Here is a 57,208-nt window from a genome sequence, read left to right on the forward strand (position 1 = left end):
GCGGGCACCCCGAAACTGATCGACCACGACGTCGCGGTGACCAGCCACGCCCAACTCGGCAGCCCACTTGCCGGATGGTTCCAGGCCCAACCGCTGTTCACCCAGATCATGCGCAGCGATCCCGACCTGTTGGACTGAGCGCCGACCAGGCCGGTCCGCGCGACGATCAGGGTTTGCGGCCGATACCTGCCCAGTACCAGGCGCTGTCGGCCTCGGCGACGGCGGCGGGGCGGTCGATGAGTTCGGGTCGCCAGGCGGCGACGGGGACCAGGCCCGGATCTATGAGGGTGGTTCCGGCGAACAACTCACTGGTGGCGGCGTTGCTGCGGGGGTGAAAGGAGATACCCGAGGCTTGTGCGGCCGCCTGCACTCCGGCCATCGCCTCGGGTGCGAAATCAGCGGTGGGATGGGTGATCACGAGGTAGCTGCCGGAGGGGACGGCGTCGAGGAGGGCGGCGATGACCTCCTGGGGACGGTCGTTGTCGGCGAAATACATCATGATCGCGACGAGCATGATGGCAACCGGTTCATCGCGGTCGAGGGTGTCGGCGAGGTCGGGGTGGTCGAGGATGGACCGCGGGTCGTGCAGGTCCGCGTGAATGAATCGAGTGCGCCCCTGCGGGGTGCTGCTCATCAACGCGCGGGCGTGGGCGAGCACGATCGGATCCTTGTCGACGTAGACGACCCGCGCGTTGGGATCGAGCTGCTGAGCGACCTCGTGGGTGTTTCCGGCCGTGGGGATTCCGGTCCCGATGTCGAGGAATTGGGTGATGCCCGCTTCGCCCACCAGGTGCCGAACCGCTCGGCTGAGGAAGGCGCGGTTGGCGCGCGCCATCGTCTTGATAGCAGGAACATGCTCAGCGATCGCATCGCCGAGCGCCCGGTCGGCGGGGTAGTTGTCCTTGCCCCCGAGCCAGTAGTCGTAGACGCGTGCTTCGTGGGCGATCGTGGTGTCGACGTCGGTGGACAGGGCACCGGAGGCGTTGTCGGGCATGGGATCTCTGTTCTGATCGGTGTTCGCTACAGGGAGAGGTCGACGGTGGAACAGGTGGTTCGCAGCGTGTCCAGCAGCTGCGTGGTCCGCTCGGGCGGATAGGCACAGACGCACAGCCGATCCCAGGCCGAGTTGAAGCGGTCCAGCTCGGCGGGCTTGTCGAGGAACTGGGGTCCGGCGAGATGGAGATAGTGCGCGATATCGCTCAACTCGGGCGCCGCGAAACGCAGCATGGTGAAAGGGGTTCCACTGATGGCCGGTCCACCGATGTGATCGGGTAGCACCTGCACGGTGATATTGGGACGCTGCGCCAACTCGGCGAGATGGTCCATCTGTCCCTGCCAGATCTGCGCCCCACCGAGCGGTCGGCGCAGCGCGGCTTCCTCGATGACGAACCAGGCCCGGGGCGGATCCGCGCGGGTGAGCAGTCGCTGCCGCCGTGCCAGCAATTCGATGCGTCGCTGGATATCAGCGGCCGGTTGGCGGTCGGCGATCGCGAAGATGGTGTGCGCGTAGGAGGGCGTCCACACCAGATCCGGCATCAAGCTCGGCGCGTAGGAGCGGATCAGGGAGGCGGCTTCCTCGAGTGCCAGGTAGGTGTCCGGTCGCGAGGCCGTCAGATCCGTGCCCGCTTGCCACCGCCCGGTCCGGTTGGCGCGCTCCACCAAGTGCCGGTATTCGTCACGCAGATCGGCATCGCGCACCCCGTACGCGGTCAGCAGATCGTCGACATCGACGGCGCGGAAGCTGACTCGACCGGCCTCGAGTCGACTGATCTTCGAATGGGAAGCACGGATCACCCGCCCGGCGGCATCCCCGCTGATACCGGCCGACTCACGCAAACGCCGCAGGCGCACCCCGAGCACCCGGCGGAGCAAGGCGGGGTCCTCATCCGAATCCTGCCCTGCGCACACGCCGGCGACGGCGGTCAAATCCTCGCTCACGGCCACTCCTGTCGGCATGCAACGTCCCGAACCTGAGTGTGCCACAACCTATTACACCTCGATACCGGACGCCGTGCACGTGCAGATGCACGTGCAAGCCGTTAGGCTGTGCGGTGGGATCAGTAGGGATTCCCGTTGGGGGGCTTGCAATGGAGATCGGTAGCACGGCTGCGGGATTCGCCGCGAATCCGGGCGGCAGGGTCGGGATCGCCGAGGTTGTCCGGTCGTACGGGATCGACCGGGTCCGCGCCAGGATCGAGCAATTGCGCGGCGCCGGGATGCACTACGCAGCAGCGGCAATCGAGCGCGAGCTCATGGACGCTCGGCTGATCGAACCGCCACCGGCCGGCCGCACCCGATGCGAACGGCAACAGGCCGCGCTCGTCCACCGGTGATCCCTCGCCGACAGCCTCGGTAGCTGGGCCAGGGGCATGCTCAGAGTTGGGCGATCACCAAGGCGACACAACCGATCAGCGGCGGAACCAACTGGATCAGGGCCGGACGGGCCTTGGCGGGTGACGACGCCAGCAGCACCACCCCGGCGGCCACCATCGAACCCGCACCGGCCAGCACCAGCGCGAGCCCTGTTCCCTTGTCGCCGAACGCGGTGAACCCCATTCCGATCGCCGCGACAACGGCCAGGAAGAGGTTGTAGAACCCCTGATTGAAGGCCATCTCCTTGGTGGCTTCCGCGTCTGCCGCCGACATCGCGAACGTCGCTCGCGTCCGCGGCGCTGTCCACTGCAGCGACTCCATCACGAAGATGTAGCCGTGCACCAGCACAGCCACTCCGGTGAAGACCAACCCGATCGCGGTCATCGATCCGCCCTTCGCCGCGGCCCGGCACCCGCCGAGCTTCCGCGGCGATTATCACCCACCGGACCCGGCGCGCGGCTCCGACTCGCGGTCGGCCAGGGCAACGAATTCAGCAACCTGCTCGAGCGGTTCGGTGCACGCGGCGCGCAGTTGTCCACCGCATCCGGTCGGTACCGCAAGCCGGAGTGATCAGCTGCGGGCCGACCGGTTCTCCAGCTTCGACGTCGCTACCCACTTTCGGGGGTACCGGCAAGTGTCACACTGGATCGAAACTGTGACCCAACTTACAGAGCACAGACTGAAGAAGGTCAACGATGACACCCACCACCCCCTCCGGCGTCGATCCCGCCGCGGTGGCGCACTCCATCGAGGAGTGGCTGCACACCTTCGCCGCACCCGATGCCGATGTCGCCGCACTGCTCGTCGACCGCCGCGACCCCGACGCGGTCGCGTTCACCGTCGTCGAGTCCGAGGGCGAACGCCTGATACCGGTCGAGCTCACCTACGGTGACCTGGCCGAACGCTCCCGACGTTTCGCGACCGCACTCGCCGCTCGGGGGATCGGCCGCGGCGATCGGGTCGGGGTGCTGATGGGCAAACGCGCAGAACTGGTGATCGCGCTGGTCGCCATCGCCCGCCTCGGCGCGGTCTACATCCCGCTGTTCACTGCCTTCGCCGCTCCCGCCATCGAGATGCGCCTCACGGCCGCGCGGGCACGGGTCGTGGTCACCGAACCCAGCCAGGTCGGCAAGCTCGACGGGCTCGAGGTCACGACCATCGTCGCCGGTGAACAGTTCGACCGGCTCGTCGACGAATCCATGCCGACCACCGAGACGGTGGCCGTGGGTGGTGACGCACCGCTGATCCTGCTGTTCACCAGCGGAACCACCGGCGCACCGAAGGGTGTGCCGATTCCGGTGCGCGCCCTGGCCGCCTTCGCCTGTTACATGACATACGGCCTCGACGTCACCGACGACGATGTCTTCTGGAACGCCGCGGACCCGGGGTGGGCCTACGGCCTCTACTACGGCGTGCTCGGCCCGATGGCCGTCGGGCGGCCGAATCTGCTGCTGCACGCCGGGTTCTCCGCCGCGGTGACCGCGCGCGTCCTCACCGAGTTCGGTGTCACCAACTTCGCCGGTGCCCCGACCGTCTACCGCACCTTGAGCAAGGACCCCAGCATCGACGGCTTCGCGCTGCGACGCGCGTCCTCCGCCGGTGAGCCGTTGACCCCGGACGTCATCGGATGGGCGCGCACAGCGCTGGGCACCGAGGTGCGCGACCACTACGGCCAGACCGAACACGGCATGTTCATCAACAACCACTGGCACGACGCACTGCGCGCGCCCGTGGTTCCGGGCTCGATGGGATTCGCGATGCCCGGCTTCGCGACCGGCATCGTCGACGGCCAGATCGCCATCGACGTCGCGTCCAGCCCACTGATGTTCTTCACCGGCTATCTCGACGCCCCGGACAAGACCGCGCACCGATTCACCGAGGATCGCGCCTGGTATCTCACCGGAGATACCGGCCACGTCGACGAGAACGGCCGCTTCTGGTTCACCGCGCGCGATGACGACGTGATCATCATGGCCGGATACCGCATCGGTCCGTTCGAGGTGGAAAGCGTGCTCATCACTCACCCCCAGGTGGTCGACGTGGCCGTGGTCGGCCGACCGGACGAGCTGCGCGGGGAGGTTCTCGAAGCCTTCGTGGTGCTCGGACCTGGCATCGACGGTTCCGACGAGTTGACGGCCCAGTTGCAGCAGCTGGTCAAAACCGGTTTCGCCGCGCACGCCTATCCCCGCGTCGTCCACTATGTCGACGAATTGCCCAAGACCCCCAGCGGCAAAGTCCAGCGGTTTCTGCTGCGGCAGCGGTAGGGCCACCGAGCGCCGGTGTCGGTACTTTGGACCCTAGGCGTCATCACTATCGTCCTGAGGAGACCGCCCGCCGCATGACCGATTCCGCGCCCAGCTCGGCGCATCCGGGCACCAGCCCCGACGCCCGGAGGCTGCCGACCGTCGAAGACCTCGACGCCGGCATGGCACGCGCACTTCATCGCATCCGGGTGGCGACCGGCGTTTCGCTGGCGTTCGGCGGGCGCGTTCTCGACTCCGGCCAGATTCGCCTCCAGCACTTCGCAGGTCCCACGGCCGGTGCGCTCAACGGGCTCACCCTGACAGCCAACGAAGGCCTGGGCGGTCGGTCATTGGCCCTCATGCGTTCCTTGGCGGTCTCCGACTACTTCGAATCCGATCGCATCACCCACCGCTACGACCCCGTCATCCGTGTCGAAGGCTTGAAGTCGGTGGTCGCGATGCCGCTCATCATCGCCCGGCGCCCGGTGGCGATCATCTACGGAGCGTTCCGAGGCACCCAGGTGATCGGCGACAGAATCCACGACGCCATCACCCAGGAGGCGCGCGCGCTCGAGCACGAACTCGTCGTGCGCACAGCCATCACGTCCCGCGAACCCCAACCCGACCACAGCCGACTCCGCGAACAGGTGCGGATCGCCCACAACCAACTGCGCCTGCTGAGCCACACGGTCGCCGAACCCGAACTGCGACAGGCGATCGAGCAGATCTCACGTCAACTGGCCCGCGCCGACAACCCGTCCACCGACACGCACTCGACCCTGACCTCCCGTGAGATCGACATCGTGAGCCTGGCGGCCGTGGGTCTGCCCAACCGGCAGATCGCCGTCACCCTCGGGCTGTCCGTTCACACGGTCAAGAGCTACATGAAGACGGTGATGTCGAAAATGCACGCCACCACCCGCCTCGAAGCAGTCGTCAACGCCCGCCGCGCCGGCCTCATCCCCTGACCTCACTGCGTCGACGCCGTTACCGCCTGGCTCCAGCGGCAACGTGTGCCCACCGATGAGTCCGACAGCGACGCTCCGTCTACTCGCAGGAAGCGGTCATTCAAGGGCTCCTCGCGACAAACCTCGTCGACGACCTCTTCTTGACCGTCGTCCCCACAACGCTGGGCAGCGGCCTGCGCCTGCTCCCGGACGGCTACACGTCGACCTGGCAACTCGCCACCGCCACCACCTTCCCCACCTCCGGCACCGTTTCCCTGCACTACCAGCGCGCATCGGTCCACGGATGACCCCGCCGTCGTTCTCCAAGCACCACTGATGGGCTTCGAGGACGAGGAATTCGATTGTGACAGCCCACCACTGGCGCTCTCCCCCACCGACGCCCACCAGTTCTGGTTCTTGCACCGAGGCCATGCTTGCGGGCTCGGTGCCGCCGCGTGGGAGGTCTTGACCGGATCTCGTGGCCGTCTAGGTGTACTGATCGGTACCGTGCTGCGCGAAGCGGGCGATGGCGTGAGCGAGCGCTTCGCCCATGGCGGGGCTGCCGGTGTGGCCGGAGTCGTCGATGACGTGCAGGCGGGCATCCGGCCAGACTTTCGCGAGTTCCCACGCAGTTTCGAGTGGGGCGCTGAGATCGAGGCGGCCGTGGATCAGTTCGCCGGGGATCCCGGCCAGCCGCCCGGCCTCGCGCAGCAGCACGCCTTCATCGAGCCACGCCGCGTGCGCGAAGTAGTGCGTGCAGATCCGGACGAAGGCGAGCATGGCGGTGTCCGGTTCGGCGCTGTACTGCCCGGGGCTTCCCATGGATTCGTGCGCTATCACCGCGTCCTCCCAGCGACACCACTCGTTCGCGGCATCGCGGCGCATTTCCGGGCTCGGGTGCTCCAGCAGCTGCCGGTAGCCCTCGACCGGGTCACCGTCGCCAGGCAGCGCGGCCTGGAACCGCTCCCACTCGGCAGGCAGCAGCCGCGCGAGACCCCGGTACAGCCAGTCGATCTCGCGGCGGCGGGTGCTGGTGATCCCGACCAGCACGATCCCGGTGACTCGTTGCGGGTACCGCTCGGCGTAGGCGAGGATCAGCGTCGAACCCCAGGATCCGCCGTACAACAGCCAGCGCTGGACGCCGAGGTGAGTGCGCAACCGCTCCATGTCGGCGATCAGGTGCTCGGTGGTGTTCACCGCCATACTCGTCCGGGGGTCGGCGGCACTCGGGATGCTCTGCCCGCAACCACGCTGATCGAACTGCACGATTCGAAAGATGTTCGGATCGAACACCTTCCGCGCTCGCGGACTGCTCCCGCTGCCCGGCCCGCCGTGCACCACCAGCACCGGACGCCCCGCGGGGTTGCCGCTGGTACACCAGTACACCTGGTTTCTGTCACCGACATCGAGCATGCCATCGGCGTACGGGTCGATCGGGGGAAATGACAGCGGCACGGTTGCCGAGATTATCGGACCCGCACGGGATCGAAGATTGCGCGGCTGAGCTGATAGGAGCGACTGGGCGAGTCCGCGCGGAGATTCCTGCGTGGTCATGTGCCAGACGGCACGAGCGGTGGACCCTTCACCGAACCATGCGGGGCGCAATGGCTTCGATGGCAGCGTTCCCGAGGTAGTCACGGAACCCGCGTCAGCGCGCGGGGCCGAGGATCGAGTCGACCGCCGCGTACAGGGTTGCGGTTTCTCGTTGTAGCAGCGAGTCGTCGGCGGGTAGGGCTCGCTCGATCGAGAGGCCGTTGAGGACAGTGTTCAGAAATGCTGCGCGCTGGGCGTTGTCGCCTTCGGGCACGGCACCTTCCCGAGTGAGCAGCGCGAGCCAGTGTTCGACCCTGCGTTGCCCCTCGGCGGCCAGGGCGAGGTACGCCGTGCGGATGTCGGCGGTGGGTTCGGGGGCGACGAAAGCGTCGAAGAATGTGATCCAGGCTTGTCGCGCTTGTTCGCCGACTTCCACGGCCAGCACCTGTCGCAAGCATTGAACCAACCGGTCGCGCGCGGGCACCGAGCGATCCTCGATGATCCGATCGTCGGTGGTGACAATGTCGTAGATCGTGTGGAGAACAGCGTCACGTAGTGCGCGCTGGGTCGGAAAATGGTGGCGTAGCGATCCCATGCTCACCCCCGCTCGCGCCGCGACGGTCCGCACGCTCAGCGTGGATGCCGGATCCTCGTCGATCATCTCGCAAGCCGCGATGATGATCTTGGCCCTCGAGTCGAGTTCACCCTCGTTGCGCTCGGCCATCTCACCTCTCACCTCTTCCAACACACCGTGCTAGCACAGTGTGCTAGTTTCGGGTCACGGCTCCAACAGTACAGCGTGCTGGTCGCTGACGATTCCATGGAGCGGCGAATTCTGAGAGGCCTCGTATGAAATTCCCCCCGTTTCCCTCGACGGTCGCGGCAGTCGCGGTGGCAGGTCTACTCGTCGGCGGGTGTTCGCCCGCGCCCGCCGGAACGGGCTCCCACCCAGCGGGTTCGCCCGCCGTGCAGTGGCGGGCCTGCCCCGACGGCGTCGAAGACCTCACGCACGGAGGCCCACCTCGATTGCGCTGTGTCACTGTCTCTGTGCCGCTGGACTACGACGATCCCGGTGGCACGCAGATCGACCTCACCATCTCCCGGCTACCGTCGGGGAACCCGGACAAGCGACGCGGAGTGCTGCTGCTCAACCCCGGCGGCCCCGGCGGATCCGGGCTGGACCAGCCCACATTCCTTGCCTCGCATGGAATACCGCACAGCGTGCTGGACAGTTACGACCTGATCGGCATGGACACCCGCGGAGTCGGCCACTCCTCGGCCATCAGCTGCGGATTCACCGACGAGGTGAAGTACTACGGCGCGGTACCACCGTACGCAGCCGACGACACAGCGTTCGCCGAACAAGTGGCAACCGCGAAGGAGGTCGCCGCGCGGTGCGCGGCACACGATCAGGACGGGCGGCTGCGCCAGGTGAGCACCGCGAACACAGCCCGCGACCTGGACCGGATCCGGGCCGCACTCGGTGAGGAGAAAGCCAGCTTCCTCGGGTACTCCTACGGCACGGCGCTCGGTGCCGCCTACGCCTCGATGTTCCCGGACCGCTCCGATCGCATCGTGCTCGACAGCAACATCGGCGATACCCATCTCGACGTCGACGGCCTGCGCAGGTACTCGCGTGGAATGGAGGAGACATTTCCGGACTTCGCCCGATGGGCCGCCCTGCGACACGATCGATTCGGGCTGGGCCGCACAGCGCAGCAGGTGCGTGACACGTACTTCCGCCTTGCCGAACGACTCGATCGCCACCCTGTCGACGGAGTCAACGGCATCCTCTTTCGACTGAGCACCTTCGTCACGCTGTACAACCAGAAAAGCTACGAGCAAGCCGCGCACACCTGGAACACCTTGCTGAACCCCGGGGAGGCAGCGCCCGCCGACAGCCCGTCGGTCGACCACGACGCGCTCTCACCGCACGACAACACCTGGTCGGTGTTTCTCGCGGTGACCTGCAACGACGTCGAGTGGCCCGCCGACGTGGCCACCTACCGACAAGCGGTGCGCGAAGACCGCGAGGCGTACCCGCTCTTCGGCGCAGCGGCCGCGAACATCATGCCGTGCGCGTATTGGCGGCACGAGCCGACCGAGCCTCCCGTGACCGTCGACGATCAGGGACCGACCAACATCCTGATCGCGCAGAACCAGCGCGACCCCGTGACACCGCTGCGCGGCGGTGAGCTGCTCGATGAGAAATTCGGCGAACGCTCCCGCTTGGTGACCGTCGACGGAAGCGGGCACGGTGTCTACGTGCTCGGAAAGAACCCGTGCGCCCAGCACATCGTGACCAGCTACCTGGTCGATGGCACCTTGCCCGAGCACGACACGACCTGTCCGCCCGCAACGCCGTAGGCACCTGCCCTCAGCGCGGGTCCTGCGCCCGACCGGGCCGTGCCTGTGCTCGGGCACAAGCAGACCCGGCCGCGCGGGGCGTCAGCAGTCCCGGTTCGCGGCCAGCGCCGCGAGCACATCCAGATCGGCCAGGGCTTCGGCGTCGGTCCCGACCTCGGAAATCGTCGACATGGCCTGCTCGTAGAGTTGCCCGGCCTGCAACCGGCTCCATTCCCGCCCACCCGCGGCTTCGACCAACTCGGCGGCACGCACCAATTCACCGTCGTCCAGCGGCTTTTCGCGGAGATAGAGGTCGGCGAGCGCGCCCGCTTCGGGGGTGTTCGACCGCAATGCGAATACCACCGGCAACGACTTCTTCCGGCTGCGTAGGTCGGAGAACACCGATTTGCCGGTGACGCGCGGGTCACCCCAGATGCCGAGCAGGTCGTCGGTGTGCTGGAAGGCACGGCCGATGCGCCTGCCGAACTCTCGAAGGCGCAGGAGCTCACCGGAGTCCGCGTGGGCGAAGAGACCGCCGAGCGCGGCCGAACAACCGAACAGTGCCCCGGTCTTCTGGTCGACCATGGTGAGGCATTCGTCGACCTCGACATCGCCGCGCTGCTCGAATCCCAGGTCCGCGCACTGGCCCTCGACGAGTTGCAGCACCGAGCGACTCATCAGGTTCGATGCTTCGACGATCGGTGTGTGCGGCGCGGCGGACAGCAAGGTGTAGGCCTGGGCGACCAGCGCGTCGCCGGCGAGGATGGCGGGACCGATTCCGAAAGCGGTCCACGCCGTCGGCCGGTGCCGCCGGGTGGTGTCGCGATCCATCACATCGTCGTGGAGCAACGAGAAGTTGTGCACCAGTTCCACCGCGACGGCCGCGCGTACGGCATCTGCCACGTCCCCGCCGGTCAACCGGGCGGCCGACAGCACGAGCGCCGGGCGAATCGCCTTGCCACCGTCGTGCTTCTCCGGCCGTCCGTCCTTGTCCCACCAGCCGAAGTGGTAACCCACGATAGTGCGCACCGTGGCAGGCATCATCTGCACGGACGCGTGCAGGGTGGCAGCGCAGTGCTCACGGCATTGTTCGAGTACGTCGGCGGCCGTGCGTGAACTCGGCGGCGTCGCGGGTGCTGTCGTCGGTGTCTGCATCGAGATCGGCGTGGTCGCCGCGTGCGGAAGGCTCATCGATTCACCTGCACTTCGGTCAGGGCCCCGAGGGCGTCCGGAACAAGCACTGCCGCAGCGTGATTGGCACTGACTAGGTAAGAGGCGATCGCGCGGTCATCGATGCCGGTGAAGCGAACGTTGATGCCCGGCTCGACCTCGTCGGGTAGACCGGTCTGGCGCAGCCCGATCACGCCGTCGTCGGATTCACCGATCCGCATCGCCAATATCGTGCTGGTCCCGCTCGGCGAGATCGGGATCTTGTCCGAGGGCAGCAGCGGCACATTGCGCCACGCGTGCACTCGTTGTCCCTCGATCTCGGTGTGATCCGGGTAGACGCCACGCGCCGTGCATTCGTGGCCGAACTGGGCGATGACGCGGGGGTGGGCGAGAAAGAACGCGGTCTTGCGGCGGCGTGCCAGCAATCGATCGAGATCATCGGGTGTCGGCCGGCCGGTAGCCGAGCAGAGCCGCTGACTCGGGTCGACGTTGTGCAGCAACCCGTAGTCGTGGTGGGTCAGCAGGTCGCGTTCCTGACGTTCGCGCAATGCCGCTATCGACAGGCGCAGCTGCTGATCGAGCTGGTTCATCGGCTTGTTGTAGAGGTCGGTGACCCGGGTGTGCACGCGCAGCAGCAGTTGCGCGACGCTCAGCTCGAGTTCGCGTGGTCGCTGGTCGTAGTCGACGTAGGTGCCGGGCAGGATCGGTTCGCCCTGCTGGCCCGACAGCACTCCGATCGCCGCCTGACCGTATTTGTCGGCACCGGTTTGTTCGGCGGCGACCGCGGCCCCGACGTCGCCGATGTGGGCGGCGAGGCGGGGCGTGCGGGCGCACAAGGCGTCGAACAGGGCGCGCGGCAGCGCGAGCACCGTGCAGGCGGTGTTCGCGGTGGCGGTGTACTCCCAGATGGCCTGCCCGCCCTGGAGGGTGGCGGCCCCGAGGTGGCTGCCGTCGTCGAGCACGTCGAGTTGTACTTGCTGACCGTATTCGCCGGGGCCGGTGAGGACGACCCGACCGTGGGCGAGCACATAGGCGGCATCGATTTCGTTGCCGAATTCGCAGATCGTCTCCCCCGCCGCGAACTCCTGCTGGCTGAACAGGTGGGCGAGCTCGCGCAAGGTGTCGTCGTCGTCGAAATCGCGCAGCGCGCGCAATTCGCGCAGTTCGGCCGGGACCACCTGATACCGGCCGTTGGCCAGCGTGCAGGTGACGTAGCCGTCTCCGACGGTGTAGGTCAGGCGCCGGTTGACCCGGTACGTTCCGCCGTCGACCTCGACCCAGGGCAGCATGCGCAGCAGCCAGCGGGGGGTGATTCCTTGCATCTGCGGAACGGATTTGGTGGTGGTCGCCAATGTGCGGGCGGCGGCGACACCGAACGCGGTCGGCGGATTCTGGGCAGTGCTGGTCACGAGGAAGTCCTTCCCGGCGAGGTGGCATGGGTGGCGACGGATCCGACACGGGGACGAAGACGGGCGGCGGCGGTGCCGATACCCGAGGGACCCCACGCGTGGACCGGGCGGGCGGCAGTGCGCGGTGGGCTGCCGACCGGGTAGCGCAGGTACTCGGGGCGGTAGCGGCGGGTGCCGCGATGCCAGTGCAGAATGCCCGCGATCCAATCACGCAGTTCATCGATATAGCTGGTCAGCGCCGCGCGAGCGGCGTCGTCGAGCCGGTGGTGTTCGAAAAGGACGGGCAGTTCGTCGTCGACGAGTCGCTGGAACTGTCGCATTCTGGCCCGCATCAAGTCGTCGACGACCGCGGCGGCGGCGTCGCGGTCGCAATCGAAGAACGACTCGACCACCAGGATCGCGTTGTGCAACTCGGCTTCGTATTCGATTTCCTTCTGATACGAGAAGAAGTCGTTGATCAAACAGCCGTAGTCCTGGGCGGCATGTTCGATGCCGCGCATGGTGGTGGACTCGAACACCGCGTCGGGGATCACGCCGCCGCGGGCGATCTTCGACAGCGCGATCGTCAGGTCCGAGCCGAAAGTGCGACGACGCATCTCCAGGTAGTCGACCGGGTCGGGGACGCGATGCTGGATGTGGTTGGCCAGCTCCCACAACCAGCTTTCGGTCATGGATTCCACCGCCTGCCGAAAGGTGCGCCGCACCGTCGGCGACATCGGCCGCGCGGTGCGCGACCACAGGTCGAGCAACGACCGTTCCAGCGGATTGATCGGTGTACCAACAGGTTTCAGGTCCAGGGGCATGAACGTGGACAATCGGGCGTTGCATGCTTTCGCCCCGGCCATCGAGGCGGCACCCTGTGCCGGGGCGAAGACGACCGGAAAGTAGTCGTCGCCCCAGGTGCCCCAGGTGAGCCATTCGGCCGACAGCGTCAGCGCGTCGACGTCCGCGTCGGGATCCAATCCGGCTGAGCACAGGGCGAAATCGAACCCGACCGTGTCCTCGCGGGTCCACAATTGCCGCCCACCGAGCTCGGGCAGCGGGTCGTGGAAGCCGACCTGGTGCGCCCATTCGACACTGGCCGAGCGGGCGGTGGGCAGGTGCGGTGACAGGCTCAGCTCGAACGGCACGTCGAAGTCCGGCAGCGGCAGTTGCCCGGTGCGGCGCAACGGCCGCTGACTGTGACTACGCGCTCCGCCCGGACCGGCCAGACCCTTCCAGAACCCGGGTCTGGCCAGCTCGGTGCCGATCCCCGTGGGACCGAACGACTTCGGGCCCGCCGCCGCGGAGCCGTTCATGTACCGATTGGACCGCAGATGCCATTCGTGGCCACCTGACTGCCAGTCCTGCAGTCCTTGGGCGTACGACAGCGCCGCCGCGCGCTGCACCACGTCGAGCCCGTGCTCGTCGAACAGCAGGGGTAGCTCGGTCAGCACGGTGTTCTCGAACTGGTGGATCCGCGACGTGAGCTGGTCGTTGACGATGCCGGCTGCCTGCTGCGGCGAACAGTCGAAAAACCGCTCCACCACCAGAACTCCGTTGTTCACCTCGCCTTCCTCCTCGGTCTCGCGCTGATACGAGAAGATGTCGTTGCGCAGGTGCACCGCGTCGGAGAACGTGTCCTTCAGCACGCGCATCGGCCGGGTGCCGACGATGGCTTCGGGTATCTCGATGCCGCGGGCGTACTCCACCAGATCCGCCGACCACGGTGCGCCGCCGACTCTGCGCCGCATCTCGATGTAGTCGATGGGATTGGGAATCCGGGCGGTATTGATGTTGCCGATCTCCCAGACGCAGTCGAGCAGCAGGTTGCGGGTGCTTTCCCGGAACCGTTCGCGCCAGCACTGCGACATCGCCGGCACCGTCCGCGTCCACAGGTCGGCGAGACCACGTTCGTCGGGGTTGGTCGGTTCGGGCATCGCGGCACCGTCGGGCGGCATGAAGGTGGCCAGGCGGTCGAGGTATCGCCGTGCGCCGTCCATGTCGCCGGTGCGCTTGAACGCGTCGAGGAAGTGGTCGTCGAAATAGAAGACCCAGGTGTACCAGTCGGTGACGGTGTCGAGCACCGGAGCATCCGCTTCCGGATGGGTGTAGGCGCACAGGCCGGCATAGTCCATGCCGTCGAAACTCGCCTCGTCCCACACCACGTCGCCGCCGACGGTGTCGCCGAGCATCCCCATGTCGTAGGCCCACTGTTTGGTATGTGCCCGTGCCTGTTCCACATGCGGGCTCAGCCGCGCGGGGTGAGCGACGTAGAACTCGGGCAGCTCGAAGGGCTGCACGACGTCAGCCCTCAGCGCCGAGCTGCACGTTCTCCAGGATCGCGAGGGCGTCGGGCACCAGTACGGCGCCCGAGTAGTAGGTGCTGACCAGGTAGGAGATGATCGCTTTGTCGTCGATGCCCATGAAGCGCACATTCAGTCCGGGCTCGTACTCGTCGGGAATCCCGGTCTGTCGCAGGCCGATCACACCCTGGGCCGCCTCACCGGTGCGCATCAACATGATCGATGTGGTTCGGCTGGCCGAGGTGCCGATCTTGTTGCACGGCAGGATCGGCACCCCGCGCCACGACGGCACCCGATGCCCGTTCAGCTCGGTGCCGGCCGGGTAGATACCGCGACGGCTGCATTCGGCGCCGAAGGCGGCGATGGCCTTCGGGTTGGCCAGGAAGAACGCGGGTTCCTTCCAGACCAGGGCGAGCAATTCGTCCATGTCGTCCGGTGTCGGCGCGCCGTTGCGGGTGCTGATCCGCTGTTGCGGTGCGGCGTTGTGCAGCAGCCCGAAGTCGCGATTGTTGACCATCTCGTCTTCCTGGCGTTCGCGCAGTGCCTCGATGGTCAGGCGCAGCTGCTGTTCGATCTGGTCCATCGGCTTGTTGTAGAGGTCGGCGACCCGGCTGTGGACCCGCAGCACCGTCTGCGCGATGCTCAACTCGTATTCACGAGGGGACAGTTCGTAGTCGACGAACGTGCCTTGCAGCTGCGGCTCACCCTCGTGCCCGGAGGCGAGCGCGATCGAACTCTCGCCGTGGGGGTTGGCCCGCTGATCGGCATCCGCGTCGTCGAGACGGGCCATCCGCACGTGCTCGCGCAGTCCTTCGATCCGCGCGCTGACCTCGGCCAGAGCGCGGTCGGTGAGGACCAGGCAGGTGCACGCGGTGACAGCCTTGACGGTGAAGTCCCACGGCTCGACATCGGCACCGAGGATCCGCTCACCGAAGAAGCGGCCGTCGGTCATGATCTCGAGAACGGTCGCCTCACCGTAGGCACCGGTGCCGAGCTTGTCGGCCTTACCGTGGGCGAGCACCACCAGCTCTTCGGCCGGCTGACCGGCTTCGGCGATGATGTCGCCGGGCTCGTACTGCCGTTCGACGAAACAGTCCGAAACCGCTTGCAGGGCAGCATCGTCGGAGTAGTCACGCAGATAGCGCAGCTCACGCAGATCGGGTGCGAGTACCCGGGCATGACCCGCGGTGTCGTAGCAGGTGATCAAGCCGTCACCGACGGTGTAGGTGAGGCGACGGTTGACGCGGTATACACCACCGTCGGCCTGCACCCAGGGCAGCAATTTCAACAGCCATCGCGAGGTGATGCCCTGCATCTGGGGCACGGATTTGGTGGTGGTCGCCAGATTTCGCGCTGCCACAGTGCTGAGGCTCAGCTGCGCGGCGGTGGTGGTTCCAGAGAACGGTTCAGCCAGTTCGGTCATGAGTTCTTCCTTGCTTCGAGAGAGACATGGGAGAAACGAGATGACGCACCACGGGAGACGAACGAATCGGTTATCCCCCGGCTAACGATTGCTGCAGTAGCGATGGTAGTGGACATTGAGCCATCCGCGGAGGCGAATGGAATGAATAGTGTTGTGCGCCTGTATATTTCATCGCTGTTCGCAGTTCCCGGGGAAGCGGAAACGCCATCACTGAGAACTCTCGGCACCGTCGCGGGAGTGCCTGCTGATTGCTGCGACCATCGCGGGGAGCTCGGTCACGCAACCGCGCTTCCGCGGCGAGTGCGGACTGCGCGGCTCATGAGCGTCGACTCGCCGCCGTGGCAGCACCCGCGCTCCCGATGACCAGCAGTAGAGCGGTGAGCGCCCAGCGCCGCTGTTCGACCACCACAGGTTGGGCGACCACCGCTTCCGGCTCCTTCGCGGGCGGCGAAAGGAACTTCGCCGATGGCAAGACCGGTGCCGGCCGGCTCGGCGGCGGCACCGCGGGCGGCGCCAGCGGAATCGGTGCGGGGCCGACCGGCACGCTCGGCGGCGGAGGTGGTTCTCGCGCAGGTGATGGTTCGGGGGTGGGCAGCGGTGTCACCGGTGGCGGTGCCGGTGCGGGCGACGGGACCGGGGGCACCGGGGCCGGGACCGGCGAGGGGAGCGGGAACGGCGCCGGAGCAGGCCGCGGGAGCGGGAGGGGCGGCGCCGGAACAGGAATTTTCGGTCCGTCGAACGGGCGGGCCGGAGCGGGCAACCTCAGTTCCCCGGGGGGCGGCACCGGCGCTGGATCGGCCGGCGCCTCGTAGGAGTGATCAGGAACGGGTATTTCCGGCCGCATGAACGGAGGAACCGCCGGTCTCTCGAATGTCGTTGTCGGCGTGTTGATCTCCGGCCCATCGAGGCCTCCGCCCAGCCCTGGGAGACCTGGCTCCGCGAACGGACCCACGGTGCCCGGAGTCTCCGGTTCCTCGAGCCGAGGCACCGATCGAGGGATCTCGGGCGCCACCGGTCCGGTCGTGATGCCGGGCTGCGGCCGGGGCGTACCCGGGGGCACCTCCGGGGCCGTGGTCGGCGGGGCGAGGCGCGGCGTGCCTCGGGGTACGGCACCGCTCGGTGGCTGGACCGAGGTGAGCATCGGCGTCGAAATGGCCGGTGCGGGCGTGCCCGCCAGGAAGATCGACGGTCGCGGGTCTCGGGTCGCACCCCCTGCCTGCCCGCCGGGCACGGCGAACACCCCGGGAACAGCACCGACCGACCCGGGCACCAACAGGCCTGCTCCCGCCAACAGAGTCGCCCAGAACCCCATTCGCAACGGCCTTTTCACGTCAGTTGCGCCAGTACCGCGTCGAAGGCCGCCGGTGTGATCGCGGCCGCCCGGCCGTAGGGGTTCTGCAGCTCGAAAATGGTGAAGATCATGAAGGTCACCACAGCGGCGAAACTGGCCACCACGACAACATGAACGCGCGCGCTGGTGCCTGCGAACAGCAACGACAAACCCACCGACAGGACCGCACCGAGCGCCAGCGCCACCCACATCATCGGTGACAACGCGCTGCCCGCGGCCTCGACCCTGGCCTGGCGGGCCTCGTAGACCTCCCACAACCGTTCGGCCGCCGCGATCTGGCGCGAACGCTGCCATTCGTCCGTGGCGGAGCTGGCGGCAATGCTGGTGCGCACCGCCGACAGTTGGTTCCACGCACTGTTGTCGACTTCGGCACCGGAGGTCATGGCGGGCCACTCGACCTCGATCACCTCGCCGGTGTAGGCGTGCACAGCACTGGTGATGGTGCCGCGAGCCGGTTCCGGCAACGCGTCGCCCGCCCACTGGAGGGCGAGCAATCGGTCCGCTTCCTCCGATGCGGCTTTCGCCGCACCCGCGTTGGTGTCGAGCACGCCGATGAGCAGAAACGACGCCAAGACCACCTGCAGTCCGCCGACGAGGGTGAACACCTGTCCGACCGACTCGTTGGTGGCTTCGCCGTCGCGGCCGTTGCCGCGCCTGCGCAGCAAGTAGGCGGCGCTCCCGGCCAGTCCCGCGGCCACGATCACCCACAGCAGTGCTTCCCACAGCATGTCTCGGTAGTCCTTCGTCGTCGAGGGGGCGCAGATGCGCGCCGAAGATCACTGAGAGCCTGTTGACCACCGCGGAGGAAAGGGAGGACACGATGCGCAATCTCGTGACCGTCGACCGCGAAATAGCAAAGGGGGCCAGCGATCTCGCGATTAGGCCGCTCGCACAGGGATCGCAATGATCAAGCAAACCGTCGGTTGAGCTCCACGACGCCTGCCGGATGACCGGAATCGGCAGGCGGGGCCAGCCTTCCGCGACAGTCGACCGCACGGTTCTCACCGTCGGTCCTGGCACGACATCCCGGCGAACCTGGCACGGAATGCGAGTGTCGTCGACGCGGCGACGCGAGATGCACCCACCCGTACCACGCCGTCGAATTGCGCTGTTATCCTTGGCCTTTCGAGAGCGACTCAGTTATCGACAGGCGCGGGAAACCGGTGGCGGACCCCGCGCCCTCCCCCGTTTTCCGACGACTGCGGCACCCCTGCGCGGAGGTGGGATATGCACGGCGATGCGGACGCGCACAGGATCGGGGCCGTACGACGGTCGGAGCGCGAAGGGCGGCGCTCCGACCCGACAGCGGTCGATCCGGAGGACTCAGCGCCAGAGAAGTCCGATTTGTTCGGGTTGGGGCAATCGGCGGGCGAATTGATGCGGCCGGGAACCACCTGCCCGCTGGAACGACCGGGCCCGGCCGATGCTCGAGGTGTGATCTTGCGTGGGTCGCGTGATCTGCACCGGGTGGCGTTCGGATGTCGGCTGCACGCCCGAGAGGATTTCGCCGCCACGCTGTGGACCTCGAGCACCGGGTCGGTGCTGCTCGCCCGGCTGCGATCCTCGGACATCACGGCCGAGCGCGGTACCGGCGCCGAGGACGATCACTACAGCCAGTACCTCCAACTGGGTTTGGTGCTGGCCGGACAAGCCACACTCGAGCAGCGGGGCCACCGGTCCACCGCGGTGGCAGGCGAGGCATTCGCGGTGTGCCTCGACAGTCCGTTCCGGTCGGCACTCGCGCGATGTGAAACCCCGGCCACCGACGTGCTGTACCTCTACCTCCCGGTGGATTCGCTGACCGCGTGGGGCCTGGACGCCGCCGCGGCGGGCGGCTGGTCGTGGACGCTGTCGCGGGCAGCGGTTTCGGCACTGTTGTTCGCGCGTGATATCGCTTGTGGCGCAACGAGTCCCGACCATCTGCGTATCGTCGCTCGAATCGACGAGATCCTGTTCCGCGCGGCGGTCGTGGCGCTGCTCGAACGCGATCTCACGGATGCGACCAAGGAACTGACCGCCGAGGATGTGCTACGTCGCCGCGCGGCGGACTTCATCGACCGGAATTTCGCCGATCCAGCGGTGAATCCGGATGCGGTCGCGGTCCGGTTGCACGTGAGCAGGCGAACCCTGTTCCGGGCGTTCGAACTCCAGGGCCTGTCCGTGGGGCGGCTCATCCGCACCCGCAGACTGGCCGCCGCGGCGAGCGCCCTCGGCGACGGCACCCGCAGCCTGCGCGACATCGCCGACAGCTGCGGTTTCCGCACGGTCGACCAGCTCTCACGGGCGTTCCGCGCCAAGTACGGGGTAACCCCCGCTGCCTACCGCACCGCGCGCCGCCGGGAGTCCCTCGCCGCCCGGTGACCGCCGGGCTGTCCGAGAATGTTTCTCTGCCTCACACCGGGTATGCGGACAGCATCACCCGGAAAAGCCGGGGGGGTGCCCGGTCTTCTCACGACCACACCCCTTGTGGAGAACGTTCTCGAGGAGGTCCTATGCCCAACGCCACGCTGACCGGAAAGCGCGTCGCCATCCTGGCCACGGACGGAGTCGAACAGGTCGAACTCGTCCAGCCACGCTCGGCCGTCGAAGACGCAGGCGCCACCACCACGCTGCTCTCGCTCGAATCGGGCACCATCCAGGCCATGAACCACGACGTCGAGAAGGGCGACACCTTCACCGTGGACCAGGTGGTCTCCGAGGTCGGCCCCGACGATTTCGACGCGCTGCTGCTCCCCGGCGGCACCACCAACCCCGACAAGCTGCGCCAGAACCCCGCCGCGGTCGGCTTCGTCAAGGAGTTCGCCGCCACCGGCAAGCCGATCGGCGTGATCTGCCACGGGCCGTGGATCCTCGTCGAAGCCGACGCGGTGCGCGGACGCACCCTCACGTCCTATCCCAGTGTGCGCACCGATATCCGCAATGCGGGTGGCACGGTGGTCGACCGAGAAGTCGTCACCGACAACGGCCTGGTGTCGAGCCGCAACCCGTCCGATCTACCCGCCTTCTGCGCGAAGATCGTCGAAGAGTTCGCCGAGGGCAAACACTGACCGCGAGCAGCGCTGTTTGGGAACCGCTTACCGCGGTACGCCGTAACTGCCGGTCCATACACCGGCTACCGCATTGATTCCAGCCGAAGGAGAACCCATGGTCTCGCAGGACATCATCGCTCAATTGCGGCAGGACATCACCACGGCCGGCGACGCCGGCGACGAAGCAACGGCCCAGCGGCTTCGCGACGAATTGTCCGAAGCGCAGGCCCAGTCCGATGAGCAATCATCCGACAGCGGAAATCGAGAAGGGTAGACCACAGGACACGCAGGCGCGGCGGCTGCCAGGCGCGAACCGGTGCCCGGCTCACCGCCCAGACGGCCCGAAAGAGGGATTCATGTCGATGCAGGTTGCGGACTACGTTCTCGCGCGGTTGCGCGAATGGGATGTCGAGCAGGTGTTCGGATATCCCGGCGACGGCATCAACGGCCTGATCGCCGCGTTCGGGCGAGCCGAGAACTCCCCACGGTTCGTGCAGAGCAGGCACGAGGAGATGTCGGCCTTCCAGGCCACCGGTTACGCGAAGTTCAGCGGCAAGGTCGGCGTGTGTACGGCCACCTCGGGCCCGGGCGCGATCCACCTGCTCAACGGCCTCTACGACGCCAAGCTCGATCATGTGCCCGTGGTCGCCATCGTCGGACAGACCGCTCGCAGCGCGATGGGTGGCAGCTACCAGCAGGAAGTGGACCTGCAGTCGCTGTTCAAGGATGTGGCCTCGGACTACCTCGTGGAGGTCAATGTCGCCAACCAACTGCCCAACGCACTGGATCGGGCGATCCGCACCGCCCTGACCCGCCGCGCGCCGACCGCGGTGATCATCCCCGCGGACCTGCAGGAACAGCCCTACGAGCCACCCGCGCACGCATTCAAACAGGTACCGTCCAGCCCGCCGAGCCGCTCGTGGAGCACCTCGGTCCCCTCGCACGCGGAGATCGAGCGAGCGGCGGAGGTGATCAATGCCGGAACCAAGCTCGCCGTGCTCATCGGCCAGGGTGCGCGCGGAGCGGCCGACGAGGTGTCCGAGGTCGCCGAGTTGCGCGGCGCGGGCATCGCCAAGGCGCTGCTGGGCAAGGATGTGCTCCCCGACGACCTGCCGTTCGTCACCGGTGCGATCGGGCTGCTCGGCACCCGGGCGAGCTATGAGCTGATGCGCGACTGCGACACCCTGCTGATCGTCGGCTCCAACTTCCCCTACAGCCAGTTCCTGCCCGAACTCGATCAGGCCAGGGCCGTACAGATCGACGTGGACGGCGCGCTGATCGGGATGCGCTATCCGACCGAGGTGAACCTGGTCGGTGACGCGAAAACCACACTGCGCGCACTCATCCCGCTGCTGCGACGCCAGGACGACCGTGCCTGGCGCGACACCGTCGAGCAGAACGTGCGGCACTGGTGGCAGACGTTGGAACACCAGTGCATGCTCGGCGCCGAGCCCGCCAACCCGATGCGGGTGGTGTGGGAGCTGTCCCAGCGCATTCCGGACAACGCGATCATCACCGCGGATTCGGGCTCGTCCACCAACTGGTACGCCCGCTGCCTGCGCATGCGCGGCGCCATGCGCGGCTCGCTGTCGGGCACACTGGCCAGTATGGGCGTCGGCGTTCCCTACGCCATCGGCGCCAAGTTCGCGCACCCGGACCGCCCGGTGATCGCCTTGGTCGGCGACGGTGCGATGCAGATGAACGGCCTCAACGAGCTGATGACGATCCGTCGCTACCAGGATCTGTGGGCCGATCAGCGGCTGGTCGTGTGCGTCTTCCACAACAACGACCTCAATCAGGTCACCTGGGAACTGCGCGGCATGGGCGGGGCACCGAAATTCGAAGAGTCGCAGACACTTCCGGACGTCTCCTACGCTGATATCGCTCGCTGTACGGGCGTCGAGGCGATCACTGTCGACAACTCCGACGACATCGGCGCCGCCTGGGATCGCGCCTTCGCCGCGGACCGCCCGATACTGCTCGACATCCACTGCGATCCCGAGGTGCCGCCCATCCCCCCGCACGCGACCTTCGAGCAGATCAAGGACATGGGCCGCGCCGTCCTGCAGGGCGATCCGGGAGCGTGGCACCTGCTGGTGCAGGGCGTGAAAAGCAAGGCCCAGGAATTTCGGCCTTGATCACCGACCGCATCGAGCGCACACGACACCGGGTGCCGAGCTGCCGAAGGCGCCGATTACAGTGCGATAGCGCACAATTCGGTGGATCTTCGGTATTCGTTCGATGAAATTCCCGAGCCGTTCCGCTGCCGGCTTTTCCGTGCACTTTCGCAGGGCGCATCGGTAGCGAATACACGCGCCGTCCGGCGAATAGTTGTCTGTTTCCAGAAAACGAGGAAAACTGCGAACGTGCCCACAGACGTGGAGTTCCAGAAAATGCTGCGGGGAGTCTCGGTGCGCGTGACGGCACCGCGGGTCGCCGTGCTGCGCGTGGTTCATGACCACCCGCATGCCGACACGGAGTCGATCATCCGTGCCGTGCGGTCCCGGTTGTCGGTGGTGTCGCACCAGGCCGTCTACGATTCCTTGCGCACGCTCACTGCCGCCGGCCTGCTCCGATGCATCCAGCCTCGCGGCCTGCTGGCCCGCTACGAGACCCGAGTCGGCGACAACCACCATCACCTCATCTGCCGGGCGTGCGGGTTGATCGGCGATGTCGACTGCCAAGTCGGCGAAGCGCCCTGCCTGACCGCCTCCGACAACCTAGGCTTCGCGATCGACGAAGCCGAAGTCATCTACTGGGGCCTGTGCCCCGATTGCGCGACCTGAACGCCCACCGAACACGATGCCGCTCGCAGTCCGTTAGACCCGTCCAGGAAGGAATATCGTGACCTCCGATAGCCGCCCGCCTGCTCCTGACACCGATACTCACAGCACCAGCGAGAGCGAGAACCCGGCGATCCCCTCGCCCACGCCGAAGACCGACCAGCGCCCCCACACCAACAAGGACTGGTGGCCGGAACAGATCGATGTCTCGGTGTTGCACGCGCACTCGTCGAAGTCCAACCCGCTGGGCGAGGACTTCGACTACGCCGCCGAATTCGCCCAGCTCGACGTCGAAGCCCTCAAAGCCGACATCGCCGCCGTGCTGACCGATTCGCAGGACTGGTGGCCCGCCGACTACGGCAACTACGGCGGTCTGTTCATCCGGATGAGCTGGCACGCGGCGGGCACCTATCGCATCGCCGACGGACGCGGCGGTGGTGGCCAGGGCGCGCAGCGTTTCGCCCCGCTCAACAGCTGGCCCGACAACGCCAACCTCGACAAGGCCCGTCGGCTCCTGTGGCCGGTCAAGCAGAAGTACGGCAACAAGATCTCCTGGGCCGACCTGCTCGTGTTCACCGGCAACGTGGCCCTCGAGTCGATGGGATTCCAGACCTTCGGCTTCGGCTTCGGCCGTCCCGATATCTGGGAACCCGAGGAGATGTTCTGGGGGCCGGAGGACACCTGGCTCGGCGACGAACGCTACAGCGGTGAGCGTGAGCTGTCGGGACCGCTGGGCGCGGTCCAGATGGGCCTGATCTACGTGAATCCGGAAGGGCCCAACGGCAGGCCCGATCCCGTGGCCGCGGCACGCGATATCCGCGAGACCTTCGGACGCATGGCGATGAACGACGAGGAGACCGCCGCCCTGATCGTCGGCGGTCACAGTTTCGGCAAGACCCACGGCGCGGGTGATCCGAGCCTGGTCGGCCCCGAGCCCGAAGCCGCCCCGTTGCAGCAGCAGGGTCTGGGCTGGAAGAGCGGCTACGGCACGGGCAAGGGCAAGGACGCGATCACCAGCGGCTTGGAAGTCGTGTGGACCGCCACCCCGACCAAGTGGAGCAACGGCTTTTTGCAGAACCTCTACGGTTTCGAGTGGGAGCTCACCAAGAGCCCGGCCGGAGCCTGGCAGTGGAAGCCGAAAGACGGTGCGGGCGAAGGCCTGATCCCTGATCCTTTCGGTGGTCCCGCGCGCACCCCGACGATGCTGACCACCGACCTGGCCCTGCGTGAAGACCCGATCTACGCCGAGATCACCCGCCGCTGGCTCGACCACCCGCAGGAGCTGTCCGAGGCGTTCGCGAAGGCCTGGTACAAACTGCTGCACCGCGACATGGGACCCGTCAGTCGCTATCTCGGCCCCTGGGTTCCCGAGACTCAGCTGTGGCAGGACCCGGTGCCCGCCGTCGACCACCCGCTGGTCGACGCGCAGGACATCGCCGCGCTGAAGAACACCGTCCTCGAATCCGGCCTGTCGATCTCGCAACTGGTCAAGACGGCGTGGGCGTCGGCGGCGAGCTTCCGCAGCACCGACAAACGCGGTGGCGCGAACGGCGCCCGGATCCGGCTCGAACCCCAGCGCAGCTGGGAGGTCAACGAGCCGGCCGAACTGGCGACGGTGCTGCAGGTCCTCGAGCGGATCCAGCAGGACTTCAACGCCTCGGCCACGGGCGGCAAGCGGGTGTCCTTGGCCGACCTGATCATCCTGGCCGGTTCGGCGGCGGTCGAGAAGGCCGCCGCCGACGCCGGTTACGAGGTCGCCGTGCCGTTCTCGCCCGGGCGCACCGACACGTCGCAGGACAACACCGATGTGGACACCTTCGACGTGCTCGAACCGCGGGCCGACGGGTTCCGCAACTACGTGCGTCCCGGCGAGAAGGCTCCGCTCGAGCGTCTGCTGCTCGACCGCGCGTACATGCTCGACGTGACCGCGCCGCAACTGACGGTGCTGATCGGCGGGCTGCGCGCGCTCGGCGCCAACTTCGGCGGCAGCGCGCACGGCGTCTTCACCGACCGGGTGGGCGTTCTGTCGAACGACTTCTTCGTGAATCTGCTGGATCAGAACACCGAGTGGCAGGTTTCGGAGTCTTCGGAGAACGTCTTCGACGGTCTCGACCGGCGTTCCGGCGAGAAGCGATGGACGGCCACGGCCAACGACCTCGTCTTCGGCTCGCATTCGGTGCTGCGCTCGGTGGCCGAGGTGTACGCGCAGAAGGACGCGGGCGCGAAGTTCGTCGACGACTTCATCGCCGCCTGGGTCAAGGTGGTCGACAACGACCGGTTCGACCTGCGCTGAGCTGTCTCGAGCCCGGTCGACCGACTGGTCGGCCGGGCTCGATCCGTCACAAGGCCTGCCCTCGATCGACGGGTGCGGCATCGGATGTGCTGTCGCACACTGTCGGCGACCGATAGCCGAGAAATAGCACCAGTTAATTAGGTTAGGTTTACTTCTGCTACGTTGCCAGTGCGTCTCCGGTGCGAGTGTGGTCGATGGCCAAGCGCGATCGAGCGGGGCGACAGCCATCCACCGGACGAGCAGAAAGCACTGACGAGCATGAAGATTTCCGTGGGCCGGATCAGCCTCGTGTGCGTCACCGCCGCGTTGGCGAGTGCGCTCGTCGCCTGTGGGCAATCCGAGCAGGTCGACGACACCGGCGCCGCGGGCGGCGGCGAGAGCAGCACGAGCTACCCGCTCACCCTCGACAACTGCGGCCAGAAGGTCACCCTCGACGCCGCACCGCGTCGAGTGGTGTCGCTGGACCAGGGCTCCACCGAGATCCTGCTGTCGCTGGGTCTCGGTGACCGCGTGGTGGGCACCGCCTCCTGGACGGATCCGATTCGCGAGACCCTGGCGGAGGCGAACAGATCCGTGCCCCGGCTCGCGGACAACGCACCGACCTACGAGGTCGTCCTCGACGCCGACCCGGACTTCGTCACCGCGTCGTTCGGCAGACACTTCAAGCAGGGCGGGGTGGCCGAGCGCGCCCGCTTCGCCGAGACCGGCATCGACTCCTACCTCTCGCCCACCGACTGCGAGAACGGCGTCAGCATCAACGGCGGTGCCAAGCGCACCACGCCGCTGACGATGGAGGCGCTGTATCAGGAGATCGGCGAGCTGGCCACCGTGTTCGACGTGCCGCGTCGCGGTGCGCAGCTCGTCGACGAACTGCGCGCCCGCGAGGCCGCTGCGATCGCGGGCATCGAGAAGTCCGAGGTGTCGATGGCGTTCTGGTTCGCCGACACCAAGAGCCCGTACGTGGCGGGCGGTCTGGGATCGGCGAGCCTGCTCGCCACCACGGTCGGCGCCACCAACGTGTTCTCGGATCTGACCGACGACTGGCCCGCGGTCGGCTGGGAGACCATGGTGGAACGCAACCCCGACGTGCTCGTCCTCGGCGACCTCCTGCGCAACCGTTTCCCCGGCGACCTGCTGGCCGACAAGATCGCCTTCCTCGAATCCGATCCGGTGACACGCAACCTCGACGCCGTCCGCGCCCGGCGATACATCGCGCTGCGCGGTGCGGAGATGAACCCGTCGATCCGCGCCGTCGACGGCCTGGAGAAGGTCGCCGCGGGCCTTCGCGACGTGAAGGTGCCGAACTGACCGCCCTGCGCGACCGCGCCGAGGCCGCCGCCGCACCGATGCGGCGGCGGCCATGGGTCATCGCGTCGCTGATCGTCGTCGGCGGGACCGTCGCGCTCGCGTTGTCCATCCTCGTCGCGGTCACCCTCGGCCCCGCGGACGTCTCCCTGGTGAACGTCCGCGATGTGCTGCTCAATCACCTCGGGCTCACCGACGTGCCGGTGCGTGTGTCGAAGAACGCCATCGTCTGGGAGGAACGTCTGCCCCGCGCGCTGGTGGCCGCCGCGTGCGGCGCCGGACTCGGCATCTGCGGTGTGATCATGCAGTCGTTGCTGCGCAACCCGCTCGCGGACCCGTTCGTCCTCGGCATCTCCTCCGGGGCGTCGACCGGCGCCGTGATCGTCGGGGTGCTCGGTGTCGGCGGGGCCGCGATCGGCCTGTCCGGCGGTGCGTTCATCGGCTCGCTGGTCGCGTTCGGGTTGGTGTTGCTGCTCGCCCGGATGTCCGGCGGCAGCAACGACCGGGTCATCCTCGCCGGTGTCGCGAGCACGCAGTTGTTCTCGGCGCTCACCTCGTTCGTCATCTTCGCCTTCGCCGATTCCGACGAAACCCGCGGCGTGATGTTCTGGCTGCTCGGTTCGCTCGAAGGCGTGCGCTGGGACGACGTCGTGCTGTGCGCGGTGGTGGTGTTGCTCGGGACGGCGGTGTGCCTGTACTTCGCCTATGTGCTCGACGCCTTCTCGTTCGGCGACGATGTCGCGGCCTCGCTCGGCATCGCGGTCGGGAAGGTCCGGCTCATGCTCCTGCTGGTCACGGCGCTGATCACCGCGACCCTGGTCAGTGTCGCCGGCGCGATCGGGTTCGTCGGACTCGTGCTCCCGCACGTGGCGCGCTTCCTCGTCGGTCCCCGGCACAGTCGGCTGATTCCCGCGACGGCATTGCTGGGCGCGGTGTTCATGGTGTGGGTCGACGCGGGCTCGCGCGTCGCCTTCGCACCAACCCCGTTGCCGGTGGGTGTCGGCACCGCCCTGGTCGGTGTCCCCGCGTTCATCGTCATCCTGTCCCGGCGAAGGAGTGCGCAGTGACCCTGCACGCAGATGCTGTCACCTGGAACCGGGGTGGCGCGCTCGTCGTCGACGGGGTCACGGTGACGCCGTCGCAGGGCGAAACCGTGGGCCTGCTCGGTCCGAACGGGTCGGGCAAGTCGTCGCTGCTTCGCCTGCTCAACGGTGTGGTGCGACCGACCTCGGGCGTGGTGACCCTCGACGGCACCGATCTCGCGACCACCAAGCGCAGGGAGATCGCCCGCGCGGTGGCCGTGGTGAGCCAGCACGCCGACACCGACGTCGACATCACCGTCCGCGATGTCGTGCGCCTCGGACGCATCCCGCACCGTGGCACGTTCGGCGGCAACCAGTCCGCCGACGACGCCGCGGTGGCGGCCGCGCTCGAGCACACCGGCCTCACCTCGAAAGCGGACCGGCTCTGGCATCGACTCTCCGGTGGGGAGAAGCAGCGCGTGCAGATCGCCCGAGCCCTGGCGCAGCAACCCCGCGAACTGCTGCTCGACGAACCGACCAACCATCTCGACATCCATCATCAGCTGGAATTGCTCGCCCTGGTCACCCGGCTGCCGGTCACCAGCGTGATCGCGCTGCACGACCTCAACCTCGCCGCCATGTTCTGCGACACGGTGATCGTGTTGAAGGAGGGCCGGGTCGTGGCGGGCGGACCGCCCACCGATGTCCTCACCTCCGAGCTGATCGCCCAGGTCTACAACGTCCGGGCCGAGGTGCTCGTCGACGAGGCCAAGGGGCGGCTGTCCATCCTGTTCGAGCCGGGACCGATTCCCGTTCCCGTGCGCTGAGACGACGTGCCCGACACCGCACCCCGCACCCGACGACCCTTCGTCGGCCGGTGGTCGCTGCTGGCGAACCTGGCAGCGGCGACCGCGGTGGTCCGGCTGCTCGTGCTCACCCAACTCGCGTTCAACGTGGGCTTCTTCATGGTGCTGCCCTACTTGTCGGTGTACCTGTCGGAGGACCTCGGGCTGCGGGCGGCGTTCGTCGGCGCGGTGCTCGGGCTGCGGACCTTCGCCCAGCAGGGACTGTTCTTCGTCGGCGGCTCACTCGCGGATCGGTGGGGCGTGAAGCCGGTGGTCGTCACCGGGTGCGGGTGCCGGATCCTCGGCTTCGTCGGGTTGGCCTACTTCACCTCGGTGCCCGGGATCGTGGCGGCGACCGTTCTGATCGGATTCGCGGGGGCCCTGTTCTCCCCGGCGGTCGAGAGCGCGCTCGCCACCGCCGCGGGCAGTGCCACCGACGGTGGGCTGTCGCGCACGGATGCTTTCGCGCTGTTCTCGGCCTTCGGCCAGGTGGGTGCCTTCACCGGCCCGCTGCTTGGATCGGTCCTGCTGATGGCCGATTTCTCGGTCGCGTGTCTGGTCGCGGCCGCGGTCTTCGTCGCGATCCTGACGGCCCACCTGCGGTGGCTGCCCGCACGACCCGGCGCCCACGCCACCGGAACCTGGCTCGACGGCTGGCGGGAAGTGGCCGCGAACAAGACCTTCCTGCTGTTCGCCGTGGCGATGAGCTCGCAGTTGGTCGCGTACAACCAGATGTATCTGCTGCTGCCGCTGGAGGTCGAGCGCGCGTGGGGGTCGCAGGCACCGCTGGGCTGGTATTTCGCCCTGTCCTCGCTGTTCGTCGTTGTCGCCCAGCTGCCCATCACCCGCCGGGCGCGCACCGCCGCGGCCCTGCCCGCCGGTCTGACGGTGATGGCCGCCGCGTTCGGGCTGATGGCGCTGCTCGCCCCTGCGCGCCTGCACGGTGTACCCGGACTGATCCCGGCCGCCGTGTTCGTCCTGCTGCTGGCCCTCGGCCAGATGATCGTCGTCCCGGTCGCCCGGGACCTGGTCGGGCGCATCGCCTCCGAACGCCGTCTCGGGTCGTACTACGGCCTGCTCGCCTCCATCGGCGGACTCGGTGTGCTGGTCGGCTCGGTGCTCACCGGCGTCCTGGTCGACCTGATGCCCAGCACGGGCTGGGGTAGCGCCGCACCGTGGTGTGCCGTCGCCGTAGCACTTCTCGCCGGCGCGCTCGTGCTGCGGCCTGGACGATGGTAGGCCCGTTTCGACCGGCGTAGGGCCGTGAAATACCTTGGCGCGCAACCGGATGCGACCCCGGAGATCGCTCGACATGGACGCGGCCGGTGATCCGCAGGATATCCAAGATGTCGAGGAACTGCGGCTGTCGACCGGAGCGGACCCGCCGGTCGAAGGCTGTTGGGCAGCGGCGTCCGCGGGTGTCCAGTCTGTCGAGAAACGCTGATACCAAAGGTGTTTCGGAGGAACTGCGACGCGTTCGACGTCGGAGAACCAGCGTGGGAGAGCTGCGTCGAGGACGCGATCGGTGTAATCGGCGAGATCGGCGGATCGAGCGTCACGAGAGAGATCGTAGAGCGGCCGTGTGATGCACGAAGTATTTTGTGCACGGCTCTTTCGCATGCCCGCGCTCGGGGTCGCCTGCCCGACAGCGCAATACGCAGATATGGCGTACGTAGTGGACAGGTCCACTACGTACGCCATATTCCCGCACCTGAATGATTTCGCGTCGGTGACCCCCGCGTGTTCTCGTTGTCGGCTACCGGCTCCCGGTGCTGCCCCCGCCACTACCCCGGCCGCCAGGTGTAGGCACCTGGTCCCGCCCCATCTGACCGGAGGCATCGCACGGCCCGCCGTTCCTGCAACGAGAATCCTCCGCCGATGAGCCCCCGCCCCCGCCGCCGCCCAGCGAACCGGAGGGAGCAGCGACAACCGTCGACTGCGAGCTTGCGGGCGTCACTGTGGCCGCCGCGCCGACTCCCAGCAGGCCGATCGCGGCGATCATGCCGGCGGAAATTGCTGTTTTCAACTGAGTCCCCTTTGTGTTGTTCGACAAGAACATCCTGTGCGGTAGTCGCTAACGAAACCTTGACGATCGCTTAACGACGACCCGCGTACAGCGCTCGGCGACAACACTTTTCACGCGCCCGGAACTCGCTGATAGAACCGGATCGAGCACCCGCTCCCCCACGGCCGCTCCACAACACAACATCGCAGCACCCCACTGCGATTCGACAGCTTCGAACCGGCACCCACCTTCAGGCGACCGACGAATCGACGTCAGCCGCGTCCAGGCCGTCCCCACTGCCGTGTTTGCAGGTTCAGACCTCAGCTGCCGCGTGTGGGCCGCTCAGGATCTTCGTTGACCTGACCCGCCTTCCTATCGGGGTCGACCCGTTCCGCGCGCTCCCATTCCTTGTCCAGGTCGGCTCGCGATTCGGCCGCATCACTGTGATGCGCCTGAGCCTGCTGGGCGAGCTGATCGGCATGCGCGGCTTTGGCGTCGGCCTCGGCCTGCGCCGCGCGACTCCGGGCGGCGATCTCCTCCGCCCGCGCCTCTCGCTGTCCGACCTCGAGCTCTTGTTCCGCCGCCCGGTCCCGGATTCCGGCGGCCTCGACCCGTCGATGTTCACGCCGATTACGCATCAATGCACGAATGACGGCAGCAAGCACAATGACGACCACGACCGCGACCACAATTGTCACGATTACACTGGTGGTGCTCATTCTTCTACTCCTCGCATCCCCCGTGTTGTCCTTACGTCATCGGACTACCCACGAGGGGAAATGCAAACGATCAGCTGAGCGACTCGATAATGCGGTGCAGGAAGCCCCACCGTGCACATTCCGGTCGCCGTCCGCCGTATCTGCATCGCAATCGCACAATTCGCGGACACTGCCCGTAATCGCGGTCACAGCAACCTGTTTCGTAGCGCGACAGCCGATTCAGTCCGGAAGACGCGGGCATTCGACAGTGAGACAGATTGTGTTTTCAGCTGAAGGAGAGCCCATGTTCAGGAGAAGAACGCGCCGTCGCGTCCACAGATGGGGCCGCGTCGCGATGGTGGGTGCTCTCGTGTCGGCCGGTGTCGTCGCCTGTGCCACGACGACCGAGCCGCGCGGCCCCGGCGCAGACCCCGCCCCCGCCGATGCGCCGGTGATCGATCCAGCCGCCGGTGAGCAGTTGTGCGAGATGATGCGTGCCGATGTCGACAACTGGCGGCAGGAGGGCAGCGCCATGGCCCGGGTGAAGTTCAACGGCGCCGTCCACACCTGGGCGCTGCGCCACGGCGCGATCAACGTCTCCATCGCCCGCCATCGCGACGCGATCGACGCGGTCGCTCGCGAGCGCTGCCCCGACGCCCGCGAACAGATCACCCAGATCCTCGGCACCGAGGATCTCGCTTCGGGACTCGTCGGTTTCTGATTTCACGAGCGCCCACTACCGAGAACGTGCTGCCGACATTGCGGAACCGGCGCCACAGCACCAGCGGCGAGGTCGCATCGTGCTAGTCGGACTCCGGTACTGCGGTGGTGTCGTCGGGGTCGATTCGGTGGTCCGCGGCGGCGAGAGCACTGGTGAGGTCCCGGTGGATCGAGAGCCACTCGGTCATCCCGGCGAGGTCGAGGACGTGCGCGATGGTCGGGGCGGTGCGGGCGGCGACGAGGTACGTCGCGATGCCGTGCCGACTCAGATGCTGAGCCAGGTCGGCGAGGGCCATGACAGCGCGCACCGACAGGAACATGACCTGACCCAGGTCGACGACGAGATGGCCACCGACGGCGGTCTCGGCCGCGGCGGAATCGAGCAGGTTCCGCCAGCGCGGGAGGGTATAGGCGTCGACCTCCCCGCGAGCACGCAGCACGACAACCTGTCCTGCGGATTCCACGACGGCACCCAAACGACGGCAGAGATCGGCAGCCGGGTCTTCGGCTGCGGGCGAGCGGCGGGTTTCGTCGTGGCGATGGTTCAACAGGACTCGTTTCTTCGGCACCGACGGTTCAGTGCGCTGCCAGCGGTCCTGTGTGCTCAAGATCGAGCTGGTCACCATATTCCAGCATGCGGCCCCGCCACCGCCGTACCTCGTCGTGGCCCCGGCGCCCAGTTGTTCGCTATCGGTCCCGATCGGCGATCACCCTTGTTTCGCATTTCGTCTCGGTGGCCGGGGAGCGCCTGCGACACGCGATGCTCCGGAGGTCGTCACGGCGGGTGCGTCGCCGGTCCCGCAGCCGGTAGCATGCTGGCGCGGTAAACCGGAGCGCTGCTCCGGCAGTGCCGAACATTGCGTGTCTGAGGAGGGTGCGTCGTGCAGAGTCTGGATTTCGAAAGCGGCGATCTGGCCGTGACCGAGGAGTTCCTCAACAGTGCCTACACCCGCATGCAGATCGGAAATGACGGCCCACGCGAGGTGCGTACCCGGATCCGCCGAGAGGTGCTCGGCCCGATCAACTTCGACCAGCTCGACATGGGCTTCGACATGGCCTACGACGCCGACCCGCTGGGCCGGGTCTGTCTGGTGACCATCCATAGTGGGCAGATCGAGGAGATCTATCACGATTTCGGCCCCGATACCTTCGTTCCGGGACAGACGGGCATGCTCACTCCACACGACCTGCCCTACTCGGGTGTCATCAGGACCAGCCGCTTCGACGCCACCATGTTCGACCCCGCGATCCTGAACCGAGTCGCCACCGGCGCCGGCGAAGAGCGTGTACGTCTGAGCGGGCACCGGCCGGTCAGCACCACAGCCGGGCACCGGCTGCGCCGCGTGGTCGCTCACCTGCAGCAGATCGCCTCGGACCCCGATGCAGCGAACAGCCCACTCACCGTCGCGACGGCGTCGGACTATCTCGCCGCGACGGTGCTGACCACCATGCCGACGACGGCCGAGCACGAGCCCGACGCCACCGATCGCCACGACGCCCATCCCGACACCGTGCGCCGAGCCATCGCGTATATGGAGTCGCATCTGGGCGACAGAATCGCGATCACCGATGTAGCGGCGGCAACCTTCGTCACCCCGCGCGCGCTACAGCTGGCCTTCCGCCGTCATCTGGACACGACCCCGCTCGAGTACCTGCAGCGGCTGCGCCTGGCCGCAGCACACGAGCAGCTCGGCGCCGCGCTGCCGGGTGACGGTCAGACCGTCGCCACGATCGCCTACCGCTGGGGCTTCACCCATCCCGGCCGCTTCGCCACGGCCTACCGCCGCGCCTACGGGCGGCCACCACGGCAGACCCTCCGCGGGTGATCGGTCACCGCTGACGCGGACGCGGTCCGAGCTTGTTCACACCCTGGCGAACCGCATGACGACGACCGTGCCCGCCGCCGAAGTGCTGACCTCGAATTCGCTGCTGAGCGCGCGCATGATGCCCATCCCCCGCCCGCGTGCCTGATCGGTGTCCGGAGCGGGGACGACCCAGCGGCCACCGTCGGACACGACGATGTGAACGTCGGTTTCGGTGAGGGCGGCGGACAGACGAATCGTGCCGCCGTCGCCACGATGTCCGTGCTCGACGGCGTTGGTACATGCCTCACCGACGGCGAGAACTATGTCGTATGCCTCGTTCGGGTCGACAGGCACCTCGTCGAGCCACGCCTGTAGCGCGTGGCGCACGTCGGCCAACCGCGCGGCATCTGCCGCGAAATCCACCTCGAACGGTTTCACCATGTTCTCCTGCCGAGACGGGTGCGTCGTCACCTGATGCCTCCCTTTTCATCCCGACGTCGAACGGATCCGCGAGAACTCCCACGTTCTGGCAGTACCCATGCGGTCCACGGATATACCGACCCCGAGCGTGACAAGGCCCTCTCACCCCGACCCGGCGGACACGTTCGAGCCAGGGTACCCGGTGCCGCGCAACAGTTTGCGACCTGAGGGGATGAGGTAAATTGCGGGGGCAAGAATCGCTCGCAAGATTCGCCGACTCGGCGAAGCTAGAGGTAAGAGGTGGAAAAGTGGCGAATCGCGACCGAGGAGACCTCCGGTGACTGTCGAAGGCAGCTTCCGAGACCTCGACGTACAGGTACGTGCGCAGGACGAATTCGAAATCCTCACCGTGCGCGGTGAAGTGGACATGGCCTCGGCGCCCCAGTTGCAGGCGGTGCTGGAAAAGGCACAGCAGGGCGGCCGGACGCTCGTGGTCGACATGACCGAGGTCGGCTTCCTCGGCTCGGCCGGGCTCAGCGCTTTGCTGGTCGTCTCCAAGGCAGCGCCCTACCAGCTGCGGGTGGTCGCCTCCCGTGAGGTGGCCCGGCCGATCGAACTGACCGGGCTGGACAAACTGCTGGCCGTCTACGGCACCCTGGAGGCGGCGATCGCCGCCGAGCCGAACGCGCACTAGGTCCGAGGGCGCGGCTCCCGCATTCGCGGGAGCCGCACGACCTGGACGAAGAACTCGTCGATCTGCCTGATCGCGGCGATGAACTGGTCAAGATCCACCGGTTTGGTGACGTAGGCGTTGGCGTGCAGTTTGTAGCTGCGCAGAATGTCTTCCTCGGCCGCCGAGGTGGTGAGCACGACCACGGGGATGTGCGCCAGGTCCGGGTCGGCCTTGATCTTCTCCAGCACCTGCCTGCCGTCGTATTTGGGCAGGTTCAGATCCAGCAGAATCAGATCGGGGCGTGGAGCGTCGGCGTACGCACCGGTGCGGTAGATGAAGTCCAGCGCCTCCTGCCCGTCCCTGACCACGTGCAGCGTGTTACCGATCTTGTTGTCCTCGAAGGCTTCCCGCGTCATCAGTTCGTCGCCGGGGTCGTCCTCGACGAGCAGGATGTCGACCGGCTGGCCGGGATCGGTCATGCGGATACCTCGTTCTCGATGGGCAAGGCGGGGACGGCGGGCGCGGCGGCCCGCAGGGTGAAGCACAGGCGGGTACCGTCACGATAGTCGGTGTCGAGCCAGATCCGGCCGCCGTGGAACTCCACGATCTTCTTGCACACGGCCAGTCCGATGCCGGTGCCGCCGTAGGCATCTCGCGGATGCAGACGTTGGAAGATGACGAAGACCTTCTCCGCGAATTCGGCCGCTACGCCGATCCCGTTGTCCGACACCGACAACTGCCATTCCTGGGCGTCGTCGGCGCTGGGCGTGCACTCCACCCGAACCACCGGCGCCAGCCCTGGGGTGCGGAATTTGATCGCGTTGCCGATGAGGTTCTGCCACAGCATGGTCAACAGGGTCGGTTCCCCGACGAGCTCCGGCAACGCCTCCGGGCGTTCGATCACGGCCCCGGATTCCTCGATGGTCGCCGACAGGGCCGCCACGGCCTCGTCCAGCGTCTGATCGAGGCCGACCGGCTCGGTGCCCTCCGACATCCGGCCGACCCGGGAGAAGGTGAGCAGGTCGTTGATGAGGATCTGCATGCGCTTGGCGCCGTCGACAGCGAAATCGATGTACTGCTTGCCGCGCTCGTCGAGCTGGTCGCCGTAGCGCTTTTCGAGCAACTGGCAGAACGAAGCCACCTTGCGCAGCGGCTCCTGCAGGTCATGGGAGGCGACGTAGGCGAACTGCTCAAGTTCTGTGTTGGATCGGCGCAGTTCCTCGGCCTGGATGTCGAGGTCGTCCTTCTGCTGCAGCAAGGCCGCCTCCTGGACGCGCGTGGAGTCGAGCTCGGCGACGATGTGATGGCGCATGTTCTCCACCGCCTCGCAGACCAGCGCGATGTCGGAGGGACCGACCGCCTCGATGTGCGCGTCGAACTCGCCCGCTGCCACCCGCTGCGACGACTCGGTGAGATAGCGCAACGGCCGAACCACGAGTCGTCGCACCAGAACGGTCAGAAGCACCCCGGAGAGCAGGAAGACCGCCACGATGCCGGTCAGCACGACATTGCGGGTGGTGTGGGCCCGGGCCAGCTCATCGGTGTCGCGGTCGACAACCGCGGCGAGATGGTCGTTCTGCACCGCGAAACTCTCGCGCACATCGTCGAAGAGCGATTTTCTGCGGACCGCCCCGGAGGCCGCATCGACACTGGTGCCCGCACGCGAGGTCACCGCCCCGGTCGTCGGGTTGGCGACGTCGGCCTGCCACCGCTGGGCCGCGAGTTCGACCGCGGCGAGGTCGGCGAGCAACGCCGGATGGTCGGCGAGCAGCTCTCGCAGGCGCTCCACGGCGCGCGTCTGCTCCTGCCGCCCGCGGTCGTAGGGCTCGAGGAACTGCGAGTCGCCGGTGATGGCGTAGCCGCGAATACCGGTCTCCTGATTCAGCAGCGCAGCCTGGAAACGATGGGCTTCGGTAGCAGCGGGCAGGGTTTGCGTGAGCAGCCGATCGGTGACCCGGCTGGTGTGGGAGATGACCTGGGCGCCCGCGGCGGCGCCGACGATCACCACCAGGATCATCAGCGCGAACACGAGCTGGAACCAGCCCTGTGCTGTCATCTTGCCGATCAACCCCGACCGGACCGGTGTTCTGGTCGTCACTTCGTCCGCCTCATCGCATCGGACCATCGCAAGTACAGGATGGCCACGTCGTCGTCCAAACCGCCTGCCGCCAAGGAAAGTTCCGCGACCTGCCCGATCAGCGCATCGACGAAGTCCTCGGGCTGTTCGGCGGGCAGTGTCTGTGCCAGTTCGAACAGTCCGTCTTCGCCGAGTCGGGCGCTCCCGTCGCCGACGCGCCCTTCGAACAGACCATCGGTGAACAGCATCAATCCCGCGTCGTCTGCCAGGGGCACGTCGTGCGCGGGCCATTGCGCGTGGCCCGGGACGAAGCCGAGGGCAGGCCCGCCCGGTACCTCTACCCAGCTCGGTCCGGTTCCGGTGCACCGAAGCATGCCGGGGTGACCTGCGCGGCGTACCGCCACCAGTCGTGTCGCCGGGTCGAGTACCAAGCTGGTCGCGGTGGCGAAGGTTTGCTGGTCGGCGCGTTCGGCGAGCAGTACTTCCTCGAGCAGATTCAGCTGCCTGGCACCGGTGACGCCGCTGAGCACCAGCGTGCGCCACGCCAGCCGCAGGGCGACTCCGGTCGCCGCGGCATCGGGACCATGGCCGGAGACATCACCGATGATGGCGTGCACGATGCCGGTCGAGTCCTGCACCACGTCGTAGAAGTCGCCACCGAGCAATGAGTGGTCGCGACCGGGTCGATATCGCGACACCACCTCGACCACACTGTCGGCGCCCAACAGGGGCGTGGGCAGCAGTCCGCGTTCGAGTCGGGAGTTCTCCTGCGCGCGCATCTGGCTGGCTTGCAGCGCCGCGCTGGTGCGCTCGGCCTGCTTGCGCTGGATCGCGTAACGCACTGCGCGCCCGAACAATTCCGGGTCGACCCGACCCTTGACCAGGTAGTCCTGCGCACCGGAGGCCAGCGCGGACAGCCCGGTGCGCTCTTGGTCGAGGCCGGTCATCACCACGACCGCGACCTGCTCGTTCTGACCGCGGATCTCGGCCAAGGCCTCGAGCCCGTGCGCGTCGGGGAGATGCAGATCGAGCAGGACACAATCGGGGACGTCGGCGCGCAAGCGCGCGCCGGCCTCGGCCAGCGTGCGCACCCAATCCAGGCGCGGCTGCGGGGACAGATCGGCGACCATCTCCTCCACCAGCAGGGCGTCGCCGGGATCGTCCTCGACCAGCAGGATGTGGAGTTGGCGTCGCGAACCGGGACCGGCCCCGACGGCGAAGGGCTCGGCGTTCAACGCGTCACTGCGCACCACGACCACCGTCGGCACGGCCGAGAGAAGCCTGCTCGCCCCACACCAGACCTGCCCCTCTCAACCTGGACAGCACAAAACCCACGGTGTGCACGAAAGCCTCCGATCACAGGCGCCCATTGCGCAAACTGACTCCGACGGCCGGTTGCTGGACCGAAAGGTAGTACCGAGGATGCTATCCGATGACACCGACACTCATGCCCGCGCGGGAATAGCGCCCCTGTCCGCGGGCCCGGTCGCCTGTCGTGGTCCCGCGGTGCCGGGTAGGTAGATCGAGCGGGGGCTGTCAGGACGCCCGGCCCTCTCCCACTCAGTCGGAGACGGCGGGATGGGCGGGGGCCAGGAAGGTCGGAAACTGGTTGCCGACGACCGGATTCGGGGCCGTTATCGTGTCGTCTCCGTGTCGTTCGGCACTGAACAGCGACCCGGTGTACGTCGTCGCATCGGTGGCGGCCCGGTCGGCAGGCTCCGGCGCACTGCCGGACGTGGTCGCGCGTGAATCGGTCATGTGTTCCCCCTGCAATGGACGCTGCGGTGATGCCGAGCGTAGCGGCAGCCACCGACACGGTCGCCCGGTGGCTCGCCGGTATGGCGATATCCGTCCCCGTCTCGTCGGTTCGCCGCGACGGCATCCGTCACCGCCGCAGTCGGTTACGGATATTTTCGTCGAGCCGCCGGGCCTGGCCCGTACGACGGATTCGGGGATCCGGTTGCCCAACGATGGAGTTGGCGTGTGTTCGGTGGTGGCGCGGCGGATGCGCCTGGGTCAGCACTGCTGAATTTCGGGCGGGCGTCGGTTGGCCCACGGCACAGCCTCTTCGAGTTGCGCCGCCAAGCGCAGCAGCATCGCTTCGCCGCCCAGTTGCGCGGTGAATTGCACACCCATCGGAATGTTGTCGGCGGTCCAATGCAGTGGCAGCGACAGAGCTGGGCGTCCCGTCACGTTGGCCAACTGCGTGTACGGGATCCAACTCAGGTTGCTGTGCACGAGCTGATCGGTCAGTGCGGAATGCCGCAGCAAGCCCGCGGTCCCCGTCTTCAGAAGCAACTCGCCGGCCAGGCGCAGTGACCGCTGTGTGTCGAACGAGCCGATTCGGGGCGGGAGGTCTGCCAGCGTCGGTGTCAACAGCAGGTCATAGCTGTCGAAGTAGGTCGACAGCCGCCGCGCGTGATCATGGCGACGCATGACGGCATCGACATAATCCACGCTGCTGTGGGCCCGTCCCAGCGCGGCCATCAGGCGGGTGTCGAATTCGAACCCTTCTTCGCCACAACCGGATCGGCGCTTGGCGTCGGCGACTTCCCACGCCAAATAGGTGAACCAGGTCGACAGGAAGTCCTGGGCCAACGCTCGGTCGTCGACCGGTGGATCGTCGAGGATCTCGACGGTGTGCTGTAAGTCGGTGAGCGCCTCGACCGTAGCGTCGACGGCCGCTCGTGCCTCCGGATGAGGCGAGGAGTTGATGGCCGAGGAAACACCGACTCCGATTCTCAGTCGCCCCGGGTCGGCGCCGACCTGCGAGAGGAATGTCTCTGCCGGAACGGCGGGAAGATAGGGACCACTGAGTTCGCCGCCTTTGAGGACATCGAGCATCGCGGCCGTGTCACGCACCGAGCGGGACACCACACCCTGGACCGCAGCCCCGTGCATGGCTTCGCCGACCTCGGGCCCAGAGGGAAGCAGTCCTCGCCCCGGCTTGAGGCCGACGAGTCCGCAACAGGCGGCGGGGATGCGAATGGAACCGCCGCCGTCGTTGGCTCCGGCCACGGGCACGATTCCGGCGGCCACCGCCGCGGCCGAACCCCCGGACGAGCCGCCAGGCGTCCGATGGAGATTCCAGGGGTTGCGGGCGGGTCCGAACAGCTCGGGCTCGGTGACCCCTTTGGCGCCGAATTCGGGGGTGTTGGTCTTGCCGAAGATGACGAGGCCCGCATCGATCCATCTCCGCACCACCGTCGAATGCTCGCGGGCCGGGATCCGCGCCAACGAGCGAGACCCGTTGCTGGTGGGTAGGCCCGCGTAGTCCTGCGCGATGTCTTTGATCAGAAAAGGCACGCCCGCGAAAGGACCGGTCAGTTCCTGGGTGACGCGACGATCCGCCTCGGCGTCCATGAATCGGATGATCGCGTTGAGGCGGCCGTTCGCCGTTTCGGCCTGGCGCCGAGCGACGTCGAGTAGTTCGTCGGCCGTCACCTCACCAGCTTTGACAAGGTGAGCTAGTCCCAGAGCGTCGAAGCTCCGGTATTCGTCGATCCGCATACCGCGCGATCATAGCCGTACCAATCGGTTAGGCAAACCGATTGGTACGGCATTTGTGCCGATCTCCGACGTGCGATCGGGCCGACTACGTCAGGCCCGCCGAGGTTGATGCATCATCGCGATCGCCGTATCGAACGCCGCGTCGATACGAGCGCGATCTCCGGTCAGGAGCAGGTCCAACTGCAGTCCGCGGATCTGCCCCAAGACGAGGGTGGCGATGCTGCGCGCCTCACTCGAAGGCCAACCATCGGCACACAAGCGTTCCTCGATCGGGATCAGCCAGTCGTCGACGATCGACGGCGCCAACGCTTGCGCATCGGTGGGAACGCGTGCCACACGACCTACCAGCTGGAACAGCAGAATGAACTGGCGCTGTTCCTTGGGCTCACACAACCTCGTCCACACCATGCGCACCAGTTCGGCAGCCGACGTCGCGGTGTTGAAGTGCTCGTCGTGCTGCCAGGAGGTGACGAAGTCGCCACGGATCTTTTCTCCGACATGCAACAGCAGCTCGTTTTTCGACTTGAAGTGACGCAGCAGTGTCGCGTGCGATACCCCGAGTGCTGCGGCAACAGGCCGCAGGGACACATCGTCGATACCGTGATCGAGCACGTACTCCGTGACCGCGGCCAGCAATTCGGGTCGGCGATCCCGATACCGCAGCGTGCGCCCGTCCACTCGACTGTCAGTCATCGATGTCGATCGTAGAGCGCGCCCGGTCCGGCGAGGTGAGCGGATGTGCGCGCACACCCACGGGCAGCCGCCGATCGCGGTCGTGCCCCGACCGAGCAGACCTGTCACCGGCACCGTGCACAATCGCCGCGCGACCGATCGACCGATATCGAAAGCTTTTCTGCAATTAACTATTCGGAGTAAATATCTAATTACAGATAATGATATTCACGACATACTCGGATCAGCGATTTCGACCACAGAAAGATGGGGGCGGGTTATATTTTTTGAACACCCTTTTTGCGGTTGGACATCCCGTCGTACCGCTGCTCGACATTTCCTGGAGATCGCCATGAGATCGACATCGTCCCTGTTTCGCGCCGGCCTTCTTGCTCCGGTTGCCGTCGCTACTGTCTTTTGTTTGGCCGCACCGGTGAATGCTGCGCCCGTCAGCGTCAACTGGAACTGCCGGGGCACCGTCTTCGGTATCAGCCAAACCTCGAACATGAACACCTCGGTGACCGGCACCGCGCCGAGCTCGGCGGCGTCGGGTTCCGCGGTGGCCATCACCATCACACCGGGCGCCTCGTCGGTTCCCAGTTCGGCTTCCGGCTTCACCGTGAACAACATCAGCAACCTGAAGATGACCATTCCGACTCCCGCGAATTCGACAGTGGTCTCGGCTACCGCCTCCGGTGGCACCGTGGCAGGCACCGTCGCCACCTCGGGCGGGAATGTCGTCCTGACCGTGCCGGGCCCGATCGCAGGCGGTACCAGCTTCACCCCGCCCGCGGTGACCATCAACGTCACCGCCGGCGCTGCCGGAACGTCGATCACCAGCAAGTACGCGGGGACCAGCTACACCAGTCCCGGCATGACCATGACGACCAATGTCTCATTTGTCGGCAATGTCGCGACCTCGTGTTACCCCAACCCGTCCCCGACCCTCACCACCACTTCTGTCACCTGAGCCCGTACAGGGCCACGGCGTGATGGCCGACGCCCTGCGGTGAACAGCCCGTGGTGAACAGCCTGGGCCGGGTTGTCCGAGCAACCCGGCCCAGACTCACCTCAGCTGGTCCGGGCAGGCGTTGTTGCCGATAGTGGTTGCCCTGCTTGAGGTTTGGCATCGGGCAGCCGCGTCGACCGAATACTCCGATGCGCAGTATCGCCCGGCCGCCGTGTCGTACAGTGCATGTCCGACACAGCCACGGCCGCTTCGACGGCCGGTGCGGTGCCGCTTTCGTGATGTTCGTCAGCCGCGGTTCGGGCCGACGACCAATCGAATGACAGGAGCCAAGATGCCCGCTTCGAACGCCCGGCGGCGATCCCTCCTGCACGCAGGGAAACAATGGCACGCACTCGCGATTTCCCGGCCGCCGCACTCGATCCCCATCGAGTCCACCGATCCCCCCGATTGCCCCGATTGCCCCGATTGCCCCGATTGCCCCGAACAGAATCCGGCACTCGGCCACCGAGCACGCCCCGACGGGTGAGTTCTGCCGAGCGGTTGTCTGTTTCAAGTGATCGATGGGAAAGCCCGTGTGCCCGACAACAAGCGAACCCGCCCGGATCTCGGTCGAGCTCAAAAGGGCGCTGGAGTTCTATCACGGAACCGTCGAAGATCTGATCCGCGAATTGATCAGAGTGCTCGGCGTGAACGAGACCGATCGGCGCGCGCTGGAGATAGTGCTGCTCGAGGACGAGAAGTCCACGACACCGGGAAGGCTGGCCGAAAAGCTCGGCCTCACCGCCGCGGGCGTCACGATCATGCTCAACCGACTGGAGAAACAAGGCTATATAGCCCGCACCCTGCACCCGACCGATCGTCGTCGCGTGATTGTGGTGGCCACCGAACTCGCGGCCCATCGTATACAGGAACTCGTCGTGCCCATGATCGTCGAGAGCTACAAGATGTTGCTGAGCTATTACGACACCTCCGAACTCGAAATAATCGCGGACTTTCTCACCCGTGCGGGCGAACTGCAACGAATCCACCGGCAACGGCTGCGCGATGTGGACCCCTACTCGAGACCCTGAAAAAGGGAATCACGACGCCTACCGGATTCGATGTTCGACCCTCGGTCTTCTTTCGACGGACGGAAGGCGGGCTGGTCACTTCTTTCACAGTCTGTGCCGTCCGGAGTATCGCCACCGGTTCCCAGCGGTCGGCGACTTCCGAGGAGAAAGCAGGAGTTGAATGCAACCCGTCGACAACAGCGACGACCCGGCGGCGGAGCCGGTCAGCGATACCGAACCTCGAACCCCGATCCCGCCGCGGCACGGCCGGCCCGCCGCGGCCACATCGCCCGCTCGGTTCCGACGACAGCTGTCGCGAGCGGGCGTCGCGGCAGCTGTGATGACCACGGCGATCGGGATAACGATCATGGTGCGGGCGGATTCGAGCCCGCCGATGCGGGTGAACAACACGGAGACGTTCTCGGGCGCACCCACCCGACAAACCTCCGAGTACAGCGCCGCCCGAAGCCGGTCCGACCTGGCCGACACGAACATTACCTCCGGCGAGTCCGACCACCACATACACGTCACCGGAGGTGTCCACAACGCCCGCGGCACGGACGACCCCATCGACGCCGTCCACGACGACCACAGCTCCGTCGACGACCACAGCTCCGTCGACGACTCTGCGCCCGACCCCGACCGAGTCGGCGCGGCCGACTCAGTCGATCGCGCATCCACCGGCCACCTCACCACGGGCGGCGGGTAGGTCGACCCCAGGGTGACGTGAACGGTGGTCATCCCTTCGCCGACATCTGCTCCGGTCGATCCGGCTGAGCGGTGGGGTCGAGGACTATTTTGACGGCCCCGTCGGTCTTGTGCTGGAACATCTCGTACGCCTCGGGCGCGGCGGCGAGCGGGAGGCGATGGGTGGCAAAGGTTTCCACGCCGAGCGGGTCGTCGTCGACCAGCAGCGGCATGATGTCGTCGGCCCATCGCTTGACATTGGCCTGACCCATGCGGAGCTGGATCTGCTTGTCGAACAGGACTCGCATCGGGAGTGGGTCGAGCATGCCGCCATAGACACCGACCAGGGATATCGTGCCGCCCCGTCGGACGATATCGATCGCCGACTGGAAGGCAGCCAAGCGATCCACGCCGACGGTGTTCATGAGCTTTTCCGCCACCGCGTCCGGGAGGAGCGTGGCCGACCATTGCGCGGTGGCGGCTACCGGGGAGCCGTGGGCTTCCATTCCGACCGCGTCGATCACCGCATCGGTGCCGCGTCCCTGGGTGGCGTCGCGGATGATGTCGGCGACCTTGCCGCCCGCGGCGTCCAAGTCGATGGTCTCGACCCCGAATCGCGCCGCGCGGGCGAGCCGTTCGGGTACTCGATCGACCCCGAAGATCTTCAGGTCGCGCTGCGCCGCGACCCGGCAGGCCATGTCGCCGATCGGGCCCAGACCCAGCACGGTGAGTGAGCCGCCCTCGGGCACCTGCGCGTATTCGACGGCTTGCCAAGCGGTGGGCAGCACGTCGGACAGGTAGAGGAATCGGGTGTCGTCCGGGCCAGGGGGGACTTTGATGTGGGTGAAGTCGGCGTGCGGTACTCGCAGATACTCCGCCTGACCGCCCGCGACCTGGCCGTAGAGTTTGGAGTAGCCGAACAGCGCCGCACCGCTGCCCTGTTCACGCACCTGCGTTGTCTCACACTGGGTCATCAGGCCGAGGTCGCACATATAGCAGTGACCACAGCTGATCTGGAACGGAACCACGATGCGATCGCCGACGGCGAGGTCGGTGATCGCCGACCCGACTTCCTCGACGATGCCGATCGGCTCGTGTCCGAGTATGTCGCCTTCGCTCATGTAGGCGCCCAGTACCTCGTACAGATGCAGATCCGAGCCGCAGATCGCGGTCGAAGTGACCCGGATGACAGCGTCGGTGGCGGCCTCGATCCGGGGATCGGGCACCGTGTCCACAGCGACTTTACGTTTGCCTTGCCACGTGACTGCCTTCATCGCTACCTCTACTTGTCGTCGGAGAACGCTCGATATCGACACAGCCGCACAGGCGGTGCCTACCCGGTCCGGGCCGGGCCAATCCGGATCAACGAGCCGGCTCATCCGATTGAGTGATGTCGGGCGGGGTATGCGAAAAATAACGACCAGCAGCCACAGTTCTGACACTTCGAGGGAGTATCGATGTCCACTGATGCGATTGTTCTTCTGCGTGAGGATCACAAGGCGATCCGAAAACTGTTCCGAGACTTCGAAAAGGCCGGGCACGACGCGCACGCCACCAAGGGACGCCTCGTGAAGAAGATCATCGAAGCGCTGACCGTGCACACCTATCTCGAGAACGAGTGCATGTATCCAGAGGTTCGCGAATTGCTTCCCGAGCTCGAGGACGACATTCTCGAATCGTACGAAGAACACCACGTCGCCGACGTGCTGGTGATGGAACTGGCGGCGATGAAGCCCGACGACGAGCGGTTCACCGCCAAGGCCACCGTGCTGATCGAGAACGTCGACCATCACATCGACGAAGAAGAGGACGAATGGTTCCCGAAGGTTCGAGAGGAGCTGGGGCGCAAGCGCCTTCAGGAAATCGGTGCCCGGATGATCGAATTGCGGAAGAAGGCGCCGACTTCACCTACCCGACCCGGCGCGCTGAAGAAGGCCGTCCATGCGATGACCGCCTGATACGTCCACGGTCCATTAATCTCTGATGCGGACATCCAGCCGAGCAGGAACGACCAAGGAGACGAATGTTCACTCGATATCGTCTAGCCGGTGCCGTTGTTCTCGCGAGCGCGTCGTTCGGGATCATCCCGTTCGCCGCGCCGGGCATTGCCGCACCGCCCGGTAACCGAACTGCGGACCCGATCATCACCTGCACCGAAAACGGCACCGTCGCCTGGGCCGGTACCGGATTGGGCGAGATGCCGACGAAGGTCGAATGGACCGCTACCACCGAATTCACCGACTGTGTGGGGTCCGCGGTCGACAGCGGTGAGCCCTACCCCGTCAGGATGGATGAAGCGGGCACCGAGGTCGCCTCCTGCGACGGCAAGGTCAACGTTCATCAGGGCACGGGCACCATCACGTGGTCCGATGGCAGCACCAGCGCAATCAGCAGCAAGTCCGCGGGCAATCAGAGCAAGGCCAAGGGGTCCGGTCCGGCCACCTTCCCGATCAGCATCGACTCCGGCACCTACGCCGGGCATACCGCGTCGGACGACAACACGGTGACCACCGAACAGGCCTGCCCCGGCGTGACCGAGGCGGCACTCACGGGCACGTTCACTGTGTACTGATTCTCCACGACAGGTGCGAGCCGCCGCCGAGCCCTGGTTCGGCGGCGGCTCGCACCGCATCACGTCGGGCCGACATCACGCAGGAGTCAGTGCGGCGCGGCGACGACATCCGCCCACTCGCTCACCAGCGCCCACGCGGTGGCCACATGCTCATGACGGGTGGCGGTGCCCCCGACAGCCAACCGGAGCGCGAATGCGCCGCGGACCACGGTGTGGGACAGAAAGACTCGGCCCGTCGCGTTGACCGCGTCCATCAGTGCCCGGTTGACCTCGTCTCCCCCGCGCAACCGAAAACAGATCAGCGACAGCGGATGCGGGACCAGCACGTCGAAACGATCGTCCGCACCCACCCACGAGGCGAACTGCTGGGCCAGACCCACGCTGTGGCGGATATGTTCGCGCAGCCCGGCCGCGCCGTACCAGCGGATCACCGCCCACAGCTTCAGCGCCCGGAACCGACGTCCCACCGGCACCTGCCAATCCCGGTAGTCCACCACAGCACCGGATTCGCTCGCGCTGTTGCGCAGGTATTCCGGCAGCACCGACAACGCGCCGGTCAGCGCGCCCCGATCGGCGACATAGCAGGCATCGAAGTCCAACGCGGTGAGCAGCCATTTGTGCGGGTTGGTCGCGTAGGAATCGGCGAACTCCGCCACGCCCGCGTTGATCCACCGCAGCTCAGGACATATCGCCGCGACGCCCGCGTATGCGGCGTCCACGTGCAGCCAGGCACCGTATTCGCGGCACACCGGGCCGATGAACTGGACCGGGTCGACCGCGCCGGTCGACGTCGTGCCCACTGTCGCCATCACCAGAACAGGGGTCCGGCCACGAGCCACATCCTGTTCCATCGCCGTCCGCAGCGCCTCCGGATCCATCGACAGGTCGGCGCGGGTCTCGATGAAACGCACGGCCGAGGAGCCAAGACCCGTGATCCGCGCGACCTTCTCGAAACCGCAGTTGGCCTCGGTCGAGGTGTAGACGGCGTAGCGCCCACGGTCGATACCGTCACGTACGACCCGCCCCTCTGAGGCCCGGTGCAGCGCCGCGAGCAGCGTGACGAGCATCGCGCTCGAGGCTCCGTCCTGCACCACACCGCCGCCGCTGCCCGCGAAAGTGAAACGTTCGGGCAGGCCGATCAACCCGGCGAGCCAGTCGAGGACATGCTGCTCCAGTTCGGTGCAGGCCGGGGCACTCTGCCACAGCATCCCCTGCACTCCCAACCCGGAGATCAGCAGATCGGCCAGCGCGGCAGGCCCCGATGCACCCGTCGGGTAATAGGCGAAGAAGCCGGGATGCTGCCAATGCGTCAAGCCGGGGACGATGATGCGATCCATGTCATCGAGCAGCGCGTCGAAGGGCTCGCCGACGTCGGGCGGACACTGCGGCAGTAGTGCGCGCACCTCACCGGGGGCCACCGTCGACAGCACCGGCAACGACTCGACCCGCTCCCAGTAGTCCGCCACCCAGTCCACCACGGCACGACCGTGCTCGCGGAACTGTGCCGCGGTCATGTGTCGAGGCGGCGGTGCACCATCGACCACCTGTTCACCGGGGTGGCTCGGCTCGCTCGTGCCACGGGGAGGGGGAACAACACGCGGGGTCGTCGCCACCGCACACAGGGTAGAGGTCCGGTGCGCCGATGGGTGCCGACGCGACGTGTGTCGTACCGCGAACAGGTGCGATGAAGTCCCGGCCGCGACCCGTTGGTTCGGGGGATCCCTCGGGTCGGTGCCAGGCGTACGATCAGCGGACAACATGAGGCGGGGGCTTCCAGCACGAGGTGATGTCGCATGTTCGATACCGATGTTCTGATCGTCGGCGCGGGTCCGGTGGGTTCGGCGGCCGCCGTGGAGGTGGTCCGACACGGTGCGCGGTGCCGGATCGTCGACGCGCGATCCGATCCGCCGCAGTACGCGAAAGCGGTGGGCATCCAGCCCCGCACACTGGAGGTGTTCGAGGCGATGGGCATCCTGCGGGAGGTCCTCGACGCCGGGATTGTGTTGCGCGGCCAGATCGTGTACATCAACGGCGTCGAGGCCGACCGAATGGATCTGGCTTTGCCACCCGAGGTCCCCTTCGGCTTCATCGGACTCCCCCAGTACGAGACCGAACGGATCCTGCGACAACACCTGGAATCGCTGGGTACGCGCGTCGAGCGCGGGATCAGGCTTGTGGGGTTCACCCAGGACGAGGACGGCGTCGATGCGGTACTCGCCGGTCCGCAAGGCGAGCACATGGTGCGGGCTCGGTATCTGGTGGGCTGCGACGGTGCGCACAGCACCGTCCGCAAGTCGCTGGGCCTGTCGTTCGAGGGCGCGGCTTTCGCCGAGCAGTACATGCTCGGCGACGTCGAACTGGACTGGTCGCAGCCACACGGCTACAACATCCGGTCGATGCACCAGACGAACGGTGTCACCGACGACGCACTGGTGTGCATCCCGCTGCCCGGCCGCCACCGCTACCGGGTGTCGATGCGGGTTCCCCCGGAACTCGAGTCCGACACCTCCGTGGGCGGCGACAAGGTCGAGCACGGACTGTCCACCGGGCCCGGCCCGCGACTGGCCGACATCCAAGCGGTGCTCGACCGGCTCGCGCCGGAACCGGTGACCGCCTCCCATCTGCGCTGGTCCTCGGTCTTCCGAATCAGCCATCGCATCGTCGACTCCTATGGGCGGGGACGGGTTTTCGTCGCGGGCGATGCCGCCCACATCCATCCGCCGACGGGCGCCCAGGGCATGAACACCGGCATCCAGGACGCCCACAACCTCGCGTGGAAGCTCGCGCTGGCTGTCGCGGAGGTGGCCGCGCCGTCCTTGCTGGCCAGCTATGACGCCGAGCGCAGGCCGGTCGGCGAGGAGGTGGTCGGTCGCACTGTCCGCAACGCTCGCGACGGGATCGGCGTGGACGAATCGGACCCCGAACGCGTCGTGCTCCGCGAGGCGCAGCTGCTGATCGACTATCGCGACAGTCCCATCGTCACCGAATCCCCCACCGGCGCACCGTCACCCACCGCGGGCAGTCGCGCTCCGGACGCGACCGGGCTGACCCGAGACGGCGTGACATCTGCTTTCCGCCTGTTCACCCTGCTCGCGGGCCCCGGCCACACGCTGCTCCGCTACGTCGACAACGCCGGCGACACCGCCAATCTCGCCGAGCTGGAACGCCACGTCGACCTGCTGAGGAAACTCACCGACGACCACCTCGACACGTACCTGATCGCGAGCCCGGCGGCCACCGTCGGCCCGACGACCCTGCCCGTCATCCGCGACAGTGACGGCGACTTCGCCCGGCGGTATCGCTGCGCGGCCGGTGCGGCCTACGTCGTCCGCCCCGACGGATACCTCGGCTACGCCGCCTCCCCCGCCTCCCCCGACGACCTCATCCGTCATATCGGATCGACCTTCGCCCCGGCACCCGAAAGCGTCCTGGGGACCGCCTGATCCCGCGCGTGCGCCGAACAGCTACCACCGTGACCGGGGCTACACGCGGAACCGGGCGTTGCCCGCGTGTCGGCGGTCGCTGCTAGTGTCGGTCGAGTTCTGACACGGGGTGTCTCGCGACCGCGAGGCTGAGAACAGACCCGATGAACCTGTTCAGGTAATGCTGACGAAGGGATGTCACGGTGTTGCACGCCCACACCACGAATACAGATTTGTTCACCGATCACCTCTGGGACCGGACCAAGGTCCTGCGGAGTGCGATCGACGAGCTGGAATTCCTCCGACACCTCGGCGAGGGCACGTTGCCGCTCGAGGTGTTCCGCACCTATATCGAGCAGGATTCGCTGTATCTCACCGGGTATTCGAAGGCGCTGGCGATACTCGCCGCCAAGTCGCCCGACCCGCAGACCGCGGCCTTCTGGGCGAGCTCCTCCGCGAACGCCGCCGCCGTCGAGTCCGCCATGCACGAGCAGCTGCTCACCGGTGGCGCGCTGCCCCCGCGCCAGGGCGAGCCGGAGCATTCGCAGACCTGCTTGGCCTATGTCTCCTACCTGATCGCCGCGGCCGCGACCGAGTCCTATGCCGTCGCCGCGGCGGCCGCGCTGCCCTGTTTCTGGATCTACGCCGAAGTGGGGCGCGAACTGGCCGTGAGCGCCGCGAAGGTGATCGCCGCCGACTCCGCGCACCCGTACGCCCAGTGGGTCACCACCTACGGCGCGGCGGAGTTCCAGCAGTCCGCGGCCACGGCTCGATCGCTGGTCGACGCCGCGGCCGAATCGGCGAGCGAGCAGGAGCGGGCGGCGATGGAGAAGGCTTTCGTCCTCGCCGTGCGCTACGAGTTGATGTTCTGGGACACCGCCCTGCATCCGCAGCCCTGGCCCGCCGCATGAACGGGCGTCTGCGCCGCGCACTCGCGGTCCTGGCGACCACCGTCGCCACCCTGTCACTGGTCACCGCCTGCGGTGCGGGCGGCGCCTCGGATCACACCATCCGGTTCGCGCTGGACTGGACGCCGAATACCAACCATGTAGGGCTCTACGTGGCGTTGCAGCGCGGCTACTTCGCCGACGCCGGCCTGGATGTGCAGGTCCTGCCGTACAACAACACCTCGGTCGACACGTTGATCGATGCCGGAAACGCGGAATTCGGGATCAGTACCCACAATTCGTCGACCTTCGCCCGCGCGTCGGGTGCGCGGGTCAAGTCCGTGCTCGCCCCACTACAGCACTGGGCGACGGGCATCGGGGTGCGCGCCGATCGCGCCGACCTCGCGAGCCCCAAGGACCTCGACGGCAAGACCTACGCCGGTTTCGGCGACCCGGGCGAGCGCGAAGCCCTACAGCAGGTCATCCGCAACGACGGTGGCACCGGCGATTTCACCTCGGTGGTGCTGGGTTCGTCGGCTTATGAAGCGGTCTACTCCGGCAAGGCGGACTTCACCGTCTCGTATCTGGCCTGGGAAGGGATCGAGGCCGAGCACCACGGCACCCCGATGCGGTACTTCCGGTACACCGATTTCGGCTTCCCGGACGCCTACGCGATCGTGATCGACGGCAACGAGGGCTGGCTGGCCGAGAACCCGGACCGCGCCGCGAAATTCGTGCAGGCGCTGCAACGCGGCTACCAGTTCGCCGCGGACGATCCGGACGCGGCGGCCCAGGATCTCATCGACGCCAATCCGGGCGCGTTCAACGACGAGTCGCTGGTGTTCGAGAGCCAGCGCATGCTGGCCGAGCAGTTCATGAAGGACGCCGAGGGCAAGGTGGGCACCCAGACGGTGCAGCAGTGGTCGGCCAATTCCAGCTTCCTGTACCGGGGCGGTCTGCTGACCGGCCCGGATGGAAAGCCGCTGACCACCGAACCCGATTGGTCGACGTATTTCACCGATGAGTACCTCGCCAACCCGTGAGCTGTCCGTAGCCGCGTCGCCGTCGACTCCGTTCGGCGACGACGGCGGGACGGCTCGCTGGGCAGGGCTTCGGTGGGCGGTGCCGTCGTTCGTCACGGTGGCGGCGCTCATCGCGATCTGGCAGGTCTACGTCACGAGCAGTGGTGTCCGTCCGCAGGTGCTGCCCTCGCCGCTGCGGGTCGTCCAGCAGGGTTGGGCGCACCGCGACGAGATCGGTTCCCATGCGGCCGCCACTTTGCAGGTGACTCTGATCGGGTTCGCGGTGTCGCTGAGTCTGGCGTGGGTGCTGGCGGTGGTCGTGGACTTCTCGCCGTGGCTGCGGCGCGCGTTGGTGCCGTTGTTCGTCGCGTCGCAGACCGTGCCGGTCGTCGCGATCGCACCGTTGATGATCATCTGGTTCGGGTTCGGACTACTGCCGAAGATCTTGGTGGTCGCGCTGGTCACCTTCTTCCCGATGGCCATCGGCCTGATCGAGGGATTCGCCGCGGCCGACCGCGACGCGGGCGCACTGCTACGGAGCATGGGCGCCTCCCGACTGCAGGTGTTCCGTTATGTGCGACTGCCGTCCGCGTTGCCGCGATTCTTCACGGCACTGCGGATCGGCATCACCTACGCGGTGGTGGGCGCGGTGTTCGCCGAATACGTCGGGGCGAGCGTCGGTCTCGGGATCTACATGAACCTGCAGAAGAATTCGTTCCGCACCGACCTGGTCTTGGCGGCGGTGCTGGTCGCGGCCGTGCTGAGCATCGCGCTCTACCTGTCGACGTTCGCCATCGAACGCCTCGTGGCGCCGTGGTCACGTGCGCAGAACAGGAGCCGACGTGACTGACGCCGCGGGTGATCGAATCGTCGTCGACCATCTCACCAAGTCGTTTCCACAGCCCGGTCGGCGCAGCCCGGACCTCGAGGTGCTGGGCGGGATATCGTTCACCGTCCGATCGGGCGAGTTCGTCACCGTCATCGGGCCGAGTGGTTGCGGCAAGAGCACCGTGTTCAACATGCTGGCCGGACTCGAATCCCCCGACTCCGGCAGCGTCGGCTTTCGCGCGGCCGACGGCGAGGACATCGCATCGCATTGCGCCTACATGCCGCAGAAGGACCTGCTGTTCCCCTGGCGAACCATCCTGGACAACACCATCCTCGGCTTGCGCGTTCAGGGTGTCCCGAAAACGGAGGCTCGTCGCCGTGCCCGGGAGCTGTTCCCGATATTCGGCCTGTCCGGTTTCGAGGACGCCCGCCCGTCCCAACTATCGGGTGGGATGCGCCAGCGGGCCGCACTACTGCGGACCGTGGTCCAAGAGCGTGAACTGCTGCTGCTAGACGAACCCTTCGGCGCGCTCGACTCGCTGACCCGCACCGAGATGCAGTCGTGGTTACAACAGGTCTGGCAGCGCTACCGCTGGATGGTCCTGATGATCACCCACGATGTCCGTGAGGCGGTGTATTTGTCGGACCGCGTGATCGTACTGTCGGCCCGCCCGGCCACGGTGCGCCACGAACTGCGCATCGACCTGCCTCGACCGCGCGAATTGTCCACGATCACCGCCCCCGAATTCGTCGCGCTGGAAGAGGAACTGCTCACGATCCTGCACGAGGAATCGCGTCGGTCGTTCGCCGAACAGCGGCAGGTGTAGTACGCCGCCGGCAGCGCCGACCCGGTAGCCGAGTCAGTCCTGCCAGCCACTCGCGTCGAGAATCATGTCCCATGTGTAGGGCACCAACTGCGGATGACGCAGCCGCAGGATCTCGCCCGGCAGCGAGCCCGGTGGTGCTTTGCGCGGGTCCGCGACGGCTTGACGTTCGATGATGTCGGTGAGAGCCCGTGTGCCGCCGAGTCGCGGATAGCGGGCGTGGACCAGGTCCGCGAATCCCGCAGGCAGGTCCGCGGGTCCGCCGCCGACGTCGAGTCCGATACCGGTGACCGCGATCCAGATGGCGGCGGGTCGCCGTCGGCGGTACACCGGGGAGTCGCTGAGCCCGGTTGTGTGTGCGGCGATGGCATCCCAGACGATGTCGACGCGCTCATCGCGAATGCCCTGCGCTTCGAGGAATTCGGCCGCGAAATCCGCGCCGTCCATCTCGAATCGCCGTGTGCCGTTGGCGCGTTCGGCCAGGCCGATATCGTGCAGCGCGCAGATGAGGTACACGAGCTCCTCGTCGTAGTCCGCACCAGGCCGCAAACCCTGGGTGGCGGCGAGGGCGCGGCCGAAGAGGAACCCGCGAACGCTGTGGTGGTACACCGGCTTGTCGAGGGCCTCGGTGATCAGCCGGTGGGTTTGCTTCGCGACCGGCGTGGTCGGTAGCGCCAGGGGTTCGTTGTCAAACGTTTTCTGCGACATGGGGTTTGCTCCTCTCGGTGCGCCCGGGTTGCCATCACATCCCACAACCTTCAGGCTGATTGAAGCATAGCTGCGAGTTTCAATCAGGCTGAAGGTTGTGGGATAGATCATCGTCCGTGGGGCGGCCAACCGAAAGTTGGTGGACAAATTCCTCATGTTTGATTATTTCGTCAAAATCCTTGCCTGAGGTGTCGATCACATGTGACTATATCGTCAATAACTCGGGGCGTGAGCTCGAATCGACACGCTCCTCACTCCACACAACCACCTGCGACTCAGCAATCGACTTCGCCGAGCTGCCGCCTGAGATGTCTCACCGGCCGCAGCGAGCGCCCGAGGTCACACATCGCATCGGTGGCCGGGTCACATCCGCGCCACGTCCGACGGAAAAGGGGGCCCGAAGTGGCTTACCTGCAAGACCTTTGGATCAATCGAGTTCGCTTGCTGGCCGCGGGAGCAGCGGCCATCGCGATGACCGGCTGTTCCCTCCCCCCGGGCGACGCTCTCGGCCGTTCGACCAAGATCACCGCCGACTTCGAGAACATCGCCGGCATGTACGAGGGCAACGAGATCATGGTCCTCGGCCTCGCGGTGGGCAAGGTCGACAAGATCGTGCCCAAGGGCACCTACGTCGAGGTCCACATGACCATCGACGCCGGCGTCAAGGTCCCGAAGGACGCGATCGCGGCGATCATCTCGCCCTCGATCGTCACCGACCGCCACATCGAGGTCAGCCCGCCCTACACCGGCGGGGAGACACTGAAGTCCGGCGATCACCTGCCCAAGGCACGCACCAGGACCCCCGTCGAGCTGGACACGATGATCAAGACCATCGACCAGTTCGCCGCCGCGCTGAAACCCGAACCCGGCCAAGAGGGGCTCGGCCCACTGTCGGGCCGGGTGCTCTACCCGGTACTCAACGGCAACGGCCAGAAGATCCGCGAAACCCTCGACGCGCTCTCGGGGGCGTTGAAGGTCGGTGTCGACAACAAAGACGCCATCTCCAACATCATCATCAAGCTCAACGAGCTCACCACGATGTTGGCCGACAACGATCAATCGGTGCGCGATTTCAGCGACCGGATGACCGCGATGTCGGGGCTGCTCGCCGAACAGGCCCCCGGCCTGCAGGCCACCCTCGATCAGCTCAACCAGTTCCTGGCCAACACCTCGACGACCTTCGCCGGGCACCAGGACGAACTGGCCGCCTCGCTGACCGGGCTGACCAACGTCACCAACCAGCTGCGTGCCAACTCGGGCGCGATGGTCGAAATCGTCGACGTAGTGCCACTTCTGATGCAGAACCTCGACGGCTCGATGGACAAGGATCGTGGCGTGTTCCGCTCACAGGCGTTGATCGGTACCGCCCTGTCGGGTGAGGTGATCAGTGTGTTCTGTGAGCGGATCCAGATGCGCGCCGATGGTTGCCGCACCGGGAACGTCCAGGACTTCGGCCCCGACTACGGGCTCACCGCCGCACTGCTCGGACTGACGAAGCCATAGCGGACCCCGGTCGCCGGGTGACCTGTCGTCAGGCGCCCCTCCCCCACGGCTGTGCGGGAATGCTTTGCAGCGCAACCACACTCGAGGGAAGTCTGGTACACAACGCGGCGACATCTCGCCCGCAGTGCTGCACCACACCGTCGGGGCGCACGAGGGCAGCTCTTGTTCCGGCCCGGCGCAACCAACGGTGTAAATCGCTGCCCTGTCCACCAGCCGCAGCCCGAGAGCGGACGGGTGATGGCAGCGAACGCGCCGTCTACGCCGAGACCGGCCAGGATGCGGCGGACCTCGCCGTCGAGGTGCACAGCACGCGGCTGCGGATAGACCCCATCCCAGCGGTCGAGCAGCAAGGCGCCCACGCCGCGCCGGGCCAGCATTGTCGCGGCGGCGAGCCCCGTCGGACCGGCTCCGACAATCACGACACGGGGGTGGCCCCATGCGGTCGCTCACGGCCGCCTCCTCCACGATCGACTGAACTGACGATATCGCCACTCGAGGTCAGTCAAGCGTTTCGGACGAGATCACCGGCCTCGTCGGCGACGGCGGGGGCGTCAGGCCACCGCGGCGCCGAGCACCAGCCCTTCCACGACGGGAAGCGGAAGATCGGCGATCTCCCGAGCTTCCCGTGCGGACAGCCCGAACATTCGGAGTAGATCCTGAGCTACCCGATCGGTTGCCGTGGCGTCGTCACGCTCAGGGTGCTCGTGCAGGAATTGCCCCAGGCACACAGCGGATCCAGCGACGATCGTCATGGCCATATCGAGGTCTCGCACCTCGAACCTGCCCGCCTGGGCGGCGGCGGCGATATCGCGTCTGGCACGGGGCGCCAGCCCCTTGTCGGAGGCGACCAGAGTTTGCCAGCTGTTGAGCAGCACCTTGCTGAGTGTCGGATCGAGCCGGTGGAATCGCCCGCTGAGCCGGAAGCTCCGAGTGAACGCCTGCGCGGGATCATCGAGGTCTCGAGTCAGCAGATCCAGCGTGGCGCCGTAGCGATCGAGCGCCTCCTCGACGGCCACCCGGAACAGATCCTCACGGCTGTCGAAGTGGTTGTAGAACGACCCCATCCCCACATCGGCGGCTTGCGTGATCTCCAGAATGGGCGCGTTCACCCGCCCCGCGGAGATGAACGACTGAGCCGCGGCCACCAGCGCCGACCGAGTCCGCGCCTTTCGTCGTTCCAGTCGATTGGAGCCGGCTTCGGTCACGTCTGCCCACCTCTTCCTCGATGTCTGCGTCAACCGATAGCATATCGACTCTTTCAATTCTGACGAAATGCTCAGAGGTTCGTGTGGCACACACCGGTCTACACAGCGAACGAGGCGCCCGACCCGACGAGCATTCGGGCCGAGCACGCCATCCGATCGTGAAGGTCCACAAGCCGGCCTGGATCGAGTTCGAGAAGCCCGACCTCGAGCGGGTCCCGGGCGTTCGGCTCGATGACAGTCCTGCGCACCCCTGACGAGGTCCACCTGCGCATGTGCGACTGCTCGACTACGAAGGCGAGATCGGCCTTGCCCTCGGCCGCGCGATACCCGTGGGATCGAGTGTCACCGCCGACAATCCGGCGGACTACGTCGCGGGAGTGGTGGTCACCAACGATGTGTCCGCTCGTGATGTGCAACTGCCGAGAACCCAGTTCTACGAAGGGAAGTCCTATCCGACATTCACTCCGGTCGGGCCTGCGCTCGTGCTGTTGGACGCCGACGAACTGAACCGGCTCACCGACACACCGATCGGCACCGCGCTCAGTGCGCCGGCGAAGCCGATCGAACTGATCGGCGCCCCGCTGCCCCCGCACG

Annotated in this window: 54 protein-coding genes, 2 pseudogenes and 1 riboswitch (2 of these 57 cut by a window edge); of the genes and pseudogenes, 30 read left to right on the forward strand and 26 right to left on the reverse strand. The window is 66.8% G+C overall.

All coding sequences use genetic code 11. The features are described from left to right. On the forward strand, positions 1–138 hold the 3' portion of the coding sequence (locus ACFWUR_RS14400; RefSeq protein WP_378906779.1) for a class II aldolase/adducin family protein. It extends 672 nt beyond the left edge of the window; 138 of the gene's 810 nt are visible here — the last part of the coding sequence; its start codon lies beyond the left edge, outside the window; its stop codon occupies positions 136–138. A gap of 28 nt (positions 139–166) precedes the next feature. Here ACFWUR_RS14400 and ACFWUR_RS14405 read toward each other — a convergent pair whose 3' ends face one another. The 4 genes from ACFWUR_RS14405 to ACFWUR_RS14420 form a co-directional block, all read right to left on the reverse strand. Continuing rightward, a complete protein-coding gene (locus ACFWUR_RS14405; protein ID WP_378906780.1) occupies positions 167–994 on the reverse strand; it encodes an SAM-dependent methyltransferase in 828 nt (275 codons plus the stop codon). 26 nt (positions 995–1,020) lie between these two features. Beyond that, complete coding sequence (locus ACFWUR_RS14410) at positions 1,021–1,938, reverse strand: helix-turn-helix domain-containing protein (RefSeq protein WP_378906782.1); 918 nt, start codon at positions 1,936–1,938, stop codon at positions 1,021–1,023. Positions 1,939–2,057: 119 nt separating this feature from the next. Next, positions 2,058–2,327 (reverse strand): hypothetical protein, encoded by a 270-nt coding sequence (locus ACFWUR_RS14415; protein ID WP_378906784.1) that lies wholly within the window; start codon positions 2,325–2,327, stop codon positions 2,058–2,060. A 46-nt stretch (positions 2,328–2,373) separates the two neighbouring features. After that, on the reverse strand, positions 2,374–2,757 hold the full coding sequence (locus tag ACFWUR_RS14420; protein ID WP_378906786.1) for a DUF1304 domain-containing protein: 384 nt from the start codon (positions 2,755–2,757) through the stop codon (positions 2,374–2,376). 311 nt (positions 2,758–3,068) lie between these two features. Here ACFWUR_RS14420 and ACFWUR_RS14425 point away from each other — a divergent pair, with 311 nt between their 5' ends. From ACFWUR_RS14425 to ACFWUR_RS14435, 3 genes are all read left to right on the forward strand, one after another. Next, on the forward strand, positions 3,069–4,637 hold the full coding sequence (locus ACFWUR_RS14425) for an AMP-binding protein (protein ID WP_378906788.1): 1,569 nt from the start codon (positions 3,069–3,071) through the stop codon (positions 4,635–4,637). Positions 4,638–4,711: 74 nt separating this feature from the next. Beyond that, entirely contained in the window at positions 4,712–5,584 is an 873-nt protein-coding gene (locus tag ACFWUR_RS14430; RefSeq protein WP_378906790.1) for a response regulator transcription factor, read from the forward strand. Positions 5,585–5,724: 140 nt separating this feature from the next. Continuing rightward, complete coding sequence (locus tag ACFWUR_RS14435) at positions 5,725–5,871, forward strand: hypothetical protein (RefSeq protein ID WP_378906792.1); 147 nt, start codon at positions 5,725–5,727, stop codon at positions 5,869–5,871. A 178-nt stretch (positions 5,872–6,049) separates the two neighbouring features. On the opposite strand, the gene pip is transcribed toward ACFWUR_RS14435, so the two are convergent. Then, positions 6,050–7,018, reverse strand: a complete 969-nt coding sequence (gene pip / locus ACFWUR_RS14440; RefSeq protein ID WP_378906794.1) for a prolyl aminopeptidase — start codon at positions 7,016–7,018, stop codon at positions 6,050–6,052. A gap of 193 nt (positions 7,019–7,211) precedes the next feature. Further along, complete coding sequence (locus ACFWUR_RS14445) at positions 7,212–7,820, reverse strand: TetR family transcriptional regulator (protein ID WP_378906796.1); 609 nt, start codon at positions 7,818–7,820, stop codon at positions 7,212–7,214. A 125-nt stretch (positions 7,821–7,945) separates the two neighbouring features. Here ACFWUR_RS14445 and ACFWUR_RS14450 point away from each other — a divergent pair, with 125 nt between their 5' ends. Next, complete coding sequence (locus ACFWUR_RS14450) at positions 7,946–9,463, forward strand: alpha/beta hydrolase (RefSeq protein ID WP_378906798.1); 1,518 nt, start codon at positions 7,946–7,948, stop codon at positions 9,461–9,463. Positions 9,464–9,544: 81 nt separating this feature from the next. Here the strand turns inward: ACFWUR_RS14450 and ACFWUR_RS14455 are convergent, their stop codons facing one another. From ACFWUR_RS14455 to ACFWUR_RS14475, 5 genes are all read right to left on the reverse strand, one after another. Further along, on the reverse strand, positions 9,545–10,633 hold the full coding sequence (locus tag ACFWUR_RS14455; RefSeq protein WP_378906800.1) for a family 2 encapsulin nanocompartment cargo protein polyprenyl transferase: 1,089 nt from the start codon (positions 10,631–10,633) through the stop codon (positions 9,545–9,547). After that, positions 10,630–12,021, reverse strand: coding sequence for a family 2B encapsulin nanocompartment shell protein (locus tag ACFWUR_RS14460; RefSeq protein WP_378906802.1), 1,392 nt, complete (start codon positions 12,019–12,021; stop codon positions 10,630–10,632). Before ACFWUR_RS14460 ends, ACFWUR_RS14455 begins: the two co-directional genes overlap by 4 nt. Beyond that, positions 12,018–14,303, reverse strand: a complete 2,286-nt coding sequence (locus ACFWUR_RS14465) for a germacradienol/geosmin synthase (protein WP_378906804.1) — start codon at positions 14,301–14,303, stop codon at positions 12,018–12,020. The genes ACFWUR_RS14460 and ACFWUR_RS14465 overlap by 4 nt, the downstream gene beginning before the upstream one ends. 4 nt (positions 14,304–14,307) lie before the next feature. Further along, complete coding sequence (locus tag ACFWUR_RS14470) at positions 14,308–15,729, reverse strand: family 2B encapsulin nanocompartment shell protein (RefSeq protein ID WP_378906806.1); 1,422 nt, start codon at positions 15,727–15,729, stop codon at positions 14,308–14,310. 1,326 nt (positions 15,730–17,055) lie between these two features. Further along, positions 17,056–17,808: a hypothetical protein gene (locus tag ACFWUR_RS14475; protein WP_378906808.1), complete on the reverse strand. Its 753-nt coding sequence runs from the start codon at positions 17,806–17,808 to the stop codon at positions 17,056–17,058. A 706-nt stretch (positions 17,809–18,514) separates the two neighbouring features. On the opposite strand from ACFWUR_RS14475, the gene ACFWUR_RS14480 reads away from it, so the two are divergent. From ACFWUR_RS14480 to ACFWUR_RS14525, 10 genes are all read left to right on the forward strand, one after another. Then, positions 18,515–19,441, forward strand: a complete 927-nt coding sequence (locus tag ACFWUR_RS14480; RefSeq protein WP_378906810.1) for a helix-turn-helix transcriptional regulator — start codon at positions 18,515–18,517, stop codon at positions 19,439–19,441. 131 nt (positions 19,442–19,572) lie between these two features. Continuing rightward, positions 19,573–20,127, forward strand: coding sequence for a type 1 glutamine amidotransferase domain-containing protein (locus tag ACFWUR_RS14485; RefSeq protein WP_378906812.1), 555 nt, complete (start codon positions 19,573–19,575; stop codon positions 20,125–20,127). 97 nt (positions 20,128–20,224) lie between these two features. After that, positions 20,225–20,383 (forward strand): hypothetical protein, encoded by a 159-nt coding sequence (locus ACFWUR_RS14490; RefSeq protein WP_378906814.1) that lies wholly within the window; start codon positions 20,225–20,227, stop codon positions 20,381–20,383. Between the two features lie 82 nt (positions 20,384–20,465). Then, on the forward strand, positions 20,466–22,247 hold the full coding sequence (locus ACFWUR_RS14495) for a thiamine pyrophosphate-requiring protein (RefSeq protein WP_378906816.1): 1,782 nt from the start codon (positions 20,466–20,468) through the stop codon (positions 22,245–22,247). A gap of 228 nt (positions 22,248–22,475) precedes the next feature. After that, complete coding sequence (locus ACFWUR_RS14500) at positions 22,476–22,895, forward strand: Fur family transcriptional regulator (protein ID WP_378906897.1); 420 nt, start codon at positions 22,476–22,478, stop codon at positions 22,893–22,895. Positions 22,896–22,953: 58 nt separating this feature from the next. Continuing rightward, positions 22,954–25,185, forward strand: a complete 2,232-nt coding sequence (gene katG, locus ACFWUR_RS14505) for a catalase/peroxidase HPI (protein WP_378906818.1) — start codon at positions 22,954–22,956, stop codon at positions 25,183–25,185. 258 nt (positions 25,186–25,443) lie between these two features. Next, a complete protein-coding gene (locus ACFWUR_RS14510; protein ID WP_378906820.1) occupies positions 25,444–26,493 on the forward strand; it encodes an ABC transporter substrate-binding protein in 1,050 nt (349 codons plus the stop codon). A 38-nt stretch (positions 26,494–26,531) separates the two neighbouring features. Continuing rightward, a complete protein-coding gene (locus tag ACFWUR_RS14515) occupies positions 26,532–27,557 on the forward strand; it encodes a FecCD family ABC transporter permease (protein WP_378906822.1) in 1,026 nt (341 codons plus the stop codon). After that, entirely contained in the window at positions 27,554–28,339 is a 786-nt protein-coding gene (locus ACFWUR_RS14520) for an ABC transporter ATP-binding protein (protein WP_378906824.1), read from the forward strand. The genes ACFWUR_RS14515 and ACFWUR_RS14520 overlap by 4 nt, the downstream gene beginning before the upstream one ends. Positions 28,340–28,345: 6 nt before the next feature. After that, positions 28,346–29,596: an MFS transporter gene (locus tag ACFWUR_RS14525; RefSeq protein WP_378906825.1), complete on the forward strand. Its 1,251-nt coding sequence runs from the start codon at positions 28,346–28,348 to the stop codon at positions 29,594–29,596. A 1,086-nt stretch (positions 29,597–30,682) separates the two neighbouring features. Here ACFWUR_RS14525 and ACFWUR_RS14530 read toward each other — a convergent pair. Then, positions 30,683–31,051 (reverse strand): hypothetical protein, encoded by a 369-nt coding sequence (locus tag ACFWUR_RS14530; protein WP_378906826.1) that lies wholly within the window; start codon positions 31,049–31,051, stop codon positions 30,683–30,685. A gap of 313 nt (positions 31,052–31,364) precedes the next feature. On the opposite strand from ACFWUR_RS14530, the gene ACFWUR_RS14535 reads away from it, so the two are divergent. Beyond that, positions 31,365–31,781, forward strand: coding sequence for a hypothetical protein (locus ACFWUR_RS14535; RefSeq protein WP_378906828.1), 417 nt, complete (start codon positions 31,365–31,367; stop codon positions 31,779–31,781). A gap of 82 nt (positions 31,782–31,863) precedes the next feature. Here the strand turns inward: ACFWUR_RS14535 and ACFWUR_RS14540 are convergent, their stop codons facing one another. After that, a complete protein-coding gene (locus tag ACFWUR_RS14540) occupies positions 31,864–32,403 on the reverse strand; it encodes an anti-sigma factor antagonist (protein WP_378906830.1) in 540 nt (179 codons plus the stop codon). Between the two features lie 258 nt (positions 32,404–32,661). Between ACFWUR_RS14540 and ACFWUR_RS14545 the strand changes: the two genes are divergently transcribed. After that, a complete protein-coding gene (locus tag ACFWUR_RS14545) occupies positions 32,662–33,606 on the forward strand; it encodes a helix-turn-helix domain-containing protein (protein ID WP_378906832.1) in 945 nt (314 codons plus the stop codon). A 36-nt stretch (positions 33,607–33,642) separates the two neighbouring features. On the opposite strand, the gene ACFWUR_RS14550 is transcribed toward ACFWUR_RS14545, so the two are convergent. Further along, the gene (locus ACFWUR_RS14550; RefSeq protein ID WP_378906834.1) at positions 33,643–34,056 is read right to left on the reverse strand and encodes an ATP-binding protein; all 414 of its coding nucleotides are present in this window, start codon (positions 34,054–34,056) and stop codon (positions 33,643–33,645) included. A gap of 286 nt (positions 34,057–34,342) precedes the next feature. Here ACFWUR_RS14550 and ACFWUR_RS14555 point away from each other — a divergent pair, with 286 nt between their 5' ends. After that, positions 34,343–34,699, forward strand: a complete 357-nt coding sequence (locus tag ACFWUR_RS14555; protein ID WP_378906836.1) for an STAS domain-containing protein — start codon at positions 34,343–34,345, stop codon at positions 34,697–34,699. Here ACFWUR_RS14555 and ACFWUR_RS14560 read toward each other — a convergent pair. The 7 genes from ACFWUR_RS14560 to ACFWUR_RS14590 all read right to left on the reverse strand — a co-directional run bounded on the left by ACFWUR_RS14560 (position 34,696) and on the right by ACFWUR_RS14590 (position 41,588). Then, positions 34,696–35,157 carry a response regulator gene (locus tag ACFWUR_RS14560; RefSeq protein ID WP_378906838.1) on the reverse strand — a complete coding sequence of 154 codons (462 nt, stop codon included), beginning with the start codon at positions 35,155–35,157 and terminating at the stop codon, positions 34,696–34,698. The genes ACFWUR_RS14555 and ACFWUR_RS14560 overlap by 4 nt on opposite strands. Beyond that, positions 35,154–36,734: a CHASE3 domain-containing protein gene (locus tag ACFWUR_RS14565; protein ID WP_378906899.1), complete on the reverse strand. Its 1,581-nt coding sequence runs from the start codon at positions 36,732–36,734 to the stop codon at positions 35,154–35,156. Before ACFWUR_RS14565 ends, ACFWUR_RS14560 begins: the two co-directional genes overlap by 4 nt. Before the next feature lie 38 nt (positions 36,735–36,772). Continuing rightward, positions 36,773–37,990, reverse strand: a complete 1,218-nt coding sequence (locus tag ACFWUR_RS14570; protein ID WP_378906901.1) for a PP2C family protein-serine/threonine phosphatase — start codon at positions 37,988–37,990, stop codon at positions 36,773–36,775. A 325-nt stretch (positions 37,991–38,315) separates the two neighbouring features. Next, positions 38,316–38,513 (reverse strand): hypothetical protein, encoded by a 198-nt coding sequence (locus ACFWUR_RS14575; RefSeq protein ID WP_378906840.1) that lies wholly within the window; start codon positions 38,511–38,513, stop codon positions 38,316–38,318. 258 nt (positions 38,514–38,771) lie between these two features. Continuing rightward, positions 38,772–40,265, reverse strand: a complete 1,494-nt coding sequence (locus ACFWUR_RS14580; protein ID WP_378906842.1) for an amidase — start codon at positions 40,263–40,265, stop codon at positions 38,772–38,774. 90 nt (positions 40,266–40,355) lie between these two features. Beyond that, on the reverse strand, positions 40,356–40,958 hold the full coding sequence (locus tag ACFWUR_RS14585; protein ID WP_378906844.1) for a TetR/AcrR family transcriptional regulator: 603 nt from the start codon (positions 40,956–40,958) through the stop codon (positions 40,356–40,358). 207 nt (positions 40,959–41,165) lie between these two features. Next, positions 41,166–41,588 carry a hypothetical protein gene (locus ACFWUR_RS14590; RefSeq protein WP_378906846.1) on the reverse strand — a complete coding sequence of 141 codons (423 nt, stop codon included), beginning with the start codon at positions 41,586–41,588 and terminating at the stop codon, positions 41,166–41,168. Between ACFWUR_RS14590 and ACFWUR_RS14595 the strand changes: the two genes are divergently transcribed. The 3 genes from ACFWUR_RS14595 to ACFWUR_RS14605 all read left to right on the forward strand — a co-directional run bounded on the left by ACFWUR_RS14595 (position 41,581) and on the right by ACFWUR_RS14605 (position 43,665). Next, positions 41,581–41,907, forward strand: a complete 327-nt coding sequence (locus tag ACFWUR_RS14595; RefSeq protein WP_378906848.1) for a hypothetical protein — start codon at positions 41,581–41,583, stop codon at positions 41,905–41,907. The genes ACFWUR_RS14590 and ACFWUR_RS14595 overlap by 8 nt on opposite strands. 560 nt (positions 41,908–42,467) lie before the next feature. Continuing rightward, positions 42,468–42,977 (forward strand): MarR family winged helix-turn-helix transcriptional regulator, encoded by a 510-nt coding sequence (locus tag ACFWUR_RS14600; protein WP_378906850.1) that lies wholly within the window; start codon positions 42,468–42,470, stop codon positions 42,975–42,977. A gap of 160 nt (positions 42,978–43,137) precedes the next feature. Then, positions 43,138–43,665, forward strand: coding sequence for a hypothetical protein (locus tag ACFWUR_RS14605; protein WP_378906852.1), 528 nt, complete (start codon positions 43,138–43,140; stop codon positions 43,663–43,665). A 28-nt stretch (positions 43,666–43,693) separates the two neighbouring features. Here the strand turns inward: ACFWUR_RS14605 and ACFWUR_RS14610 are convergent, their stop codons facing one another. After that, complete coding sequence (locus ACFWUR_RS14610; protein WP_378906854.1) at positions 43,694–44,917, reverse strand: alcohol dehydrogenase catalytic domain-containing protein; 1,224 nt, start codon at positions 44,915–44,917, stop codon at positions 43,694–43,696. Between the two features lie 183 nt (positions 44,918–45,100). Here ACFWUR_RS14610 and ACFWUR_RS14615 point away from each other — a divergent pair, with 183 nt between their 5' ends. Beyond that, positions 45,101–45,601: a hemerythrin domain-containing protein gene (locus ACFWUR_RS14615; RefSeq protein ID WP_378906856.1), complete on the forward strand. Its 501-nt coding sequence runs from the start codon at positions 45,101–45,103 to the stop codon at positions 45,599–45,601. Between the two features lie 65 nt (positions 45,602–45,666). Beyond that, entirely contained in the window at positions 45,667–46,215 is a 549-nt protein-coding gene (locus ACFWUR_RS14620) for a hypothetical protein (RefSeq protein ID WP_378906858.1), read from the forward strand. 86 nt (positions 46,216–46,301) lie between these two features. On the opposite strand, the gene ACFWUR_RS14625 is transcribed toward ACFWUR_RS14620, so the two are convergent. After that, a complete protein-coding gene (locus ACFWUR_RS14625; protein ID WP_378906860.1) occupies positions 46,302–47,729 on the reverse strand; it encodes an aminotransferase class V-fold PLP-dependent enzyme in 1,428 nt (475 codons plus the stop codon). Positions 47,730–48,008: 279 nt separating this feature from the next. On the opposite strand from ACFWUR_RS14625, the gene ACFWUR_RS14630 reads away from it, so the two are divergent. The 5 genes from ACFWUR_RS14630 to ACFWUR_RS14650 all read left to right on the forward strand — a co-directional run bounded on the left by ACFWUR_RS14630 (position 48,009) and on the right by ACFWUR_RS14650 (position 53,201). Further along, entirely contained in the window at positions 48,009–49,658 is a 1,650-nt protein-coding gene (locus tag ACFWUR_RS14630) for an FAD-dependent monooxygenase (RefSeq protein ID WP_378906862.1), read from the forward strand. A 95-nt stretch (positions 49,659–49,753) separates the two neighbouring features. Further along, a riboswitch (TPP riboswitch) is annotated at positions 49,754–49,850 on the forward strand. Beyond that, positions 49,841–50,548: a TenA family protein gene (locus tag ACFWUR_RS14635; RefSeq protein ID WP_378906863.1), complete on the forward strand. Its 708-nt coding sequence runs from the start codon at positions 49,841–49,843 to the stop codon at positions 50,546–50,548. It overlaps the preceding riboswitch by 10 nt. Next, a complete protein-coding gene (locus ACFWUR_RS14640) occupies positions 50,545–51,567 on the forward strand; it encodes an ABC transporter substrate-binding protein (protein WP_378906865.1) in 1,023 nt (340 codons plus the stop codon). The genes ACFWUR_RS14635 and ACFWUR_RS14640 overlap by 4 nt, the downstream gene beginning before the upstream one ends. Continuing rightward, positions 51,545–52,396 carry an ABC transporter permease gene (locus tag ACFWUR_RS14645; protein WP_378906867.1) on the forward strand — a complete coding sequence of 284 codons (852 nt, stop codon included), beginning with the start codon at positions 51,545–51,547 and terminating at the stop codon, positions 52,394–52,396. Before ACFWUR_RS14640 ends, ACFWUR_RS14645 begins: the two co-directional genes overlap by 23 nt. Further along, positions 52,389–53,201, forward strand: coding sequence for an ABC transporter ATP-binding protein (locus tag ACFWUR_RS14650; RefSeq protein WP_378906869.1), 813 nt, complete (start codon positions 52,389–52,391; stop codon positions 53,199–53,201). Before ACFWUR_RS14645 ends, ACFWUR_RS14650 begins: the two co-directional genes overlap by 8 nt. A gap of 33 nt (positions 53,202–53,234) precedes the next feature. On the opposite strand, the gene ACFWUR_RS14655 is transcribed toward ACFWUR_RS14650, so the two are convergent. Next, positions 53,235–53,906, reverse strand: coding sequence for an HD domain-containing protein (locus ACFWUR_RS14655; protein ID WP_378906871.1), 672 nt, complete (start codon positions 53,904–53,906; stop codon positions 53,235–53,237). A gap of 402 nt (positions 53,907–54,308) precedes the next feature. Between ACFWUR_RS14655 and ACFWUR_RS14660 the strand changes: the two genes are divergently transcribed. Next, positions 54,309–55,409, forward strand: coding sequence for an MCE family protein (locus ACFWUR_RS14660; protein WP_378906873.1), 1,101 nt, complete (start codon positions 54,309–54,311; stop codon positions 55,407–55,409). 201 nt (positions 55,410–55,610) lie between these two features. Here the strand turns inward: ACFWUR_RS14660 and ACFWUR_RS14665 are convergent. After that, positions 55,611–55,828, reverse strand: a pseudogene (locus tag ACFWUR_RS14665) (FAD-dependent monooxygenase); the annotation flags it as partial. Between the two features lie 132 nt (positions 55,829–55,960). Continuing rightward, the gene (locus ACFWUR_RS14670) at positions 55,961–56,614 is read right to left on the reverse strand and encodes a TetR/AcrR family transcriptional regulator (RefSeq protein ID WP_378906875.1); all 654 of its coding nucleotides are present in this window, start codon (positions 56,612–56,614) and stop codon (positions 55,961–55,963) included. 263 nt (positions 56,615–56,877) lie between these two features. On the opposite strand from ACFWUR_RS14670, the pseudogene ACFWUR_RS14675 reads away from it, so the two are divergent. Beyond that, a pseudogene (locus ACFWUR_RS14675) lies at positions 56,878–57,208 on the forward strand (fumarylacetoacetate hydrolase family protein); its annotated part runs 32 nt beyond the window's last position; the annotation flags it as partial.

Source organism: Nocardia sp. NPDC058633 (assembly GCF_042717045.1).
GTDB lineage: Bacteria > Actinomycetota > Actinomycetes > Mycobacteriales > Mycobacteriaceae > Nocardia.

Coding starts and splice junctions, on each gene's coding strand:
- ACFWUR_RS14630 (WP_378906862.1), top strand. CDS start 48,009: ATGTTCGATACCGATGTTCTGATCGTCGGCGCGGGTCCGGTGGGTTCG.
- ACFWUR_RS14515 (WP_378906822.1), top strand. CDS start 26,532: ATGCGGCGGCGGCCATGGGTCATCGCGTCGCTGATCGTCGTCGGCGGG.
- ACFWUR_RS14565 (WP_378906899.1), bottom strand. CDS start 36,734: ATGACAGCACAGGGCTGGTTCCAGCTCGTGTTCGCGCTGATGATCCTG.
- ACFWUR_RS14450 (WP_378906798.1), top strand. CDS start 7,946: ATGAAATTCCCCCCGTTTCCCTCGACGGTCGCGGCAGTCGCGGTGGCA.
- ACFWUR_RS14575 (WP_378906840.1), bottom strand. CDS start 38,513: ATGACCGATTCACGCGCGACCACGTCCGGCAGTGCGCCGGAGCCTGCC.
- ACFWUR_RS14595 (WP_378906848.1), top strand. CDS start 41,581: ATGACCATTCCGACTCCCGCGAATTCGACAGTGGTCTCGGCTACCGCC.
- ACFWUR_RS14485 (WP_378906812.1), top strand. CDS start 19,573: ATGCCCAACGCCACGCTGACCGGAAAGCGCGTCGCCATCCTGGCCACG.
- ACFWUR_RS14560 (WP_378906838.1), bottom strand. CDS start 35,157: ATGACCGATCCCGGCCAGCCGGTCGACATCCTGCTCGTCGAGGACGAC.
- ACFWUR_RS14600 (WP_378906850.1), top strand. CDS start 42,468: ATGGGAAAGCCCGTGTGCCCGACAACAAGCGAACCCGCCCGGATCTCG.
- ACFWUR_RS14510 (WP_378906820.1), top strand. CDS start 25,444: ATGAAGATTTCCGTGGGCCGGATCAGCCTCGTGTGCGTCACCGCCGCG.
- ACFWUR_RS14640 (WP_378906865.1), top strand. CDS start 50,545: ATGAACGGGCGTCTGCGCCGCGCACTCGCGGTCCTGGCGACCACCGTC.
- ACFWUR_RS14645 (WP_378906867.1), top strand. CDS start 51,545: ATGAGTACCTCGCCAACCCGTGAGCTGTCCGTAGCCGCGTCGCCGTCG.
- ACFWUR_RS14420 (WP_378906786.1), bottom strand. CDS start 2,757: ATGACCGCGATCGGGTTGGTCTTCACCGGAGTGGCTGTGCTGGTGCAC.
- ACFWUR_RS14615 (WP_378906856.1), top strand. CDS start 45,101: ATGTCCACTGATGCGATTGTTCTTCTGCGTGAGGATCACAAGGCGATC.
- ACFWUR_RS14455 (WP_378906800.1), bottom strand. CDS start 10,633: ATGAGCCTTCCGCACGCGGCGACCACGCCGATCTCGATGCAGACACCG.
- ACFWUR_RS14620 (WP_378906858.1), top strand. CDS start 45,667: ATGTTCACTCGATATCGTCTAGCCGGTGCCGTTGTTCTCGCGAGCGCG.
- ACFWUR_RS14610 (WP_378906854.1), bottom strand. CDS start 44,917: ATGAAGGCAGTCACGTGGCAAGGCAAACGTAAAGTCGCTGTGGACACG.
- ACFWUR_RS14535 (WP_378906828.1), top strand. CDS start 31,365: ATGTTCAGGAGAAGAACGCGCCGTCGCGTCCACAGATGGGGCCGCGTC.
- ACFWUR_RS14655 (WP_378906871.1), bottom strand. CDS start 53,906: ATGTCGCAGAAAACGTTTGACAACGAACCCCTGGCGCTACCGACCACG.
- ACFWUR_RS14430 (WP_378906790.1), top strand. CDS start 4,712: ATGACCGATTCCGCGCCCAGCTCGGCGCATCCGGGCACCAGCCCCGAC.
- ACFWUR_RS14590 (WP_378906846.1), bottom strand. CDS start 41,588: ATGGTCATCTTCAGGTTGCTGATGTTGTTCACGGTGAAGCCGGAAGCC.
- ACFWUR_RS14425 (WP_378906788.1), top strand. CDS start 3,069: ATGACACCCACCACCCCCTCCGGCGTCGATCCCGCCGCGGTGGCGCAC.
- ACFWUR_RS14470 (WP_378906806.1), bottom strand. CDS start 15,729: ATGACCGAACTGGCTGAACCGTTCTCTGGAACCACCACCGCCGCGCAG.
- ACFWUR_RS14495 (WP_378906816.1), top strand. CDS start 20,466: ATGTCGATGCAGGTTGCGGACTACGTTCTCGCGCGGTTGCGCGAATGG.
- ACFWUR_RS14580 (WP_378906842.1), bottom strand. CDS start 40,265: ATGCGGATCGACGAATACCGGAGCTTCGACGCTCTGGGACTAGCTCAC.
- ACFWUR_RS14625 (WP_378906860.1), bottom strand. CDS start 47,729: ATGACCGCGGCACAGTTCCGCGAGCACGGTCGTGCCGTGGTGGACTGG.
- ACFWUR_RS14585 (WP_378906844.1), bottom strand. CDS start 40,958: ATGACTGACAGTCGAGTGGACGGGCGCACGCTGCGGTATCGGGATCGC.
- ACFWUR_RS14445 (WP_378906796.1), bottom strand. CDS start 7,820: ATGGCCGAGCGCAACGAGGGTGAACTCGACTCGAGGGCCAAGATCATC.
- ACFWUR_RS14490 (WP_378906814.1), top strand. CDS start 20,225: ATGGTCTCGCAGGACATCATCGCTCAATTGCGGCAGGACATCACCACG.
- ACFWUR_RS14405 (WP_378906780.1), bottom strand. CDS start 994: ATGCCCGACAACGCCTCCGGTGCCCTGTCCACCGACGTCGACACCACG.
- ACFWUR_RS14605 (WP_378906852.1), top strand. CDS start 43,138: ATGCAACCCGTCGACAACAGCGACGACCCGGCGGCGGAGCCGGTCAGC.
- ACFWUR_RS14475 (WP_378906808.1), bottom strand. CDS start 17,808: ATGCTGTGGGAAGCACTGCTGTGGGTGATCGTGGCCGCGGGACTGGCC.